48 protein-coding genes, 5 tRNA genes, 6 rRNA genes, 1 other RNA gene, 2 pseudogenes and 1 other annotated feature (1 of these 63 running past the window's edge) are annotated in these 57671 nt (G+C 42.5%); of the genes and pseudogenes, 7 read left to right on the top strand and 55 right to left on the bottom strand.

All coding sequences use genetic code 11. The annotated features are described in order from the left end of the window. The 11 genes from ridA to metG form a co-directional block, all read right to left on the bottom strand. Window positions 1-134, bottom strand: partial view of a 2-iminobutanoate/2-iminopropanoate deaminase gene (ridA, locus tag AC0VYC_RS00310; protein WP_008341860.1) — the start only. It extends 244 nt beyond the left edge of the window; 134 of the gene's 378 nt are visible here — the first part of the coding sequence; it begins with the start codon at window positions 132-134; its stop codon lies beyond the left edge, outside the window. A 38-nt stretch (window positions 135-172) separates the two neighbouring features. Continuing rightward, window positions 173-1006 (bottom strand): pur operon repressor, encoded by an 834-nt coding sequence (purR, locus tag AC0VYC_RS00305; protein WP_007496210.1) that lies wholly within the window; start codon window positions 1004-1006, stop codon window positions 173-175. A 55-nt stretch (window positions 1007-1061) separates the two neighbouring features. Beyond that, window positions 1062-1931 (bottom strand): 4-(cytidine 5'-diphospho)-2-C-methyl-D-erythritol kinase, encoded by an 870-nt coding sequence (gene ispE, locus AC0VYC_RS00300; RefSeq protein WP_017359321.1) that lies wholly within the window; start codon window positions 1929-1931, stop codon window positions 1062-1064. A gap of 147 nt (window positions 1932-2078) precedes the next feature. Next, window positions 2079-2264, bottom strand: coding sequence for a small, acid-soluble spore protein, alpha/beta type (locus AC0VYC_RS00295; protein WP_017366434.1), 186 nt, complete (start codon window positions 2262-2264; stop codon window positions 2079-2081). A gap of 161 nt (window positions 2265-2425) precedes the next feature. Then, window positions 2426-2683, bottom strand: coding sequence for a biofilm formation stimulator Veg (veg, locus tag AC0VYC_RS00290; RefSeq protein ID WP_003217979.1), 258 nt, complete (start codon window positions 2681-2683; stop codon window positions 2426-2428). Window positions 2684-2896: 213 nt separating this feature from the next. Continuing rightward, window positions 2897-3781 (bottom strand): sporulation peptidase YabG, encoded by an 885-nt coding sequence (gene yabG / locus AC0VYC_RS00285; protein ID WP_007496216.1) that lies wholly within the window; start codon window positions 3779-3781, stop codon window positions 2897-2899. Window positions 3782-3915: 134 nt separating this feature from the next. Next, on the bottom strand, window positions 3916-4794 hold the full coding sequence (rsmA, locus tag AC0VYC_RS00280) for a 16S rRNA (adenine(1518)-N(6)/adenine(1519)-N(6))-dimethyltransferase RsmA (RefSeq protein WP_024719357.1): 879 nt from the start codon (window positions 4792-4794) through the stop codon (window positions 3916-3918). After that, a complete protein-coding gene (gene rnmV, locus AC0VYC_RS00275; RefSeq protein ID WP_096882142.1) occupies window positions 4787-5347 on the bottom strand; it encodes a ribonuclease M5 in 561 nt (186 codons plus the stop codon). Before rnmV ends, rsmA begins: the two co-directional genes overlap by 8 nt. Before the next feature lie 160 nt (window positions 5348-5507). Further along, on the bottom strand, window positions 5508-6710 hold the full coding sequence (locus AC0VYC_RS00270; protein WP_251185612.1) for a G5 and 3D domain-containing protein: 1203 nt from the start codon (window positions 6708-6710) through the stop codon (window positions 5508-5510). 244 nt (window positions 6711-6954) lie between these two features. Then, a complete protein-coding gene (locus AC0VYC_RS00265; protein WP_017359325.1) occupies window positions 6955-7722 on the bottom strand; it encodes a TatD family hydrolase in 768 nt (255 codons plus the stop codon). 81 nt (window positions 7723-7803) lie between these two features. Beyond that, the gene (gene metG, locus AC0VYC_RS00260; RefSeq protein ID WP_041506541.1) at window positions 7804-9804 is read right to left on the bottom strand and encodes a methionine--tRNA ligase; all 2001 of its coding nucleotides are present in this window, start codon (window positions 9802-9804) and stop codon (window positions 7804-7806) included. 519 nt (window positions 9805-10323) lie between these two features. Between metG and AC0VYC_RS00255 the strand changes: the two genes are divergently transcribed. Beyond that, window positions 10324-10614 carry an AbrB/MazE/SpoVT family DNA-binding domain-containing protein gene (locus AC0VYC_RS00255; protein ID WP_087975202.1) on the top strand — a complete coding sequence of 97 codons (291 nt, stop codon included), beginning with the start codon at window positions 10324-10326 and terminating at the stop codon, window positions 10612-10614. Between the two features lie 44 nt (window positions 10615-10658). Here the strand turns inward: AC0VYC_RS00255 and rsmI are convergent, their stop codons facing one another. From rsmI to tadA, 25 genes are all read right to left on the bottom strand, one after another. After that, window positions 10659-11540 carry a 16S rRNA (cytidine(1402)-2'-O)-methyltransferase gene (rsmI, locus tag AC0VYC_RS00250; protein ID WP_039170319.1) on the bottom strand — a complete coding sequence of 294 codons (882 nt, stop codon included), beginning with the start codon at window positions 11538-11540 and terminating at the stop codon, window positions 10659-10661. Beyond that, window positions 11515-11814 (bottom strand): GIY-YIG nuclease family protein, encoded by a 300-nt coding sequence (locus tag AC0VYC_RS00245; protein WP_024719353.1) that lies wholly within the window; start codon window positions 11812-11814, stop codon window positions 11515-11517. Before AC0VYC_RS00245 ends, rsmI begins: the two co-directional genes overlap by 26 nt. Beyond that, the gene (locus AC0VYC_RS00240; protein WP_475389135.1) at window positions 11801-12544 is read right to left on the bottom strand and encodes a tRNA1(Val) (adenine(37)-N6)-methyltransferase; all 744 of its coding nucleotides are present in this window, start codon (window positions 12542-12544) and stop codon (window positions 11801-11803) included. Before AC0VYC_RS00240 ends, AC0VYC_RS00245 begins: the two co-directional genes overlap by 14 nt. Window positions 12545-12599: 55 nt before the next feature. After that, complete coding sequence (yabA, locus tag AC0VYC_RS00235; RefSeq protein WP_007496228.1) at window positions 12600-12953, bottom strand: DNA replication initiation control protein YabA; 354 nt, start codon at window positions 12951-12953, stop codon at window positions 12600-12602. Window positions 12954-12967: 14 nt separating this feature from the next. Then, on the bottom strand, window positions 12968-13795 hold the full coding sequence (gene ricT / locus AC0VYC_RS00230) for a competence/sporulation regulator complex protein RicT (RefSeq protein WP_024719352.1): 828 nt from the start codon (window positions 13793-13795) through the stop codon (window positions 12968-12970). A gap of 2 nt (window positions 13796-13797) precedes the next feature. After that, window positions 13798-14787 (bottom strand): DNA polymerase III subunit delta', encoded by a 990-nt coding sequence (gene holB / locus AC0VYC_RS00225; protein ID WP_024719351.1) that lies wholly within the window; start codon window positions 14785-14787, stop codon window positions 13798-13800. Between the two features lie 11 nt (window positions 14788-14798). Continuing rightward, window positions 14799-15239 carry a YaaR family protein gene (locus AC0VYC_RS00220; RefSeq protein ID WP_008341898.1) on the bottom strand — a complete coding sequence of 147 codons (441 nt, stop codon included), beginning with the start codon at window positions 15237-15239 and terminating at the stop codon, window positions 14799-14801. Between the two features lie 12 nt (window positions 15240-15251). Then, on the bottom strand, window positions 15252-15581 hold the full coding sequence (locus AC0VYC_RS00215; protein WP_012008640.1) for a cyclic-di-AMP receptor: 330 nt from the start codon (window positions 15579-15581) through the stop codon (window positions 15252-15254). A 79-nt stretch (window positions 15582-15660) separates the two neighbouring features. Continuing rightward, entirely contained in the window at window positions 15661-16299 is a 639-nt protein-coding gene (tmk, locus tag AC0VYC_RS00210; protein ID WP_475389132.1) for a dTMP kinase, read from the bottom strand. Continuing rightward, window positions 16296-17702: an aminotransferase class I/II-fold pyridoxal phosphate-dependent enzyme gene (locus tag AC0VYC_RS00205; RefSeq protein ID WP_475389130.1), complete on the bottom strand. Its 1407-nt coding sequence runs from the start codon at window positions 17700-17702 to the stop codon at window positions 16296-16298. The genes tmk and AC0VYC_RS00205 overlap by 4 nt, the downstream gene beginning before the upstream one ends. 77 nt (window positions 17703-17779) lie before the next feature. Further along, complete coding sequence (locus AC0VYC_RS00200) at window positions 17780-18841, bottom strand: toxic anion resistance protein (RefSeq protein ID WP_475389128.1); 1062 nt, start codon at window positions 18839-18841, stop codon at window positions 17780-17782. A 21-nt stretch (window positions 18842-18862) separates the two neighbouring features. Continuing rightward, window positions 18863-19477 (bottom strand): 5-bromo-4-chloroindolyl phosphate hydrolysis family protein, encoded by a 615-nt coding sequence (locus AC0VYC_RS00195; protein WP_475389126.1) that lies wholly within the window; start codon window positions 19475-19477, stop codon window positions 18863-18865. A 128-nt stretch (window positions 19478-19605) separates the two neighbouring features. Further along, window positions 19606-19797 (bottom strand): sigma factor G inhibitor Gin, encoded by a 192-nt coding sequence (locus AC0VYC_RS00190; protein ID WP_017359334.1) that lies wholly within the window; start codon window positions 19795-19797, stop codon window positions 19606-19608. A gap of 170 nt (window positions 19798-19967) precedes the next feature. After that, window positions 19968-20083, bottom strand: a 5S ribosomal RNA gene (gene rrf, locus AC0VYC_RS00185). 61 nt (window positions 20084-20144) lie between these two features. After that, a 23S ribosomal RNA gene (locus tag AC0VYC_RS00180) occupies window positions 20145-23075 on the bottom strand. A gap of 98 nt (window positions 23076-23173) precedes the next feature. Continuing rightward, window positions 23174-23249 (bottom strand) — tRNA-Ala (locus AC0VYC_RS00175). A 14-nt stretch (window positions 23250-23263) separates the two neighbouring features. Next, a tRNA-Ile gene (locus AC0VYC_RS00170) sits at window positions 23264-23340 on the bottom strand. A 96-nt stretch (window positions 23341-23436) separates the two neighbouring features. After that, window positions 23437-24985, bottom strand: a 16S ribosomal RNA gene (locus tag AC0VYC_RS00165). Together the 16S, 23S and 5S rRNA genes with 2 tRNA genes alongside form the textbook arrangement of a ribosomal RNA operon. 276 nt (window positions 24986-25261) lie before the next feature. Further along, window positions 25262-25525 (bottom strand): pro-sigmaK processing inhibitor BofA family protein, encoded by a 264-nt coding sequence (locus AC0VYC_RS00160; RefSeq protein WP_012009068.1) that lies wholly within the window; start codon window positions 25523-25525, stop codon window positions 25262-25264. 66 nt (window positions 25526-25591) lie between these two features. Then, a complete protein-coding gene (locus AC0VYC_RS00155; protein WP_008342008.1) occupies window positions 25592-25816 on the bottom strand; it encodes a YaaL family protein in 225 nt (74 codons plus the stop codon). Window positions 25817-25834: 18 nt separating this feature from the next. Then, window positions 25835-26431: a recombination protein RecR gene (gene recR / locus AC0VYC_RS00150; RefSeq protein WP_003218094.1), complete on the bottom strand. Its 597-nt coding sequence runs from the start codon at window positions 26429-26431 to the stop codon at window positions 25835-25837. A gap of 15 nt (window positions 26432-26446) precedes the next feature. Beyond that, window positions 26447-26770, bottom strand: a complete 324-nt coding sequence (locus tag AC0VYC_RS00145; RefSeq protein ID WP_008342011.1) for a YbaB/EbfC family nucleoid-associated protein — start codon at window positions 26768-26770, stop codon at window positions 26447-26449. 25 nt (window positions 26771-26795) lie between these two features. After that, complete coding sequence (gene dnaX / locus AC0VYC_RS00140) at window positions 26796-28508, bottom strand: DNA polymerase III subunit gamma/tau (protein ID WP_008342013.1); 1713 nt, start codon at window positions 28506-28508, stop codon at window positions 26796-26798. Window positions 28509-28838: 330 nt separating this feature from the next. Beyond that, an RNA gene (gene ffs / locus AC0VYC_RS00135) (signal recognition particle sRNA large type) lies at window positions 28839-29103 on the bottom strand. A 76-nt stretch (window positions 29104-29179) separates the two neighbouring features. Further along, entirely contained in the window at window positions 29180-29656 is a 477-nt protein-coding gene (gene tadA / locus AC0VYC_RS00130) for a tRNA adenosine(34) deaminase TadA (RefSeq protein WP_008342015.1), read from the bottom strand. A 79-nt stretch (window positions 29657-29735) separates the two neighbouring features. Between tadA and AC0VYC_RS00125 the strand changes: the two genes are divergently transcribed. The 4 genes from AC0VYC_RS00125 to AC0VYC_RS00110 all read left to right on the top strand — a co-directional run bounded on the left by AC0VYC_RS00125 (window position 29736) and on the right by AC0VYC_RS00110 (window position 32996). Beyond that, window positions 29736-30278, top strand: a complete 543-nt coding sequence (locus tag AC0VYC_RS00125; RefSeq protein ID WP_135009452.1) for a cysteine hydrolase family protein — start codon at window positions 29736-29738, stop codon at window positions 30276-30278. Between the two features lie 111 nt (window positions 30279-30389). Then, window positions 30390-31637 (top strand): glycoside hydrolase family 18 protein, encoded by a 1248-nt coding sequence (locus AC0VYC_RS00120; protein ID WP_151023375.1) that lies wholly within the window; start codon window positions 30390-30392, stop codon window positions 31635-31637. Window positions 31638-31716: 79 nt separating this feature from the next. After that, on the top strand, window positions 31717-32340 hold the full coding sequence (locus AC0VYC_RS00115; protein WP_135227206.1) for a deoxynucleoside kinase: 624 nt from the start codon (window positions 31717-31719) through the stop codon (window positions 32338-32340). Then, entirely contained in the window at window positions 32337-32996 is a 660-nt protein-coding gene (locus AC0VYC_RS00110; protein WP_024719578.1) for a deoxynucleoside kinase, read from the top strand. Before AC0VYC_RS00115 ends, AC0VYC_RS00110 begins: the two co-directional genes overlap by 4 nt. A gap of 84 nt (window positions 32997-33080) precedes the next feature. On the opposite strand, the gene AC0VYC_RS00105 is transcribed toward AC0VYC_RS00110, so the two are convergent. The 5 genes and pseudogenes from AC0VYC_RS00105 to pdxS form a co-directional block, all read right to left on the bottom strand. Next, window positions 33081-33173 (bottom strand) — tRNA-Ser (locus AC0VYC_RS00105). A 132-nt stretch (window positions 33174-33305) separates the two neighbouring features. Further along, window positions 33306-33638 (bottom strand): annotated as a pseudogene (locus tag AC0VYC_RS00100) (methyl-accepting chemotaxis protein); the annotation flags it as partial. A gap of 596 nt (window positions 33639-34234) precedes the next feature. After that, on the bottom strand, window positions 34235-35509 hold the full coding sequence (serS, locus tag AC0VYC_RS00095) for a serine--tRNA ligase (RefSeq protein WP_008342028.1): 1275 nt from the start codon (window positions 35507-35509) through the stop codon (window positions 34235-34237). Between the two features lie 48 nt (window positions 35510-35557). Then, window positions 35558-35773, bottom strand: a binding site (T-box leader). A gap of 53 nt (window positions 35774-35826) precedes the next feature. Continuing rightward, on the bottom strand, window positions 35827-36417 hold the full coding sequence (gene pdxT / locus AC0VYC_RS00090; RefSeq protein WP_135009453.1) for a pyridoxal 5'-phosphate synthase glutaminase subunit PdxT: 591 nt from the start codon (window positions 36415-36417) through the stop codon (window positions 35827-35829). Window positions 36418-36437: 20 nt separating this feature from the next. Next, on the bottom strand, window positions 36438-37322 hold the full coding sequence (gene pdxS / locus AC0VYC_RS00085) for a pyridoxal 5'-phosphate synthase lyase subunit PdxS (protein ID WP_024719576.1): 885 nt from the start codon (window positions 37320-37322) through the stop codon (window positions 36438-36440). A gap of 246 nt (window positions 37323-37568) precedes the next feature. On the opposite strand from pdxS, the gene pdxR reads away from it, so the two are divergent. Further along, the gene (gene pdxR, locus AC0VYC_RS00080) at window positions 37569-39047 is read left to right on the top strand and encodes a MocR-like pyridoxine biosynthesis transcription factor PdxR (RefSeq protein ID WP_144680511.1); all 1479 of its coding nucleotides are present in this window, start codon (window positions 37569-37571) and stop codon (window positions 39045-39047) included. Between the two features lie 42 nt (window positions 39048-39089). Here pdxR and AC0VYC_RS00075 read toward each other — a convergent pair whose 3' ends face one another. Next, window positions 39090-40415 carry a D-alanyl-D-alanine carboxypeptidase family protein gene (locus AC0VYC_RS00075; RefSeq protein ID WP_335350768.1) on the bottom strand — a complete coding sequence of 442 codons (1326 nt, stop codon included), beginning with the start codon at window positions 40413-40415 and terminating at the stop codon, window positions 39090-39092. Between the two features lie 160 nt (window positions 40416-40575). Next, window positions 40576-42042 (bottom strand): IMP dehydrogenase, encoded by a 1467-nt coding sequence (guaB, locus tag AC0VYC_RS00070; RefSeq protein WP_008342039.1) that lies wholly within the window; start codon window positions 42040-42042, stop codon window positions 40576-40578. 121 nt (window positions 42043-42163) lie between these two features. Here guaB and AC0VYC_RS00065 point away from each other — a divergent pair, with 121 nt between their 5' ends. Continuing rightward, entirely contained in the window at window positions 42164-43132 is a 969-nt protein-coding gene (locus AC0VYC_RS00065; RefSeq protein WP_056703786.1) for a YaaC family protein, read from the top strand. Window positions 43133-43143: 11 nt separating this feature from the next. Here AC0VYC_RS00065 and rrf (AC0VYC_RS00060) read toward each other — a convergent pair. From rrf (AC0VYC_RS00060) to dnaA, 12 genes and pseudogenes are all read right to left on the bottom strand, one after another. Then, window positions 43144-43259: ribosomal RNA gene (gene rrf, locus AC0VYC_RS00060) — 5S ribosomal RNA — on the bottom strand. Window positions 43260-43320: 61 nt separating this feature from the next. After that, window positions 43321-46251: ribosomal RNA gene (locus AC0VYC_RS00055) — 23S ribosomal RNA — on the bottom strand. A gap of 98 nt (window positions 46252-46349) precedes the next feature. Next, window positions 46350-46425 (bottom strand) — tRNA-Ala (locus tag AC0VYC_RS00050). A gap of 14 nt (window positions 46426-46439) precedes the next feature. Then, window positions 46440-46516 (bottom strand) — tRNA-Ile (locus tag AC0VYC_RS00045). A gap of 96 nt (window positions 46517-46612) precedes the next feature. Next, a 16S ribosomal RNA gene (locus AC0VYC_RS00040) occupies window positions 46613-48161 on the bottom strand. A 366-nt stretch (window positions 48162-48527) separates the two neighbouring features. Then, window positions 48528-51032 carry a DNA gyrase subunit A gene (gene gyrA / locus AC0VYC_RS00035; RefSeq protein WP_039169042.1) on the bottom strand — a complete coding sequence of 835 codons (2505 nt, stop codon included), beginning with the start codon at window positions 51030-51032 and terminating at the stop codon, window positions 48528-48530. Window positions 51033-51266: 234 nt separating this feature from the next. Beyond that, window positions 51267-53182 (bottom strand): annotated as a pseudogene (gene gyrB, locus AC0VYC_RS00030) (DNA topoisomerase (ATP-hydrolyzing) subunit B). A gap of 57 nt (window positions 53183-53239) precedes the next feature. Then, window positions 53240-53485 (bottom strand): extracellular matrix regulator RemB, encoded by a 246-nt coding sequence (remB, locus tag AC0VYC_RS00025; protein ID WP_008360920.1) that lies wholly within the window; start codon window positions 53483-53485, stop codon window positions 53240-53242. Between the two features lie 17 nt (window positions 53486-53502). Beyond that, window positions 53503-54615: a DNA replication/repair protein RecF gene (gene recF / locus AC0VYC_RS00020; RefSeq protein ID WP_475389118.1), complete on the bottom strand. Its 1113-nt coding sequence runs from the start codon at window positions 54613-54615 to the stop codon at window positions 53503-53505. Window positions 54616-54631: 16 nt separating this feature from the next. Then, entirely contained in the window at window positions 54632-54847 is a 216-nt protein-coding gene (yaaA, locus tag AC0VYC_RS00015; protein WP_008347598.1) for a S4 domain-containing protein YaaA, read from the bottom strand. A 150-nt stretch (window positions 54848-54997) separates the two neighbouring features. Then, entirely contained in the window at window positions 54998-56134 is a 1137-nt protein-coding gene (gene dnaN / locus AC0VYC_RS00010; RefSeq protein WP_008347596.1) for a DNA polymerase III subunit beta, read from the bottom strand. A gap of 196 nt (window positions 56135-56330) precedes the next feature. Next, window positions 56331-57671, bottom strand: coding sequence for a chromosomal replication initiator protein DnaA (dnaA, locus tag AC0VYC_RS00005; RefSeq protein WP_008347594.1), 1341 nt, complete (start codon window positions 57669-57671; stop codon window positions 56331-56333).

The following is a 57671-nucleotide window of genomic DNA, read 5'->3' as shown; positions in this document are numbered from 1 at the left end:
TCTCCATTCACAAAATCTCCAGCTGGCGTTAACGGAATCTGCCCTGAGCTGTAAAACATGTTATTGACGATAATCCCTTGAGAGTAAGGTCCAATGGCTGCTGGCGCGTTTTTGGTTTGAACAACTTTTGTCATATCAATCTCTCCCATTCAAATACATGTTTGATCAAAGCTTAAGCTTTCGAATGAAAAAACTCGTGGAAATTACCTTCATTAATCTCAATGATTTTCTGCTTCATATCAATGGTTGAAAGCTTTAAAAGTGATACATATTCATCGACAAGACGTTCATCTACGCCTTCATCTTCTAATAAAACACCGATCCCTGCAACATTTGCATTAAATTCCTCTAGAAGATTCATCATGCCATTAATGGTTCCGCCTGCTTTCATAAAGTCATCAATAATCAACACATTGGATCCTTTATCTAAGCTCCGCTTTGCAAGTGACATGGTTTGAATTCGGTTAGAAGAACCTGATGCATAATTAATACTCACAGTTGATCCTTCAGTTACCTTATTATCTTTTCTAACGATCACAACAGGCACATTTAAATAACCTGCAACAGAATAGGCAATCGGAATACCTTTCGTCGCAACAGTCATGACAACATCAATCGGTCGATCCGAAAAAATGGTCGCAAAAAGCTTACCGATTTTCGCAAGAATCGATGGATTGCCTAAAACATCAGTTAAATATAAATAACCGCCAGGAAGCACACGTTCAGGAGTTGATAATGCCTCTCCGATATCGTTGACGACTTCGTCTGCTTCTTTTAGATGAATCTTTGGAATATATTTCACTCCGCCAGCAGCGCCAGGTACAGTAAGTAAAGTCCCTATTCCCTGCTGTTCGAAGGTCTGTTTGATAATCGTTAAGTCTTCACTAATAGAGGACTTCGCAGATTGATATCGCTCTGCAAAAAAAGTTAAAGGTACTAGTACGTGCGGGTGGGTTAACAAATAATTTGTTAAGTCCACCAATCTGCCGCTTCGACGAAACTTCATGAACTTACCCCCAGAACCCGAATAATTTATGAATAATATAACTTAATATACGGATTTAATCAAGGGTATTTTGTTCGCCGATCATGCGGACAGCGTAAACCTGATCACAAAATCCTCTCAGTCCGTTATATATTCTTTGTACCTTCGATTCATATTGAATCAAGCCAAATACAGTTGGCCCGCTGCCGCTCATTAATACAGCATCTGCTCCGAAACGCTTCATCTGTCTCTTAATCATATCGACTTCTGGATACATCTTTAATGTCACAGATTCCAACACGTTACCGAGTGAGCCGCACATCTCTTTATAATCTTTCGCTTCAATTGCTTCAATCATACGCTGTACATTTGGGTGTTCTACTTTGCTTGCGTCATATTGTCTGTAGACCTCAGCTGTAGATACCCCAATCACCGGCTTCGCTAAAATCACCCAGCAATGCGGCGGTGTCGCAATATGCTTTAGTTTCTCTCCACGTCCTGTCGCTAGCGCTGTCCCTCCGTGCACACAAAAAGAGACATCTGAGCCGATCTCCGCTCCAAGCTCAGCTAGTTCATCTAACGTGAGATTTAACTTCCACAAACGGTTTAAGCCGCGAAGCGCTGCTGCGGCATCACTGCTACCTCCAGCTAAACCTGCTGCGACGGGAATTGCTTTTGTGATGACAATCGATACGCCTTTTTGAATACCGAATCTTGTTTTTAACAATTTAGCTGCCTGATAAGCCAAATTCCGTTGATCATCTGGCACAAAACGATTATGAGATGATACACGGATTTCGTCTTTGTCCAGCTCCGTCAGCTCTAGTCGATCTGCAAGATCTATTGTTGTCATCACCATCTCCACTTCGTGATATCCATCCGGTCTTTTTCCATGAACATCAAGTGAGAGATTAATTTTTGCCGGTGCTTTTTCTAAAATACGCAAACATTTCACCTACTTCTCCATCTAAACATAAGTATCAATATTGTATCACATTTGATGGATCTGATGAATATTGGCTTTTGCCCCCAGCACACTCACTTTTTCAAGCAAAAAAGACCAGAGACACGCGAGGTATCCCTGATCATTTCTTTATCGTTGATTCTCTTCTTGAGCCATGTGCTGTTGAGCTAATTCAATGGCACGTTTGACCATATTTCCTGCGTCACGCGCACGAATCTCTCCCCAGCCTCCATTTTTGACGGTATCATAAAATCCAAGATCCTTCGCCAGCTCGTATTTGAACTCATCTGACATAATGCCTCGGCGTCTACCCAAACGAAACAGCCCCTTTGGTCGAGAATTCGAATCATCGCCACTCATTTGTGGCTTTCTTATTTTGCATCGATTCCTGCCTTTTACCCCTTTCAAATAATGGACAGCCTCCCATACAGAAAAAAGGCAAAACAAAAAGCAGTAAACAAAAAGTTCACTGCCCATTAATAGGCGACTGAGCTAGCGGTATCATCGAACGTTAATTCGACCGTCTCAGTCAGTATATCTGCATAACTGTAAGAAACTCTTTCAAACGAATTCTCATCTTGATCTAATTGAATCACAAAAACAGAAGGGTACGTTTCAGCTAAAATGCCCGAACGCTCAATTGTTTTTCGGCGGCCTCCGTTAGCCTTTAACGTCAAACGTTTACCTAAGTTACCATCAAGCGATCTTTTGATGTCGGACAAAGTCTTCGCCATTGCATCCACCTCACTGAGATAATTATACAACAACGGCCCATTTTTGTCAAATAAAAATTAAATTATATCAACCAACACGAGCCATTGTCAACAAAATAATTTTGACAAACTTCTACCTTTTCTCCTCCCTATTTTTCTCAAATTCCGGTGAATTATGTATTCATATGAAATTTCTTTTTGAGCATAAAAAAAACCAGACTGAAATCAGTCGGGTTATGTCGATTCATGGTCTCTTTTATATGGCATACCTACCCTTAAAACACCCCTTGTTTCAATCCCTCCGAGACCTTTTTCTCTCGTCAGCGTATTTCGGAGCACATCCCACACGTTGATTCGATCTACAAATGGAGTGAAGCTGATCTTGGCAACAATATAGACGGGGTCAAGTGCATGAATGTTGACACGTGAGGGTGAGCTTGCAAAATTAGCACCTGCTTGAATTAATGATTCAAAATGAGATTGGCAGGCACCTGCAAAGATCACGAGCTGATCTAAATGCGGAACCTTCCTTCTTGCCTTTTGAACCGTTTCAACGAAATGACGAGAATGACGATATGCACCGATATCGTGTACACCGCCCTTTTGTTTAGAATACGCATCATGTCCTGTGATGACCAAAATATCAGGCCGGTATTGATCAATTAATGAATCAATCATGCTTGGCATTTTCTTCTCGTGGCAATGCACACCATACACAGGTACACCGATTCTTTCATATACATCTAAGCATTTCTTTAAGTATGAAGCATCTCCATCTAAATGCAGAACCTTTCCGGGCATATGAAAATACTGCTCCTGATGCTGATATTGTCCAGACGTATAATACTCTTGTTTTTCACGAAGCAGCTGATAATCTTGCCTGAGTAAGTCGAGCGATTCGTTAATTTTCCGTTCATCGTCCTTCTCTCTTGTCAGCTGCTCCTCTTTTTGAATCAAGACCAAATCTGACATCTTCGCATCGGCGATCAGCCTCACTTCATTCCCATGCAAAATGGCGGTGGCTTCGTGCTGGTCTGTCTCATCAATTCGAATGATACGAAACATAATATCCATCTGATAGGATGCCCTCGTCACCATATCTCCTATTTGAAATTGCATGCTTTTCACTCCACAATCAGGCTCTTATCCTGTTGGTATCGTCTTACGCTACACTTGTTCTTCTTTCAGGTGTGTTGTTCTTTCTAGCCTATGCCTGAACAGGTGAAGTGGTGAAAACCAAAAGAAAAAAGCCCTTATGAAAGGGCTTTGTGTAAAACATTGGACAAACGGGCAAATTCATCGATTGACAATGATTCACCGCGGCGTTTCCCATCAACCTCAGCTGTTACAAGGGCTTCTTCAATGATGGCTTTATGTTTCTTACCGTCTGGCAGATTGTTCATCAAGTTATTCATCAATGTCTTCCGGCGCTGGCCAAAACTCGCACGAATCAGTTGAAAGAAAAACGTATCATTGTCTACTGAGACCGCAGGCGTTTCACGAACAGTTAGTTTGATTACCGCTGAATCCACATTTGGTTGTGGGACGAAAACCGTTTTCGGCACAACCATGACCGTCTTCGCTTCTGTATAAAATTGCACTGCAATCGACAAAGAGTTGTATTCTTTTGATGAAGGAGCAGCGGCCATGCGATCTGCTACTTCTTTTTGCAGCATGACAACGATGCCTTTCAATGGAAGGTTTTCTTCAAGCAATTTCATAATAATTGGTGTCGTCACATAATAAGGAAGGTTTGCTACGACCATTACTTCTTTACAGTCAGCAAACTGTTCTTCAATCACCTTTCTTACATCTGCTTTTAATACGTCTTGATGAATAATGGTGACATTATCATATGGAGAAAGCGTATCGTTTAAAATCGGCAATAAGCGCTGGTCGATTTCAAAAGCCGTGACTTTCTTTGCCCGTTTAGCGAGCTGTTCAGTCAACGCACCGATACCAGGGCCAATTTCAATCACACCGGTCTCATCCGTAATCTCTGCATGATCGACAATGCGATCTAAAATATTCGTATCAATTAAAAAGTTTTGCCCTAAGCTCTTTTTAAAAGAGAAACCGTACTTCTTCAGTATTTCCTTCGTTCTGATGGGCGTCGCAATATCTTTATTCATCGGCTTCCTCCTGCATGACGGTCTTTAAGGCCGCAATAAAATCCTCTTTCGTTATTTGGAACATGTGAAGACGCTTTTGCAGCTGCTTCGCATTTGTATATCCTATATTTAAAAGCACACCTAATCGTTCGCGGCGGCGTTTTGATGCTTCGCCTCCGATAAGGCCTGCGTCAAATAAATCGTCTAACGTAATCTCGCTTTCTGATTCTTCCATTTCCTCATGGACATGTGCAAGGCATTCTCGAATACTATCCAAGGAAGCATGCTCGACACCAATTCCTTTGTCCCGCTTCGCTTTCGCAAGGTGTTTTGGTATAAAGGCGTGCTTACAGCCAGGGACAGCCTCTGCGATGGTTTTACGGATCTTTTCCCCAGGGAAATCAGGATCAGTTAAAATGATAACCCCCCTCGTCTCCTGAGCAAGACGCACTTGTTGAATGACTGTATCGCCAATGGCAGATCCATTCGTTTCAATCGTATCTGCATCAACTGCCATCTTTACTCTAGCAGTGTCGTCACGACCCTCCACCACAATGATTTCTTTGATTTTCATGTATTCCTCCGCTTGCAAAAACAATCTACATTTTTTTGTCAAAAAATGAAACCTTCCTTGCTGTTTTTGCGTCTAATTAATTAGAAAACAGTGCTTCTATTATAACCAAAAAAACAGAGGGTGCGCAAAGCCCTCTGTTCATATAAATGATTTGATGTGTTTATTTGAGCACTCTAATTTTCACTCGTTTATTTCCCCATTGATAAGCTGCCGACTTACTTGGGACGAACACATCAATTTTATTCCCTTTTATAGCAGATCCAGTGTCTGATGCAACGGCATACCCATAGCCTTCCACATACACTTTAGAGCCCAGCGGAATGACACTCGGATCAACTGCTATGACCTTTGCACCAGGATTTGCTTTTAAATTAAATCCTGTAGACGTTCTGCCCGTACATCCAGCACAGCCCGCTGTATAGGCTGTGGACGCCACATAGAACTCTTTTCCTGACGATTCATTACTTCTTGAAACCGCAGGGGACGCTTTAGGTTCTTTCTTGGACACTTGTGTACCAACGGCCACTAAACGATCCTTACTGTCTTTTGCAGTAACCTCTTTAATTAATTCTTTAGACACCACTTTGCCGTTTTCTTTCACAATGGCATAGTGCTTCTTCAATTTACCTTCTTCACCTTTTTCAAGCACCTTCTCTTTTCCTTTTTCAAGAGATCGATCCTTTTTATGTTTGGTATCAAAAGCAATTTTCTCTTCCACTACATCGGTGACTTTTTCCACCCGAGTGATCTTCACATCTGCGCTTTTTTTAGAAAGGTGACTATGTAACGCAGGTTTGATCTTATCGTGCTTCTTGAGCTTCAGCTCTTGTTGCTTTAAAAAGTCAGCGACCGTAGTCGAAGTGGTCCACACTTTCTTATCCTTTCCTCCATCGTTTAAGCTGACCTGGAAGGCCTGCTGAACCACAAGATCCATATTCTTTTTAATCTTGTCATTCTTTCCTGGAGTTACTTGATCGTGCTTCCCAATATCTATCTTCTCATTCTTCAATAATGCTCCAACCGTCTGATCTGTTGTCCATATCGTTTTCTCTTTCCCATCTAGGGTGAGATGAACCGGTATAGCCGCATCATACACAATGTTCATGTTGTCTTGAATCTTTGTATTTAGACTTGGAGAGATATGATCCTCCGCCCTGGTCCTTATTCCAAGGTCTGAAAGCAGCTGTGCTACTGTCTCTTCATGTGTACGAATTGTCTTCTCTTTGCCATTGATTGAAATGGTAATAGACTGCTTAGTGAGCTCATGCGCACCGTAAGCCGTCCCAGTTCCAGCTAAAAGCAAGCAAGCGACTAGAAATAAAACCTTGCCTTTTCCTAGCTTGACAGAAAACAGATTTTTCATTTTTTGTACGATGAAAAACGCCTCCTTCTCCTCGGAGAGATTATATAGAGTATCTCAAAACCTGTCAACCCTTCCACCCACTGTACAAAAATGCTCGATTGTAAACCTATTATGGGAGATTTTTGGAAGGAAGGGAAGAAAGACTTATCGACAACTTATCCTATGAGGAGGCGCAAACGTGTAGAACTTTTTCGTTATGTTTCACAATTGGACAAGCTTAAACAAGGATTGACATCATATACTGTCAGTTTATACGGAAAACTTTTTTCGCGTTTTCTGTTGTCAATGCAGCAAGCTCTTCAAAGCTTATTTCTCGCAATTCAGCAATTTGTTCTGCGATATATTTCACATAGCTCGGCTCATTTCGTTTCCCTCTAAATGGCGCTGGAGTTAAATACGGGCAGTCTGTCTCAATCAGAAGACGATCACTTGGAATATCCTTTACAACTTCTTTCGGTTTTTTCGCATTTTTAAATGTCACAGGTCCACCGAATGAGATATAAAAGTTCATTTCCATACACGCTTTTGCAATTTCGAGGCTGCCAGTAAAGCAGTGCATAATTCCTCCGACTTCTGCCGCTCCTTCTTCTTTTAAGATCGTCACTACATCTTCCGTAGCGTCACGGTTATGAATGATAATTGGCAGATTCACTTCTTTTGCAAGAGCAATTTGACGTCTAAAGACTTCTTTTTGCACATCTTTAGGCGACTTGTCCCAATAGTAATCTAGACCCATTTCTCCAATGGCAACAACCTTTTCATGCTGAGATAATTCTTTGATCCAAGCCAAATCTTCATCTGTCATATCAATGGCATCAACGGGATGCCAGCCGATGGCTGCATACATAAAATCATATGCTTCAATTAGCTCCATCGCTCTCGTAATGGTTGGACGATCAAACCCGACCACCACAATCTTCTCTACCTTTTCACTTTTGGCTCTTTCAATCACCTGCTCTAAGTCTTCATTATATTGTTCAGCATTTAAGTGGGCATGTGTGTCAAATAACATGGTTGATTTCTCCTTTCGACAATTCTTCTGAAAAACAAAAGGTGTTCGACGAAATGTTACACGTGGAACACCTTTGTTAAATTATAAAATTTTCGTTCCATTTGCTAAAGATTGATCTACTTCAAGAACCTGCAATTTACCACCAGTTTCTCCAGTTAAAATCATTCCCTGGGAAATTTCCCCTCTTAGTTTAACTGGTGTGAGATTCGCTACGCAGACGAGCTTCTTCCCTACCAATTCTTCTGGTTGATAATGCTTGGCAATCCCTGAGACAATTTGTCTCTTTTCAAATCCAAAATCAAGCTGAAGCTTTAAGAGACGGTCAGCTTTTTTCACTGGTGCTGCTTCCAATACTTGTGCTACACGAAGGTCAACTTTCGAAAAATCATCGAAGGCAATTTCGGCACCCAGTTCAGGTAATTCAGTTTCTTCTATTTCAACTGACTCTTCTTCTACCTTAGGCGCACTTCCTTGCATCTTCTCTTTAATGTATGCCACTTCTTCTTCAACCTCTAAACGAGGGAACAACGGCTCACCTTTTTGTACCGTCGCTTTTTGAATCGCACCGAAAGAAAGAATGCTTTCCCAGCTTTTGAGTTTCTCTTCTTCAATTCCAAGCTGGAAGAAGATTTTCTCAGGTGTTTTTGTTAAGAATGGTGTTAACAATACAGCTGTGATTCGGAGTGATTCTGCTAAATGGTACATTACAGAATGCAGTTCTTTTCGTTTTGTTTCATCCTTCGCTAATACCCAAGGAGCTGTTTGATCAATATATTTATTTGTTCTGCTGATTAATGTCCAAACATTTGAAAGAGCCACCGAGAATTCGAGGTTCTCCATCGCTTCTTCATAAGCTTTCACCGTTTGTTCAGCTACAGCTTTTAGTTCCTCATCAAACTCATTGACTGGACCCTTATAGCTGCTTAATGTACCGTCGAAGTATTTTTGCACCATCGCCACTGTACGGTTAAGTAAGTTCCCTAAATCATTGGCAAGGTCATAGTTTACACGTTCCACGAATCCTTCTGGTGTAAACACACCGTCTGCACCAAATGGTACTTCGCGTAGCAGGTAATAACGAAGAGCATCAAGACCATAGCGATCAATTAACGTAACAGGATCTACTACGTTCCCTTTTGATTTAGACATTTTGCCATCTTTCATGAGCAGCCAGCCATGTGCAAAAATTTGTTTTGGCAGCGGCAGATCAAGTGCCATCAGCATAATTGGCCAGTAAATTGTATGGAATCGTACAATTTCTTTCCCGACTAGGTGTACGTTGGCAGGCCAATATTTTTTATATTTTTCATCTTGATCGGTTCCGTAGCCAATCGCTGTTAAGTAGTTGAATAACGCATCAATCCATACATAGATGACGTGCTTCGGATTATTAGGTACTTTAATGCCCCAATCAAAGGTTGTTCTTGATACAGCTAAATCCTCTAACCCCGGTTTAATGAAGTTATTAATCATTTCATTCTTTCTTGATTCAGGCTGAATGAACGACGGGTTCTTTTCGTAATAGTCTAGTAAGCGATCTGCATACTTACTCATACGGAAGAAATATGATTCCTCTTTAATCAATTCAACAGGGTGTCCACTGTCTGGGCTTTTCCCTCCAATGACTTCCCCTTTCTCATTTCGCTCAACATCAACAAGCTGTGTTTCCGTATAGAATGTTTCATCAGGAATACTGTACCAGCCCTCATATTGATCTAAATAAATATCTCCTTGATCAAGCAACTTTTGGAAGACTTGCTCAATGATTTTCGTATGTCTTTTTTCCGTTGTACGAATGAAATCATCGTTTGAAATGTCGAGTTTCTTCCATAATGATTTAATGTCAGCAACGACCGGATCTAAATACTCAATCGGTGTAATATTTTGTTCTTCAGCTTTTTGCTGAATTTTTTGTCCGTGCTCATCTGTACCCGTTAAATACATCACATCATAGCCTTGCAGACGTTTATATCGAGCCATGGCATCCCCTGCCACTGTCGTATAAGCATGTCCAATATGTAATTTTCCGCTCGGATAGTAAATTGGTGTAGTCAGATAAAACGTTTTTTTCTTTTCCGGCATGTCGGAACCTCCTGCTTGTGTGTAAATGTCAAAAACTCCCGCCCAATGGACGAGAGCGGTCATCATACTTCATTAAAATGTGTCAGATCATTTCATTATGTTTTGCACTTGTGCTTTCTCTATGATACCATCTTAGCCTTTAAGATCAAGCATATATACATAGAACAGATTGAAATGAACGAAAAAGATGAGTTTTTCGAAAAAAACGACAAACCGCTCGACATTTTGTCGAATATTGTCGTATGAAATCTATTTTCAGATTTACAATTGGCTAAATTAGGGCAAAAGTCTTGTTAATCTGTTATCGTCATTTTTCATATTTTTATAGATAAATTCTGAAAAATCCTTATAAACCGGTAGTTTCAAGGTCCTTTGACTTTAAGAGTCATATTTTACAAACAATAGTAAACAAAATGATTGACGATTTATGGAAACCTTGTTATGCTAGGAATGTAAGGAATTTGTCGAATAATGACGAAGATAATATTATATTAAGAATAAGAACTTTTTGGGAGGAGAATGAAGATGAAATCTACAGGTATTGTACGTAAAGTTGACGAATTAGGACGCGTGGTGATTCCAATCGAGCTTCGCCGTACGTTAGGAATCGCAGAAAAAGACGCTTTGGAAATTTATGTTGATGATGAAAAAATTATCCTAAAAAAATATAAACCAAACATGACTTGCCAAGTAACAGGTGAAGTATCAGACGATAACCTTAAACTTGCTAATGGTAAATTAGTTCTTAGCCGTGAAGGTGCAGAGCAAATCATTAACGAAATCCAAAACCAACTTCAATCACAAAAATAAGTTTTATATAAAAAGGTTCTTGCACCGTTTGCAAGAACCTTTCTTTATTGTTCAATATGATACGCATCATAGATCGTCCGCTTTGGCACACCACGTTCAACCGCTGTACGTTTAATAGCCTCTTTTGACGTTAACCCTTCCTCTATGTAATGGATCACGTGCTCTTTTTCAGATAAAGAATTCCACCAAGCTTCTTCATTCAGTTCTTCTTCATCCTGATCATTTCCTTGTACAACGAGACAGAACTCACCACGGATTTGTTGTTCTGTCACCCAGGTCAGCGCGTATTCTAAATCTCCACGAATAAACTCTTCAAATTTCTTTGTCAGTTCTCTCGTAATGGCAATATTCCGGTTCCCCCACACTTCTTTCATCACAGTCAGCGTTTCTTTTAACCGATGGGGCGCTTCATAGAAAACAATTGTTTCTTGGCGTTTCTTCAATGCTTCCAGCTGTTTTTTCTTTTCCTTTTTTTGACGATCAAGAAAACCGTAAAAGAAAAATGGCTGAGGTGCGATTCCTGACGCAATGAGCGCCGTAAGTGCTGCATTTGCACCAGGTAACGGAATGACATAGCCTCCGATGTTCGTAAAGTCGCGAACCACTTCGGCTCCTGGATCAGAGATCGTCGGTAAACCGGCATCGCTCACGAGTGCAATGTTCTTTCCTTCTTTTAACCATTCGATTAACTTATGACCACTGCTATCTTTGTTATGTTCATGATAACTCGTTAATGGGGTATCAATTTCATAGACATGACAAAGCTTTTTCGTTTGTCTCGTATCTTCTGCGGCAATATAGTCTACATCTTTTAACGTTTGTATCGCTCGAAACGTCATATCTTCTAAGTTTCCAATCGGGGTTGGTACGAGATAAAGAATACCCATTTCTGATTGACCATCAAAGCTTTTCTGTGTCTTTTTCATGTGCCGCCTCCTTTTTGATTCGCTTTTCTTCTATATACATGTCCTTTTTTCGACGTGTCCACGTTTTGAAACGATATTCCTGTTGCATGGCTTCTCTTTTGGTTAAAAAGCATTCGTGGTAATAGAGTTCCACCGGCCGTCTAGCTCTCGTATACTTTGCACCCTTCCCACTATTATGGGCAGTCAGCCTTTTTTGTAAGTTATTTGTATACCCAGCGTACAAACTGCCATCTGCACATTTCAATACATAGAAATAATGACTATGCTTCTCCATACAGTATCGTCCTGATTTCTTTTGTATACTCTTGGTCTTCTCCATAAACAAAAAGCGGCGGGAGGATTTTCAAATCCGGTTTTCCATCTTTCATCCCTTCCACTAAAATGGTATTCGCTTCTTTTCCCTGTTTCGGATATACAAATTGAATTCGTTTTGGCTCAATTCGATATTTCTTCATCATTTCAACAATCTCAAGCAGCCGTCCAGGGCGATGAACCATTGCCAGTTTGCCTCCTTGCTTTAGCAAAGTGGAAGAAACACGAATGACATCTTCTAATGTACAATGAATCTCATGACGTGCAATCGCCAAATACTCATTTTCATTGATTTCATCCTTAGAAGGAGTCTTAAAATATGGCGGATTACAAGTAATCACGTCTACTTTGTGGTTTCCGTACCGTTTAGGCATATCATTTAAATCACCATGGATCAACTCAATCTGCTGCTCCAGTTGATTATGCGCCACACTTCTCTTTGCCATATCAAACAGACGTTCTTGAATTTCAACCCCTATAATAGAGGCTTTAGATCTCGTCGAAAGCAGCAATGGAACGATGCCATTTCCCGTACAAAGATCAATAATCTCCCCTTTTTGAATCGGCACATACGCAAATTTTGCTAATAACACTGCATCCAATGAAAAGGCGAACACCGTTTTACTTTGAATAATTTTCATATCTTCTGCAAGCAAGTAGTCTAAACGTTCATCTTCTCTTAACGAAACCATGATATATCCTTTCTTTTCCTGTGAAAAAGGCTCCCGATTCAGCGGAAGCCTTTTCTCATTTTTTATTTAAAAATGACAGACAGAACAAACAGTCTCCCTCTTTCCGAATGCTCCCATAATGTACATTACAAATATGGAAGCCCTCCTGATATAAACGAGCTAGGTTATCATGACCTTCTCCTATATCAGAATGACTTGGCTTCTGGGCAGAATCATGCTCTGCCTCAGACGATTTATCTCGATCGGATTGATCCAGACGTTCACGCAAGTGCTGATTCTCCATCTGCAGCTGGTGATTTTCTTCAATCACTTCACCAATATGATTTTTCAAATCACCTAGCTGGCGATAAAGAGAACCGATTTGTTCTTCTAAATTAATCACCGTATCAAATAGTTCCTTTTTATCCAAGGTGGCACACCTCGTTACTCAGTTGTTTGTGCAGATACAACGCCTTCTTGTATTAATTCTTCCCAAGTATATTCTATCACTTTTTCTTGCCCGGTTAATTCAACTTGCAAAATTCGTTCTAAAATATTAAGCCCTACTACCTTTGCAGAGCCATTAGACGTCTGAATCGTTTCACCGATGTCCGGTAATTGTTCTTTTGCTGTTTCGTACTCATCATTCTCATATTTCAAGCAGCACATCAAACGACCGCAAAGCCCTGAAATTTTGGTAGGGTTTAACGAGAGGTTTTGATCTTTTGCCATTTTAATGGACACAGGTTCAAAATCTCCTAAGAAAGTTGAACAGCAAAGCATACGTCCACACGGACCAATGCCGCCTAGCATTTTCGCCTCGTCTCTTACACCGATTTGACGAAGTTCAATTCTCGTCTTGAAGATAGATGCAAGATCCTTGACCAGCTCACGGAAATCTACTCTGCCATCCGCTGTAAAATAGAAGATGACCTTGTTGCGGTCGAATGTAAATTCGACATCGACCAGTTTCATTTCCAGGCCGTGTTCACTTACTTTCTGAAGACATGTGTCAAAGGCTGCCATCGCTGCTTCTTTGTTCTCCTCAACGATGAGCCGGTCTCGTTCGTCTGCGACGCGAATCACCTTACGCAAAGGGAGAACCACATCGTGTTCATCTACTTTTTTATTGGCGATGACCACTTGCCCGTACTCAACACCTCTAACCGTTTCTACAATGACACAACTATCATTTTCTATATGAAATCCATTAGGATCGAAATAATAGATTTTGCCCGCTTTTTTAAAGCGAACACCAATTACGTTGTACAAGCTTATCCCTCCTGCAACATCAACACCAATTGCTCCATTAGCCCTTGGGCATTCACGTTGGATTGAAGTCTCTTTTTCGCTTCTAATACAGCAAGGATCTGATTCGTCACCATTTGCTGTGTGGAATGCAGCGCGTGCTGCTTCATTGTCTGGAATAAGTCTTGATAAATGACTTTATCTTCATTTCCTATTTGAATCGACAATACATCACGATATATAAATAAAAGCATATCAAGACCAGTTTCTTGAAGGTCTTTCTCTTTGAAAAAAGGCATCCATTGATCTTGTATATAAAAAAATGCATGTTCTTTTCGCTGGTGTAAGACTTCATACAATTTTATCACTTTCGCTCTAGACTCTGCAAACTGATCATTTCGACTTAATTCGAGTGCTTCTGCTAAATTATTGGTTAAATTCGACAAAAGCCTTGCGAGATCCTGAGACACGCCTTCTTGTAAAAGCTGCTGCTCCAAAGATTGCGGCTGCAGCGGCTGAAAGCTAAGCATCTGACATCTTGAAATAATCGTATCCAGCATTTTATGCGATTGTTCAGTGATTAAAACTGCCATCGTTTCCCGGTTGGGCTCCTCTAGGAACTTTAATAAACTGTTCGCAGCATTGACCGTCATTTTGTCCGCATGGAGAATGATATACATTTTCCGATGCGATTCTACGCCTGCTTTTGTAAATTCCTCCTGCAAAGCCTGCACTTGCGCCTTCTTAATTGATTGACCGTCAGGCTGCACTAGATGTAAATCTGGATGGTTGCCAGACTGAATTCTTTTGCAGTTTTGACAGGACTCGCATGGTTTCACTCCTGCTTCCAAACAAAAAAAGCTCTTCGCTAAAAGCATCGCAGCATCTAGCTTTCCTGTCCCTTTTTTTCCTTCAAATAAGTAAGCATGAGCCAGTCGGTCTTTATCAATACTATTAAAAATCAGCCGCATGACGCGCGGCTGTAGATCATTCATGTCATCCCAGCTAATTGCCATGTTATCACTCTCTATGTGTAAAGGTTAATCAATAAACCTTTTATTTCTCCAATACGTTCAAGCAAATCAATCGAGGGTTTCTCTTGATTCATCATATCCTCTGTTAACTCAATCAGCTTTTCATCTAATGCTTTGACTAAAGCGAGTGTTCGTGTGTTGCCATAAATGTCAAAGCTCCTTGATGTCTCTATATTTAATCCATTATCGACTGTTTCTTTTACAAAGCGTTTCACAAGTCCTTTAAACCTAGCCAAATCTTTAAGGTTTCGTGACTTTGTCAGTTTTTTGCCGAAGACTTCGATATCGCTCAGCATGACTGTCAGCTGCTCTAAACGCATTTTTCCACTTTGTGTCTCCATCGATGATTTAAACGATGCTGAAGTTTGGCTTCCTTTCATCGCTTGAAGTTCACGCTTTTCTAAAAGCAGCCGCATATCTTGATTAATTTTCACAGCAACCCATCCTTAAAATTGATGAAATTGTTCAACTGGCAGAATAAAGACGGTAGCTCCACCAACTTCAACCTCAACAGGGTATGGTACATATGAATCTGCATTTCCACCCATTGGTGATACAGGCGCGATCATTTGATCACGTTTACGGCAATTTTCCTTGATTAGCTGTAACGCTTTATCCACTCGGACATCATCGCAACCAATGATAAAAGTCGTATTCCCAGACTTTAGAAATCCACCAGTCGAAGCTAATTTTGTCACGCCGAATTGATGTTCGGTCAATATTTTCAATAACTTGCTGCTATCTTGATCCTGTACAACGGCAACAATTAATTTCATTTGATTGGCCTCCTTCATTTTAGGCACAGGTGACATGCCGATGTCTTCCTCTATATTATAACAACGATTGGGAATGAGGTCATATTTGATTTTTCTTTAATGTGTCCTGAATCAGCTGAAACACTTCATTAAAGACATCCTGAACAGGCTGAGACGCATCTACTACACGGAATCGCTCTGGTGATTGCGCAATCAGCAGCTCATATCCTTCTCTGACCATTTTATGAAAATTCAGTGTTTCCATGTCTAATCGATTTTTTTCTCTTCCTTGATTGGCATCAATTCGCTTTAGACCTTCCTCTGGTGTAATGGAAAAGTAAATGGTCATTTGCGGCATCGTGCCATCAATGGCAAAATCATTAATGGATTTGACTTCTTCAATCCCAAGTCCTCTCGCATAGCCCTGATAAGCAAGGGAGCTGTCGACAAAACGATCACATAAAACAGTTTCCCCCCGCTTCAATGCCGGTTCTACTTTTTCAGCCAAATGCTGCCTTCTAGCTGCTGCATAAAGCAATGCCTCTGTTTTTGCGTCCATTTTTGTATTTTTTTCATTTAAAATGACTTCACGAATTTGCTCTGCAATGTCGATGCCTCCAGGCTCACGTGTCGCCATCACTGCATATCCTTGACGTTCCATTTCTTCGTACACTTTTCGAATCACTGTCGTTTTTCCAGCACCCTCCGGTCCTTCAAACGTAATAAACATACCGCTCATAGTGTCTCCTCTTCTATATAAACATATAATTTTCTCTGGTGAATTACCTGACTTGCTTGCACATGAACTTGATGCCCAAGCAAACGGCTTAACGTCGCAATTTGATCTGATTCAATCGGTTCTCCTTTAATCATCAAAGGAATGCCCGGCGGATAGGGAATGACCGATTCTGCACTAATCCGGCCAGCTGCTTTTTCGAATGGAACAGCTTCTACATCTCGCTTTTGCTGATCGTCCTCTAAGAAGAGCGATCCCGTTTGAGGCTCTTTTTTTACAAGCAATGAATCACTTTGCTGAAGAGCCTGCTCTATAGCTGTAAAAGGAATGTCCTTTGTCTGCCTTAGACCAAAAACGAGTAAGACTTGATGTTCATCCGCAAGTTCTGGGTGAACCTCCACCGACTCAAGCACCTTTTTGAGTTCATAGCCTGTCAGCCCTTTTGTTGAACGAATGACACATTTTAATGGATCCATAGGTAAAGAGTCAGACTCAACCACTTCGAGATTGGAGATCATATTGAACTGTGCTTTCAGCTTTGCCAAGTCTCTCATGATTTCGTCCATTAACCCTTTTCCCTTCAACTCCTCCACATAAGCTCTCGCCACATCTAACGAAGCCATAATTGGATAGGAAGGTGAACTGCTTTGAAGCATCGTTAATAACGTCTTTATCCGCTTCACATTAATTCGGTCTCCTTGAAGATGGAGATAAGACCCCATTGTCATTGCCGGAAGGGTTTTATGTGCTGATTGTACCACCACGTCTGCTCCATAGGAAAGGGCAGATGGAGGAAAGGCACCGCCTAATACAAAATGAGCACCATGTGCCTCATCAACTAATACAATGATGCCAGCTTCATGACACATTTGAATGAGTCCTGATAAATCAGCTGCATGTCCGTAGTAGTTCGGATATGTCAAAACGATTGCCCGGCAGTTAGGATGTGTCGCCATAGCTTGTTTGACTGTTTCCTCCGTCACATGAGTTGGGACGTGCAAGTGCGGATCACTCTCAGTTTCTAACATAATAGGCGTCGCTCCCGCAAGCTCAATCGCATGGAACACAGACTTATGACAATTTCGCTGAACGAAAATGCCCTCCCCAGCCTGACACGCAGACATCACCATCGCCAAATTACCAACGGTTGTGCCATTCACAAGGAAAAAACTTTGTTTAGCTCCATATAGCTTTGCCAATAAATCCTCTGCCTCTTGAATCACCCCAGTCGGATGGTGAAGATCATCTAGACCTTCAAGTTCTGTCACATCCAGCTGAAGAATGGATGCATAATAGGACCGTGCCTCATCAAAAAAGACATCTCCATTGTGATGTCCCGGAACGTGAAAAGAATAGGGCTTCTTTTCCGCATGTTGTGATAATGCTGTATATAAAGGTGTTTTCAAACAAATCGACCCTTTTCACTTAAACGATATCTTATATCTATTATAACGTTCAAACAAGTGAACTGAAAGATGGATTCTCATTCCTTTATTGGTTTATGATTCACCAGCTTCTGCTCTGCCTCATGCATGCTACTTTTTAATTGAGCTCGTTCTTGGCTCCCATGTTCTTTTACCTGCAACGTTTCCTGCAATGTTTCGGCCAATTGGTGCTGAACCTTTTTCAACGTATCTATAGGCGTTAAGGATGCATCTTCAAGCAGCTGTCCTTGCTGCTTCGATACCTGTTCATATGTTTGCTGGATACGCTGCTCAAGCGCTGAATTGGCTCGCTGCTGAATATGATTGAACGCAATCGACATTTGGTTGATCCATAAAGGAATTGATGCGGAAACAGTTGATTGAATATGATTGGCTAATGTATGGTTTGTATGCTGAATCATTCGAATTTGGGCATTACATTGCAGTGCGATTTGACGGCTCAACAGCAAATCATACTTCCGTTCTTTTAATCTCTCCATATATTCTTCTTCATCGACTTCCCGACTCATCAATTGTTCCTCTAATGTCCGATCATGTGACTGTGATTCTGTTAGGGCATGTTGCTCTAACAGCGTCAACTTTGCTTCAACTGCTGCAACCTGCAATGTCATCTCTTGAAAGTATGATTGATTTTCCTCAAATAAACGCTCCAATAACTTATGATCCGAAATTAACACACCTCTGGCGTAACGAAGCCTTGCTGACAATCTCTCTATCTGTGCTTCTGCTTGTTTAAAACGAGATATGATCTCCTGAGTAGAACGCTTTTCTCGCTGAAATAACCTTAAAAAAAAGCCTCGCTTCTTTGGCAATAAATCCTCTGGCTCCACTAAATGCAGTTGCTGTAAAAAAGCTTCTAGAACGTCTCCGATTTGGTCAATATCTTTTTTCTCCACATATTGCATCATTTGTTTTGATTGTTCTAACAATCGTTCCTGCACACGTGTGCCATAGAAAAGCAGTTTTTGTGGATGGTCAGGGATCTTCTCAGCTCGTTGTAGCGCCTCCTGCTTTTCCTCATCAGATAAGGTATCAAACACCCGAAACGGAAGATCTGTAGTAGATGGGGCTGGTGGTATGACTGGATCTTCTGGTTTCATCGAGTTTGACTCCTTTCATGTCTATTTTTTAATCATTTTATCGGCCACTTCAAGTTCAATATGAAGTGCTTCTATATCTCTTCCTAAAACTTGCTGTAAATCATTCGTTAATTGCTTTTGCAGTTCAGTCAGCGTGACTCGAGTTTGGCTTAATGTCATTTCAAGCTCATGGCTACGATTCGGCTGATTATACAGCAGTGCATATTTCTCAGTTAATTCAACAACAGAATCCAAACTCTCAAAATAAAACCGCTGTGCATCATAAAACCGGTTCGGTTCCTTTTTTGTTATCGTATAGATGCGTCGTGCAAGCCGAAGAATTTCATAATTATGCTTGATCGTCTGTACGTTCTTCACACCAAATAAAGCTTTCTTCAAACGAACCAGCTTTTGCCCAGCTTCTTTTAAGTGCTGTTTAATATATACATAATCACTGCGAGACAGTCCATGTTTCTTCAAAAACAACTGGAAGGCAGCCCATCGGCTTCCTGCAAACATCACACCCCACCCAATCATCGCATACAGTATCGACAATCCAATATGATGATGGAAAACACCAATACTGACAGTTAAAATCACCAGCGAAAAAAGAGTAGAGAGAACGGCCCATACAAATGTGTAAAAAATTGATTTCATGTTCATCGACTCCTATGAATAATCAGGCTCTCTGTTTATCTTATTATTTATTACGGTTGATGTCCAAACTAAGTTCCAAAAAACAGGCCCAATCCCCGATTGCCCATAAAAAAAGACCATCTAATGGTCTATGAATACAAAGGCGGCGTATGAAGATTTTTAAGCTTTCTTACATAATCAGCATAACTAGGATCCGAGGTTGATGTAGAAATTAACTTCCGTTCACAATCTCGGCATAAAAACTGATGATATAAATAAATTCCCTTTGTTTTTTTCTCTTCACAAATCAAACAAATTGCTTCTCGCTCTTTTTTGCTCATTGTGACACCTCCACTTATAGCTTCAGTATGCCCTAGCGCTTTCAATTGTATACAAAATTAAGAATGTTTTAGATGATAGTTTAGTATATGTATCCATGCCAGATCGAGTGTTTGTTCCTTTTTTAAAATACAAAAAAGACCAGTTCCGATTGGAACTGATCCTTTGAAAAGCTTGGCGGCGTCCTACTCTCACAGGGGGAAACCCCCAACTACCATCGGCGCTGAAGAGCTTAACTTCCGTGTTCGGTATGGGAACGGGTGTGACCTCTTCGCTATCGCCACCAAACCTGATGGAGAGAATGTTCTCTCAAAACTAGATAACAATGTTCATTTTTCACATTAGAATATAGGTTAAGTCCTCGATCTATTAGTATCTGTCAGCTCCACGTGTCACCACGCTTCCACCTCAGACCTATCAACCTGATCATCTTTCAGGGATCTTACTTCCTTGCGGAATGGGAAATCTCATCTTGAGGGGGGCTTCATGCTTAGATGCTTTCAGCACTTATCCCGTCCGCACATAGCTACCCAGCGATGCCCTTGGCAGAACAACTGGTACACCAGCGGTGCGTCCATCCCGGTCCTCTCGTACTAAGGACAGCTCCTCTCAAATTTCCTGCGCCCGCGACGGATAGGGACCGAACTGTCTCACGACGTTCTGAACCCAGCTCGCGTACCGCTTTAATGGGCGAACAGCCCAACCCTTGGGACCGACTACAGCCCCAGGATGCGATGAGCCGACATCGAGGTGCCAAACCTCCCCGTCGATGTGGACTCTTGGGGGAGATAAGCCTGTTATCCCCGGGGTAGCTTTTATCCGTTGAGCGATGGCCCTTCCATGCGGAACCACCGGATCACTAAGCCCGACTTTCGTCCCTGCTCGACTTGTAGGTCTCGCAGTCAAGCTCCCTTGTGCCTTTACACTCTGCGAATGATTTCCAACCATTCTGAGGGAACCTTTGGGCGCCTCCGTTACATTTTAGGAGGCGACCGCCCCAGTCAAACTGCCCACCTGACACTGTCTCCCTGCCCGATAAGGGCAGCGGGTTAGAAGGTCAATACAGCCAGGGTAGTATCCCACCGATGCCTCCACCGAAGCTAGCGCTCCGGTTTCCAAGGCTCCTACCTATCCTGTACAAGCTGTACCAACATTCAATATCAGGCTGCAGTAAAGCTCCACGGGGTCTTTCCGTCCTGTCGCGGGTAACCTGCATCTTCACAGGTACTATAATTTCACCGAGTCTCTCGTTGAGACAGTGCCCAGATCGTTGCGCCTTTCGTGCGGGTCGGAACTTACCCGACAAGGAATTTCGCTACCTTAGGACCGTTATAGTTACGGCCGCCGTTTACTGGGGCTTCAATTCGCACCTTCGCTTACGCTAAGCGCTCCTCTTAACCTTCCAGCACCGGGCAGGCGTCAGCCCCTATACTTCGCCTTACGGCTTCGCAGAGACCTGTGTTTTTGCTAAACAGTCGCCTGGGCCTATTCACTGCGGCTTCTCGGGGCTTTAACACCCTAAGAAGCACCCCTTCTCCCGAAGTTACGGGGTCATTTTGCCGAGTTCCTTAACGAGAGTTCTCTCGATCACCTTAGGATTCTCTCCTCGCCTACCTGTGTCGGTTTGCGGTACGGGCACCTCTCACCTCGCTAGAGGCTTTTCTTGGCAGTGTGGAATCAGGAACTTCGCTACTAAATTTCGCTCGCCATCACAGCTCAGCCTTCACGGGAAACGGATTTGCCTATTTCCCAGCCTAACTGCTTGGACGCGGATATCCAATACCGCGCTTACCCTATCCTCCTGCGTCCCCCCATTGCTCAAATGGTGAGGAGGTGGTACAGGAATATCAACCTGTTGTCCATCGCCTACGCCTTTCGGCCTCGGCTTAGGTCCCGACTAACCCTGAGCGGACGAGCCTTCCTCAGGAAACCTTAGGCATTCGGTGGACGGGATTCTCACCCGTCTTTCGCTACTCATACCGGCATTCTCACTTCTAAGCGCTCCACCAGTCCTTCCGGTCTGACTTCACTGCACTTAGAACGCTCTCCTACCACTGTTCGTAAGAACAGTCCGCAGCTTCGGTGATACGTTTAGCCCCGGTACATTTTCGGCGCAGAGTCACTCGACCAGTGAGCTATTACGCACTCTTTAAATGGTGGCTGCTTCTAAGCCAACATCCTGGTTGTCTAAGCAACTCCACATCCTTTTCCACTTAACGTATACTTTGGGACCTTAGCTGGCGGTCTGGGCTGTTTCCCTTTCGACTACGGATCTTATCACTCGCAGTCTGACTCCCAAGGATAAGTCATCGGCATTCGGAGTTTGACTGAATTCGGTAACCCGGTAGGGGCCCCTAGTCCAATCAGTGCTCTACCTCCGAGACTCTTACCTTGAGGCTAGCCCTAAAGCTATTTCGGAGAGAACCAGCTATCTCCAGGTTCGATTGGCATTTCACCCCTACCCACACCTCATCCCCGCACTTTTCAACGTGCGTGGGTTCGGGCCTCCATTCAGTGTTACCTGAACTTCACCCTGGACATGGGTAGATCACCTGGTTTCGGGTCTACGACCACGTACTCATGCGCCCTATTCAGACTCGCTTTCGCTGCGGCTCCGCATCTTCTGCTTAACCTTGCACGGGATCGTAACTCGCCGGTTCATTCTACAAAAGGCACGCCATCACCCGTTAACGGGCTCTGACTACTTGTAGGCACACGGTTTCAGGATCTATTTCACTCCCCTTCCGGGGTGCTTTTCACCTTTCCCTCACGGTACTGGTTCACTATCGGTCACTAGGGAGTATTTAGCCTTGGGAGATGGTCCTCCCGGATTCCGACGGAATTTCACGTGTTCCGCCGTACTCAGGATCCACTCTGGAGAGAACAACATTTCAGTTACAGGGCTGTTACCTTCTTTGGCGGGCCTTTCCAGACCTCTTCGCTTATATCGTTCCTTTGTAACTCCGTATAGAGTGTCCTACAACCCCAAGAGGCAAGCCTCTTGGTTTGGGCTGTTCCCGTTTCGCTCGCCGCTACTCAGGGAATCGCATTTGCTTTCTCTTCCTCCGGGTACTTAGATGTTTCAGTTCCCCGGGTATGCCTTCTCATACTCTATGTATTCAAGTATGGATACTACTCCATTACGAGCAGTGGGTTTCCCCATTCGGAAATCTCCGGATCAAAGCTTGCTTACAGCTCCCCGAAGCATATCGGTGTTCGTCCCGTCCTTCATCGGCTCCTAGTGCCAAGGCATCCACCGTGCGCCCTTTCTAACTTAACCATTTCTTACTTTAGAAAGAATCACTATGTGTGATGAACTTTGCATTGCATTCAATGTGAATGTATTACTTATTGTTATCTAGTTTTCAAAGAACACGTTGGTGGAGCCTAGCGGGATCGAACCGCTGACCTCCTGCGTGCAAGGCAGGCGCTCTCCCAGCTGAGCTAAGGCCCCGATTTAATAGAAGATGGTGGGCCTGAGTGGACTCGAACCACCGACCTCACGCTTATCAGGCGTGCGCTCTAACCAGCTGAGCTACAGGCCCATCTTTCATATCGAAGATATGATGTTGTAGGATCTTTTGCAAGTTCCTTCAAAACTAAACAAGACGAAAAACGTACGCTGCTCCATATATCCTTAGAAAGGAGGTGATCCAGCCGCACCTTCCGATACGGCTACCTTGTTACGACTTCACCCCAATCATCTGCCCCACCTTCGGCGGCTGGCTCCATAAAGGTTACCTCACCGACTTCGGGTGTTGCAAACTCTCGTGGTGTGACGGGCGGTGTGTACAAGGCCCGGGAACGTATTCACCGCGGCATGCTGATCCGCGATTACTAGCGATTCCAGCTTCACGCAGTCGAGTTGCAGACTGCGATCCGAACTGAGAACAGATTTGTGGGATTGGCTAAACCTTGCGGTCTCGCAGCCCTTTGTTCTGTCCATTGTAGCACGTGTGTAGCCCAGGTCATAAGGGGCATGATGATTTGACGTCATCCCCACCTTCCTCCGGTTTGTCACCGGCAGTCACCTTAGAGTGCCCAACTGAATGCTGGCAACTAAGATCAAGGGTTGCGCTCGTTGCGGGACTTAACCCAACATCTCACGACACGAGCTGACGACAACCATGCACCACCTGTCACTCTGTCCCCGAAGGGAAAGCCCTATCTCTAGGGTTGTCAGAGGATGTCAAGACCTGGTAAGGTTCTTCGCGTTGCTTCGAATTAAACCACATGCTCCACCGCTTGTGCGGGCCCCCGTCAATTCCTTTGAGTTTCAGTCTTGCGACCGTACTCCCCAGGCGGAGTGCTTAATGCGTTAGCTGCAGCACTAAGGGGCGGAAACCCCCTAACACTTAGCACTCATCGTTTACGGCGTGGACTACCAGGGTATCTAATCCTGTTCGCTCCCCACGCTTTCGCTCCTCAGCGTCAGTTACAGACCAGAGAGTCGCCTTCGCCACTGGTGTTCCTCCACATCTCTACGCATTTCACCGCTACACGTGGAATTCCACTCTCCTCTTCTGCACTCAAGTTTCCCAGTTTCCAATGACCCTCCCCGGTTGAGCCGGGGGCTTTCACATCAGACTTAAGAAACCGCCTGCGAGCCCTTTACGCCCAATAATTCCGGACAACGCTTGCCACCTACGTATTACCGCGGCTGCTGGCACGTAGTTAGCCGTGGCTTTCTGGTTAGGTACCGTCAAGGTGCAAGCAGTTACTCTTGCACTTGTTCTTCCCTAACAACAGAGCTTTACGATCCGAAAACCTTCATCACTCACGCGGCGTTGCTCCGTCAGACTTTCGTCCATTGCGGAAGATTCCCTACTGCTGCCTCCCGTAGGAGTCTGGGCCGTGTCTCAGTCCCAGTGTGGCCGATCACCCTCTCAGGTCGGCTACGCATCGTCGCCTTGGTGAGCCGTTACCTCACCAACTAGCTAATGCGCCGCGGGTCCATCTGTAAGTGACAGCCGAAACCGTCTTTCATCCTTGAACCATGCGGTTCAAGGAACTATCCGGTATTAGCTCCGGTTTCCCGGAGTTATCCCAGTCTTACAGGCAGGTTACCCACGTGTTACTCACCCGTCCGCCGCTAACATCCGGGAGCAAGCTCCCTTCTGTCCGCTCGACTTGCATGTATTAGGCACGCCGCCAGCGTTCGTCCTGAGCCAGGATCAAACTCTCCGAAAAAGTACAAAACCGAAGTTTTGTTTTTCGTCAGCGTTTGACTGACTACCTATGATGTATCATAGGATTTTTTTATAAAAACTCGAATTAACAGGTACGTTTTGTCTTGTTTAGTTTTCAAAGAACTTGTTTACCGCTTCAGAAGCGACTAGAACATCTTATCACATCCAAGTTGTTAGTGTCAACAATTTTTTTGCTATTATGTTTTTTCGTTTCTTCGTCATCAGCGACGTATATTAATTTACCACCATATATAATCAAAGTCAACAATATTTTGCATTAAATAATAAACTTTTCAATTACGACTAAAGCTGCTACACCTGGAATGCCCAACAAACCACTAATTCCGCTCGTTACAGGGTTAATGGAAACATGAAGCCCTAAACTCTCGCCGAATAAATTGAGACAAAATAAAAAAAGAGCGCCTGCGACAAATTTTATTCCGATAAGCCCTAACCATTTGAATGGATTTGCTTGAACACCCGACATAAACAACAATAAAACAGCTAACAAAATTGAACCAATCACAATAACAGGTTCCATAATCCTCTCATCTCCTCTTCATATGAATAGTACAAGCATATGAGAGGATTATGGAAAATAGACCTGCTATCTCCAGTTGTTTAAACGTAAATTTCTCTTTTTCGCTTCTCTCAGATAGAAAAAGTACTTCGCTTGAGCAAGCTTTAATTCGAATAGAATGTCCGGTGAAGGCTCAACGCTATTTGCGACAAGCTTTTTTTGTCTGTTCCATTCTTCCTTTTGCTTAAAAAGCTGTTGAATTAATATCTCATCGAATTCTTTTCGAATTGATTTTCTGCGAAGAAAACCCATGTACCGTACTTCTCCTTCCTACATCTCACGTCTGCCTTCTAGAGCCTTAGAAAGTGTGACTTCATCCGCATACTCTAAATCTCCACCTACTGGGAGTCCGTGAGCAATGCGAGAGAGTTTAATTCCTGATGGTTTCAACAATCTAGAGATATACATGGCTGTCGCTTCTCCCTCAATGTTTGGGTTGGTTGCAAGAATGACCTCTGTGACTTGATCGTCTTGCAATCTTTTTAATAGGTCAGGAATTTTAATATCCTCTGGTCCAATTCCGTCCATTGGTGAAATAGCACCATGAAGCACATGATATAAGCCGTTGTATTCTTTCATTTTTTCCATTGCGATCACATCTTTTGGATCCTGCACGACACAGATCACAGATTGATCTCTTCTTGTATCTTCACAAATATAGCAAGGATCCTGGTCGGTGATATGTCCACAAACAGAACAATAAGTTAAATTACGCTTTGCATTAACAAGTGCCTTCGCAAAATCCAGCACGACATCTTCTTGCATACTAAGAACAAAAAAAGCCAGACGGACCGCAGTTTTAGGTCCGATTCCTGGCAATTTCATAAAGCTATCAATCAGCTTTGATATTGGTTCAGGATATTGCATCTTCAGTTATTCCTCCTAGAATAAACCTGGCATGTTCATTCCTTTTGTGAATTGACCCATTGTTTCATTCGTTAGTTCATCAACTTTTTTCAATGCATCATTTGTTGCTGCAAGTACAAGGTCTTGAAGCATATCGATGTCTTCAGGATCAACAACTTCTTCATTAATCGCCACATCAACGACTTCTTTTTGTCCATTTACTTTTACAGTGACCATGCCGCCACCTGCCGTACCTTCAAGGACTTTTTCTGCAAGCTCTTCTTGAGCCTTAGCCATATCCTTCTGCATTTTTTGCATTTGTTTCATCATTTTTTGCATATTTCCCATTCCACCGCGCATATGAACACCACTCTCTTTCAAATTGTTAATCTTTAATTTCAATTAAATCGGTTCCTACTAACTTCTTTGCTTCTGCAATTAATGGATCTTCTTCAGCAGAAGCTGCCTGACCATCTGCTTGTTCTTCAGGCTGATGATCTCTTAAAAATTCTTCTCTTATTTTACCCCATTGAGCGTCAGGAACGCCAACTAATTCCACTCTTTTTCCTAGCATAGATTCTAGCAGTTGCTCAAGATTGGTTCGAACACCACTTTTATCTTCGGCCACCATCTTACAATGTATTTCAAATTTGAATTTTAAAACAAAGGCATGAGTTGCCGCCGCAACTGGTTCACTATCTGTTAATAGCGCAGCGTGAGATACCTTATTTTGCTGTTTTAATTGGGCAAGAAGCTCTCCCCATTTGCCTTTTATTTTTTCTAGCTCCGGTCGCTTCGCTTCTTTTAAAATCTCATGAATTCGACCGACAGGTGCACGATAACCATTTTTATTACTCGTTTGAGGTCGAGGTGCTTCCGTTTTTGCTTGAGGACTCTGAGACTGAGTCATTGGAACACCCTCAGCTTTTAGCCTAGATAGCTCCTGTTCCAGCCTGTCTATTTTATTCGTTAACGCTGTTAGGTCGGAATCAGCCGGAGATGATACAGCACCAGCCGTTGACTGACAGAGCTTAACCACAGCTACTTCAAAGAAAATTCTAGGATGGTTTGTCCATTTCATTTCCTGATGGCTTTTATTCAGCACTTCAATCGTTTCATAAAGAAACTGAGGTGCCACACGTTCAGAAAGAGCCACAAACTTATCGTCGACTTTGACTTTTTCAAGGACACCTTCAAGATCCGGTGCTGTTTTGTAAAGAAGCATATCTCTAAAGTAGAAGATCATATCCTCTATTAATTTCGCGGCATCTTTCCCCTGTTGAAGCAATTCATTTAACGTATCCAGCGCTATCGCAATATTTTGCTCAAAAATGGCTTCAGCAAGCTGACTAATGAAATGCTGAGATACAGCACCTGTAATGAGCAGTGCATCATCGATTGTGAGCTGTTCACCACTGAATGAGATCGCTTGGTCAAGAAGACTGAGTGCGTCACGCATGCCTCCATCTGCCGCACTAGCAATAATCTCGAGTGAACCCTCTTGTATATTTAGGCTTTCTGCATCTACAATTTTCTCCATTCGTCCAACAATATCTTTTGTCGTGATCCGTTTAAAATCAAATCTCTGACATCTTGATATGATGGTAAGAGGAATCTTATGAGGCTCTGTGGTAGCCAAAATAAAGATACAATGAGCAGGTGGTTCCTCTAGCGTTTTAAGAAGTGCATTAAATGCCCCGATAGAGAGCATATGTACCTCATCTATAATATAAACCTTATATGTAACCGCTGAAGGAGCAAATTTCACTTTATCACGTATATCCCGAATTTCATCTACCCCGTTATTTGAGGCAGCATCTATTTCAATCACGTCTGAAATCGAACCGGTCGTAATCCCTCTACAGGCATCACACTCATTACACGGCTCACTAACAGGTGACTTTTCACAGTTCACTGCTTTCGCAAAAATCTTGGCAGCACTTGTTTTACCTGTTCCTCTAGGACCTGAAAATAAGTAAGCATGAGAAAACTTTTTCTGCAAAAGGGCATTTTGCAACGTTTTTGTGATGTGTTCTTGTCCAACAACATCCTCAAAAACTTGAGGTCTGAACACTCGGTATAAAGCTTGATAACTCACAAATACGCCCTCCTCCATTTATCATCATGTTCATTATACATGATGCAACGACCAATTCAAAAGTACACCTTTATTTTCTAATAAACGAAAAAGAGCATTTCCTTTAAAGACTTTTTACTTTTCTTGAATAAAAAACGTGTTTTCTTGCTTTCTGAAAATGTCTGTCAGATCAACAAGAACTTTCGTTCCCTTTATGAATTGCTTCAAAAATACCTCACCCGAAAATGGCTTTTTTACTATTTGTATAAACAAAACAACTGATATATTCTTTCAATAGCAACAAAAAACTCACCTAGATAAACTAGATGAGTTACATTTAATATTGATTTACCGTGCACCTTCTGTCGATTCGCTACCCCAAGCGTTACTTAAACAGTTAGCTCGGCCCAGGCAACCCTGCGGCACATGAGAGGTTTCACTTAATGCTGCTTCCTTCCGGACCTGACATAGTTCATGAATTCCCATTGCGCAGGACCCAGACGTCAACACCACTTATTTAAGGCAGACCTTGAAGTAAACGAACCTTGAGAAGGGATTCGGCCTCGCTAGAGCGGATTGCGAGTACAGGGCACCGCTACCTCCCCGCTTAGCACGGCAAAATGAATATTAAATTGTTGGTGACGCAGACATAAGTATACCTTCTAAGTGATAAAATTGCAAACGACATCCATTCATTTACTTTTCGCTTGCTTCTTCCGCTGACGGAGGTCTCGAAAGAATTGACTTAACAGCTCACCACACTCATTTTCAAGCACACCGCCAATGACTTCAGACTGATGATTGAACCGCTCATCGTCCAATAAATTCATTAAAGTACCAGCACATCCACCTTTAGGATCATAGGCACCAAAAACGACCTTTTTCACTCTTGAAAGTACAATAGCGCCTGCACACATTGGGCACGGTTCGAGTGTAACATAAAGTACAGCATCTTCTAAACGCCAGCTACCAGTCATTTTACACGCTTCATCAATAGCAAGTAATTCCGCATGAGCAATTGATCGCTGTTCACTTTCCCTTAAATTGTGAGCACGGCTTACAATTTGATCATCAACAACGATGACGGCACCGATTGGAACTTCTCCTATTTGTTTTGCTTTCAAAGCTTCAGAAATAGCTTCTTGCATAAACTGTTCATCTTTCGTCATAGCACGGCTCTCTTTTCATGTTTTTTTAAAGGATATTGAGGTTAACATATTATCACAATCTTTTAAAGGGGGTCTTGATTTGCCAAAACAACAAAAGGCACTGCTTATTATTGACATGATCAATAATTTTGATTTTGAAATGGGACATGTGCTCGCTGAAAAAACAGAGCAAATGACCAATAAAATTTTAGCCCTTAAACAACACGCTTTCAAGAAAAATTGGCCAATTATCTATATCAACGACCACTATGGACTCTGGAAGGCAGATATCAAAGCTGTTATGGAAACATGTAAAAACGAAAGAAGTGCCCCTATTTTAGAGCAAATGGCACCATCTAAAGATGATTACTTCTTAATTAAACCTAAGCACTCTGCTTTTTACGGAACAGCACTAGAGACACTCCTAAATGAATTAGGTGTGCAAGAACTTATTTTAACTGGAATTGCCGGAAACATCTGTGTCCTGTTCACTGCAAATGACGCTTACATGCGAGAGTACAACCTCACTGTACCTAAAGATTGTATTGCTTCAAATGATGATAGGGACAACGAGTACGCTTTAACGATGATGGAGAACGTTCTTCTCGCCAAAATCACAACCACTAAAGAGATCACGGATTAAAATCAAACATGATTTATCCATCACCCTCATAAATTGTTAGCAATAACAAAGGGGGCGTTGACCATTCAAATTTATGTTGTCAAAAGAGGAGATACGTTAAATGAGATTGCCATGCGTTTTAAAACAACGGTAAATGAAATCATTCGGACCAACGACATCGAAACACCAAATCAACTAGTCGTTGGACAAACAATTGTCATCCCTATTAGAGGTCAATTTTATGAGGTCAAACAAAATGATACACTTTATCAAATTGGAAGAAGATTTCAAATTTCGGTAGAAGAATTGGCACGTGTGAATCGGATTCGTCCTGAAGCTATATTGCCTATTCGCTTCTTACTTTATATTCCACAAAGACCGAAAAGAAATATTAATTCTAATGCTTATATAGAACCACGCGGAAACCAAGTCAGCGAAAATTTAAAGCAAGCAGCCAGAGAGGCATCTCCATACTTAACACATCTCGGCGCTTTTAGTTTTCAAGCGCAAAGAGACGGCACACTTCGCGAGCCACCATTAGATCAATTGCCTCAGATTGCCGCTCAAAGCAGAACGGTTTTATCCATGGTAGTCACAAATCTAGAGAATGATAAATTTAGTGATGAACTCGGGCGAATCCTTTTAACAAATCAATCTGTCAAAACGACATTATTAAATGAAATCGTCCGCGTTGCTCAAAAGTATCAATTAAAAGAAATCCATTTTGACTTTGAATATTTACGCCCTGTTGATAAAGAAGCCTACCTTCAATTTTTAAGAGAAGCAACAACTCGTTTTCATCAACAGGGTTGGACTATTTCTGTGGCACTCGCTCCTAAAACAAGCAGTGAACAGAAAGGAAAATGGTATGAGGCGCATGACTATGAAGCAATTGGAAAGATTGTTGATCATGTTGTGCTAATGACTTATGAGTGGGGCTACAGCGGCGGGCCTGCACAAGCCGTCTCTCCGATCGGCCCTGTCCGCCAAGTCATTGAATATGCACTGACTGTCATACCTGCCAATAAAATTGTGATGGGGCAGAATTTATATGGATATGATTGGACACTCCCTTATGTTCAAGGAGGCCCTATCGCCAAAGCCGTCAGCCCTCAACAAGCGATCGCCATTGCTAGAGAGAATAATGTATCCATTTTATATGACGAAACAGCACAAGCACCTTATTTCCGTTATACAGATGCTAACAACAAAGAACACGAGGTTTGGTTTGAAGATGCAAGATCCATTCAAGCCAAATTTAATCTCATTAAAGAGTTAAACCTAAATGGAATTGCTTACTGGAAATTAGGTCTATCCTTCCCACAAAACTGGTTGTTGTTATCAGATCAATTTAATATTGAAAAAAGAACGACATCGTAATTCATACGCTCTATCTCTCAGAAGGGGTATGGTACAATATACATTGGTTTGACAACTTTATAGATAGAGGAGAACGCCTATGTATCCTGCCCCTTTTATTGCAGTGGAAGGCCCAATTGGAGCCGGAAAAACAACCTTAGCTACAATGCTTTCAAAGGAATTTCAATTTCCTTTAGTAAAAGAAATTGTAGAAGAAAATCCATTCTTAGATAAATTTTATGAAGATATGGAACAATGGAGCTTTCAGCTTGAGATGTTCTTTCTATGCAATCGGTTTAAACAGTTAGAATCTATTGAAGAGAACTATGTCAAAAAACAGCAGCCGATTGTCACTGATTATCATGTCTTTAAAAATATGATCTTTGCAGAAAGAACCTTATCTAAAAAGCACATGGATAAATACAGAAAGATCTATCACTTGCTGACAGATGATCTTCCTAAACCAAATGCCATGATCTATATAAAAGCCAGCCTTCCCACCTTACTTGATAGAATAAAGATGAGAGGCCGATCTTTTGAAGAAGACATTGATCCAGCTTATTTAAAAACCCTGATTGAAGATTATGAGTTGGCCATCGAGCATTTAAAACAAACTGACCCAGGTCTTCCTATCATTACAATTGAAGGCGATCATACAGACTTCGTTTCCTCACAGCAAGATTACCAGCAAATTGTACAGAACATAAAGGAGCAAGTACTATGAAAAATATTGAAATACCAAAGGATGCTGTCATTACAATTGCAGGGACAGTTGGTGTCGGAAAATCGACCATGACGAAAACAATAGCGGACAAGCTAGGGTTTCAAACTTCTCTCGAAAAAGTAGATGATAATCCATACTTAGAGCCTTTTTATTCAGATTTCCAAAGATGGAGCTTTCATTTACAGGTCTATTTTCTAGCTGAACGTTTTAAGGAGCAGAAACGAATCTTCGAGTCTGGTGGAGGTTATGTACAAGATCGGTCCATTTATGAGGACACTGGTATTTTTGCTAAAATGCACGCAGACAAAGGTACCATGTCAGAGGTAGACTATGAAACGTATACGAGTCTATTTGAGGCGATGGTGATGACACCTTACTTCCCACACCCAGATGTCCTTATTTACTTACATGGGGATTTAGATCATATATTACATCGTATTGAAGAGCGCGGGAGAGAGATGGAAACTCAAACCGATAGAGCATATTGGGAAGAAATGTACACTCGATATACAGAATGGATCGAACAATTTGATCTGTGCCCTGTGATTAAAATTAATATTGAAGATTATGACTTACTTCATGATGAAAGCTCACTTGATCCAATTCTTCATGAAATTGCTTCTGTTATTCAAAAAAATCGCTCTAACACAAAATAAAAAAAACCGCTGCATTTCTCGAATGCAGCGGTTTGACAATTTCCAATTCTTATGCGTTTCAATTCAACTAAGGTAAAATCAATATGGCGGAGGAAGAGGGATTCGAACCCCCGCGGGCTTTGACACCCCTGTCGGTTTTCAAGACCGATCCCTTCAGCCGGACTTGGGTATTCCTCCGTATCGACAATAATTAATATATCATATCATCTTATTATAAGTCAACATCTTTTCGAAAAAAATTTCAACATTTGATTTTGATATGATGTTTAGCCTATAAAAAGCAGCCGATTATCGGCTGCTCTTCAACTATTACGTATCCTGTCTAATTTCTTCTATAAAAAGATTCATCTCTTCTTTAAAATCATTTAATGACTCAATAATCTTTGTAAAGTCTGTCACTTGTTTAGCTTGTTCGTTTGTTGAACTGCTGATTTGTGAGATATTTTCAGATAAAGTGCCAATGCTGTCTTGGATTTCTTTTAAAAATGCATTAATGGTTTCAGCTGCTTCCTTTGATCCATCTGATAACTTACGTACCTCGTCTGCAACAACAGCAAAGCCTTTTCCATTTTCACCTGCTCTTGCCGCTTCAATTGCAGCATTGAGTCCTAACAGGTTTGTTTGTCTCGCAATACCGCCAATGGTTTTGACGACTTCTTCAATGTTTGCCGATTTCTCTTCTGCTCTTCCGGCCTGCTCACTAATTTCTAAGCTTGTCGCAGCCAGTTCTTGAGAATGAGCAGCAATTTGCTCGATTCCACCTTGTAATTCTTTCGCTACTTTATTGATATGTTCCATATAGCCGCTTAATTTCTTCTCACGATGATGTGAAAAAGCCACTAAAAAAGAGCCAATCACTTTTCTATCTTCATCAAAAATCGGATAACCTTTTACAGCAATTTCATAACCATATAAAGACTCTGGCAAATGCCCATCATATTCTTGTCCTCTTAATGTCGTCGCCACGTTTTGGTCCTCTGGGTTTAAAGCGTCCCCTACTTTAATGCCAAAATCTACTGTGGTCGATGGATAATAGCAAAGTACCTTTTCTGTATCAGTGATGCCGAAAAGGACACTTTCATCTAGAACTTTTCTGAGTAATTGAGCCATTTCAACATAATAGTCAAGCCTATTCAAGGTTATTCCTTCTTTCCTAGATGCTTTTAGTTCTTTTATCGGCTTATTTTAGAAAAGCTGTAGAAGTTTAGGTAAAAAGAATAAGATGCCATGACGGCATCTTATTTTATCACTTCTTTATTTCCCATATAAGGACGTAACACCTCAGGGATGATCACTGTTCCATCCTCTTGTTGATAGTTTTCTAAAATGGCTGCAACAGTTCTTCCTACTGCTAAACCAGATCCATTTAATGTGTGCACATGTTCTGGCTTGGCTTTAGGCTCAGGGCGGAAACGAATGTTTGCTCGTCTCGCTTGGAACGCTTCAAAGTTACTGCAAGAAGAAATTTCACGATACGTATTTTGGCTTGGAATCCATACTTCGATATCGTATTTCTTCGCAGCCGTAAAGCCTAAATCTCCTGTACACATGCTCATGACACGGTATGGCAGGTTCAATAATTGAAGAACTTTTTCTGCTTGGTTTGTTAGTTTTTCTAATTCTTCATAAGAATCTTCTGGTCTGACAAATTTCACAAGCTCTACTTTGTTAAATTGGTGCTGACGGATGAGTCCGCGCGTATCTCTGCCAGCAGAACCAGCTTCTGATCTAAAGCAAGCACTAAATGCTGCATAATTGATTGGCAGCTGCTCTCCTTCAAGAATTTCATCACGGTGCATGTTCGTAATTGGCACTTCAGCCGTTGGAATGAGGAAATAATCTTCTTCTCGAATTTTAAAAGCATCCTCTTCAAACTTTGGAAGCTGTCCAGTTCCTGTCATGCTTGCTCTGTTGACCATATAAGGTGGTAGTACTTCAGTAAAACCAAATTCATCTACGTGTAAATCCAGCATAAAGTTATAAAGTGCACGCTCTAACCGTGCGCCTAGCCCTTTATAAAAAACGAAACGGCTTCCTGTCACTTTTCCTGCACGTTCAAAATCCAAAATTTTCAGCTCATCGGCTACATCCCAATGCGGCTTTGGTTCAAATGAGAAGGCTGGCTGTTCGCCCCATTTTCTCACTTCAATGTTGTCATCTTCTGTTTCACCGACTGGTACAGAGTCATGAGGGATGTTTGGAATTGAGAATAGGATGGTTTGCAGGCTTTCCTCTACTGTTCTTAATTCATCATCTAACTTCTTAATCTCATCGCCTACCTCACGCATTTCTTGAATAATGTGATCGGCGTCTTTCTTTTCTCTTTTTAGAACAGCCACTTGCTGTGATACTTCATTTCTTCGGCTCTTTAATACTTCTGTTTTGCCGATTAATTCTCTTCTTTTTTGATCCAGTTCACCAAACTTATCAAAATCCGCTAAATCTTCGCCTCGATGGGCTAATTTTTCTTTGATTTGATCAAAATCCGTGCGCAGTTGTTTAATATCCAGCATGTGTAACACTCCTTTTTTATCGAAAAATAAAAAGAGCCCTCATCCCATGAAAGGGACGAGAGCTCTCGCGTTGCCACCCTGATTGAAAACACGCCAAAAGCATGCTTTCCTCTTTCCTCTGTAACGGCATCACCGTAAATGCTTACTTCGTGTTTCAGCATTTCGCTCAAGGATGGATTCAGAATGCATCTTTCACCGATTCTCACCAACCATCGGCTCTCTGAGAAAGAGGGGCTTCTTACTATTTCCCGTCAACGCTTTTTCGATCTTTGATTGTGATTTTAATGTACTATAAGTTTTATCTCTTTTCAACCGTTTTATACAGCAAGCTTCGTTTTATAGGACTCCACCATCTCAACAAACAGCTGTGTTAACCGATGGTCGTCTGTCAGCTCTGGATGAAAAGAACAACCTAAGATATTGTTTTCTTTCGCCATCACAATCCTGCCGTCATACTCAGCCATGACCTCTACGCTCTCATCTGCGCTGATGATATGAGGCGCACGGATGAACACTCCTGTAAACGGCGCATCCAGTCCTTTCACTTCTACATCTGCTTCAAAGCTGTCTACCTGTCTGCCAAACGAATTACGTGCAACAGATACATTTAACAGTCCAAGATGAGCATCTTCTCGATCTTCTATATGCTTTGCCAGCATAATCAAACCGGCACAAGTCCCAAATATCGGTTTACCTTGAGCAGCGAACGCTTTAATCGGTTCAATGAATTGGTACGTATCCATGAGTCTTCTCATCGTCGTACTTTCACCACCAGGGATAATGAGACCGTCAACAATTTCTAACTCATCTACCCGCTTGATGATCTTTCCCTCTGCGCCACAAGCTTCAATCGATTGAATATGCTCTCTCACCGCTCCTTGAAGCCCTAGTACACCAATTGTTAGCATGTTCGTTTGCGCTCCCTTAATTACCAGCCACGCTCTTGCATACGCTCTTCTGGCAATAGATTTGAAATTTCAATTCCTTTCATCGCTGTTCCAAGCTCTTTAGAAAGCTCTGCAATTAGACGGTAATCTGTGAAATGAGTCGTTGCTTCTACAATTGCTTTTGCAAACTTAGCTGGATTGTCTGATTTGAAGATACCAGAGCCGACAAATACACCATCTGCTCCAAGCTGCATCATTAGTGCTGCATCTGCTGGTGTTGCAACACCTCCAGCAGCAAAGTTTACAACCGGTAATTTGCCTTCTTTTTTAATTTGAAGCAATAATTCATAAGGTGCGCCTAGATTCTTGGCTTCTGTCATCAATTCATCTTCACTCATTGCGACAACTTTACGAATTTGAGCATTGACCTTTCTCATATGACGAACAGCTTCTACAATATTTCCTGTACCAGGCTCACCTTTTGTACGCAACATAGATGCACCTTCTGCAATACGACGAGTCGCCTCACCTAAATCACGGCAGCCACATACGAAAGGAACCGTGTATTCATTTTTATTTAAATGGAATTCCTCATCTGCGGGCGTCAGCACTTCACTCTCATCAATATAATCAACACCAAGTGCTTCAAGAACACGAGCTTCCACGATGTGGCCGATACGTGCTTTTGCCATGACTGGAATCGTTACTGCATTTTGTACTTCTTCCACGATTCTTGGGTCTGCCATACGGGCAACACCGCCTGCTGCACGGATATCAGCTGGTACCCGTTCTAGTGCCATCACTGCCACTGCGCCTGCTTCTTCTGCGATTTTTGCCTGCTCAGCATTGACGACATCCATAATGACGCCACCTTTTTGCATTTCTGCCATTCCACGTTTTACTCGTTCAGTTCCCTTATTGCTCACAATTGTTTCCTCCCATTTGTCTATTCGATTGATTCAACACCTTTATCATACAAGCGATAGAGTATAACAATAAAGAGAATAGTATAACAATTCAATTAGCTCATAAAAAAGAAGAAACCCTTATATATCAAGGTTTCATAGTTAAAAAGGCATCATTCCCTCTTTTAAGTGTTATTAACATGTTATAATGCATCTATAACAATTCGAAACCATCTATAACAATTCCACACCCATTGGAGGATTTTCATGCATATTGATATCCATCGACATTCAGATACATCTCTTTCGAATCAGATTTACTTTTCCATCGTTGATCACATTCAATCAGGTCTGCTTCAGCAAGGCGATAAGCTGCCGACTGTACGTGATCTAGCGAAACAGCTAAATGTAAGTCTTGTCACAGCGGCAAAAGCATATACACGGCTTAAGGACGACGGATTTTTAACGACTGTACAAGGGAAAGGTACGTTTGTGAATGAGCAGCATGAGCAAACTGACATCCCGGTTCAATCATCTACTTCTTTCGATTGGCAGTTATCGATCCCTGATTATTTACCAAGGTCTCAATTCGCTCAGTATCACTATGTCGAAGAAGCCATTAATCTTTCTTCCTCTATGATTGATCCTGGTCTTTTACCTAACCGGTATTTAGAAAAAGAAATGCAGCATGTCCTAGCCCGGCATCCTCAAATCATGTCAAAATACGGAGAAATACAAGGTGACCTTCAGCTTCGTCAGGTCATTCAATCATTTCTAGAAAAATTAGATGTCCCTTCTACTCCTGAAAATATCCTTGTCACTAGCGGTTCTCAGCAAGGGCTTGATTTAGTGGCACGTACATTTATCGGGCCGGATGATGTAGTTGTCATGGAGGCGCCCACCTATCCAGGCGCAATTGATGTCTTTATGGGGAGAGGGGCACGAATTATTACGGTTCCTGTCGATCATGAAGGAATGAACATGAAACAGCTTCAAAGCATTTGTGATAAATATAAACCAAAGCTAATCTATACCATTCCTACTTTTCACAGTCCTACAGGTGCTAGTATGTCGATGAAACGAAGAAAACAGCTGCTTTTACTGGCACTAAGCATTGATTGTCTCATTGTAGAAGATGATCCTTATCGTGAGCTTTATTTTGAAAAGAAACCGCCGGCACCCATTAAAAGCCTAGATCACGATGGACACGTCATTTATTTACGAGGATTAAGCAAGACACTGGCTCCAGGATGCAGAATTGGAATTATTACAGCGTCAGGCTCTATATTTAACCGTTTATTAGCTGCAAAAGCCAATAATGATTTAGGGAGTCCGCTTCTCACCCAAAAGGCGATCTTACCGTTTCTCACTTCCAAGAAAATGATCGATCATACGAAAAAATTAAGAACTGCCTTGAAGGTGAGACGCGATTTGATGATGGATGTGTTGACAAAGCATGCGCCAAAGGACGTCACGTGGCAAATCCCACAGGGCGGGCTCAATTTGTGGCTTAGCTTTCCTTCCTGGGTCGATACACGTGCCCTATTACATGAGGCACGGAAGCAGCAAATCACCTTCCTGCCTGGCTCTGTCTGCTATCCTGGGGAGCCGAAGCAGAATTATATACGCCTTAGCTTTTCTTATGTGAATGAAAAGGCACTGACGGAAGGTATGGAAAAGTTATGTGGTATTTTTCAGCAGGCCTTGTCTACACCTCAAAACCACAAACAATCTCTTTTCTTTTAACGATAAAAAAACTGCTCTCACATATAGAGAGCAGTTTTTTTATTAGAACCAACCTTTTACTGTGTCGACGATTCCTCCCCAAATGCCAGCGAAGAATCCACCTACACCACGCATTGCAAGGATGAACCAGTTTGCTTTTTCATCACCTGTTTTCGTCACAAGCTCAACACCTGATTGGTCTTTACTCAAATAGCCGTAGTCCTTCTCATCACCAGAATAAGAAGTCGTCAGCATGCCAACCTTCGTTCCTTTTTTAATAGGAGCTTCTAGGTTCTTTTTATCAATATTTACTTTCGCTTTATAGCTCTTCTCGTCACCATTTTTAACCGGTACAGAGAAAGCTTCTTTCGTCACGACGGGTACTTCTTTATCTTTCCCTTGATCGACTTCGATGTTTTCATGTCCCTTGATTTGTTGGCCTTTTTTGTACATTTCTTTCATCGTGAAGTTTTTAAAGGCATAATCGAACAATTTTTTCGCCACATCAAAACGAGCTGTATGAAGATTTCCTTTAGCATTAAGGACAACTGCGATCACACGCATGTCACCACGTTTTGCTGTACCTGTGAAGCTAGAACCAGCTGAATCAGTAGATCCCGTTTTCAGACCGTCTACGCCTTCATATTCTTTCACAAGCCCTTTAAGCATAAAGTTCCAGTTTGGCATGTCCATTTCGTCATCTGTGCCTTCTCTGAACTTTGTTTTCGCGATGCTTGCTGTTTCAAGAATTTCTGGATGATCTTTGATGAGATGCTGTGCAAGCAAAGCCATATCCTTTGCGGAAACTTCGCTTTCTTCATCAGGTCCCGTACCTTTAGGCTGTTTGCCATGTAAGTCTTTATTTTCTAATCCAGTTGCATTCACGAATTTGTAATTGGTTAAGCCAAGTTCTTTTGCTTTTGCATTCATTTTTTCAACAAACTTTGATTCTGATCCAGCGATTACCTCTGCTAGACCAATTGCTGCTGCATTTGCTGAATAAATAGCCGTTGCTTGATAAAGTTCTTTGACAGTATACGAACCATCTTTTCTCAATGGAACATTGGATAAACTGCGGTCCTGAGAAATTTCGTACACGTAATCATCTGGCGTATATGTTTGATCCCATTTCACTTTGCCTTCAGCAATCGCCTCTAGTAATAGATACTCTGTCATCATCTTTGCCATACTTGCAATAGGCAGTCTTTGTTCTGCGTTTTTACTATAAAGAATTTTACCTGTAGAAGCTTCAATAAGGATGGCTGCTTTCGCATTCACATTGAATGGATCTTCAGCCGCTTTTGCTTTGGACATTGGGGTAAATGCAGTAACAATCAATGCCAATGCAAGGATAGAGACCATAAGCTGTTTCAACATCTTGCTGTTCAATCGTCATACCTCCGTATTCATCTTTTTTCGACGTTTTTCATATATATTTAATCCACAAGGGCTTATTTCGACACAACAGTATAAATTTTATCACAATAAAGACAAAAAAAATAGACAGAGTCATAGACCCTGTCAAATGTAATTTGATTGTCACAATTTATCAAGAAATTGTGTAGTTTGGTGATTCTTTTGTAATTTGTACATCATGTGGATGGCTCTCACGAAGACCTGCACCTGTCATGCGAATGAATTGTGCTTCTTCTCTAAGAGTACGTAAGTCCTGTGTTCCACAGTAGCCCATACCAGAGCGAATACCGCCAACAAGTTGATAAACAGTGTCAACAACTGGTCCTTTATACGGTGTACGTCCTTCGATACCTTCTGGAACGAATTTTTTATTATCTTCTTGGAAGTAACGATCTTTACTTCCTTTTTCCATTGCAGCAACAGAACCCATACCACGATATACTTTGAAACGTCTACCTTGGAAAATTTCTGTTTCTCCTGGGCTTTCAGATGTACCAGCAAGAAGGCTTCCCAGCATAACAGCATGTCCACCAGAAGCTAATGCTTTCACGATATCACCTGAATATTTAATTCCACCATCTGCAATAATAGATTTACCATGCTTTCTTGCTTCTGTTGCACAGTCATAAATCGCTGTGATTTGTGGTACACCGACCCCTGCAACAACACGTGTTGTACAAATCGATCCTGGTCCAATACCCACTTTTACAATATCTGCTCCAGCTTCAAACAATGCTTTTGTTGCTTCAGCTGTTGCAACGTTACCAGCAATGATGTTAAGAGAAGGATACGTTTCACGGATTTTCGATACAGTGTCTAGAACACCTTGAGAATGACCGTGTGCTGTATCAATGACGATCACATCAACATTGGCTTCTACTAATTTTTTCACACGAGTCATTGTATCGCCAGTGACACCTACAGCGGCACCAACAATTAAACGGCCATGTGCATCTTTAGAGGAGTTAGGGAATTCAATCACTTTTTCAATATCTTTGATGGTGATGAGACCTTTTAATGTTCCTTCGTCATCTAAAAGAGGTAATTTTTCAATTTTATATTGCTGAAGGATTTTTTCAGCTTCTTCTAATGTTGTTCCAACAGAAGCTGTCACAAGTTCCTCTTTTGTCATCACGTCGCTAATCTTCATTGAATAATCCGAAATAAAACGAAGGTCACGGTTCGTAATAATCCCAACAAGCTTTTGATCTTGTTCGTTATTAACAATCGGTACACCAGAAATACGATATTTACCCATTAAATGTTCTGCATCGAATACTTGATGATCTGGTGTTAAGAAAAATGGATTTGTAATAACGCCACGCTCTGAACGTTTTACCTTGTCCACTTGTTCAGCTTGCTGCTCAATAGACATGTTCTTATGGATGATTCCAAGACCACCTTGACGTGCCATTGCAATCGCCATTTGCGATTCCGTCACAGTATCCATTCCTGCACTAATAATTGGAATGTTCAGCTTTAAAGTGCTTGTTAACTCAACTGATAAATTGACATCACGCGGAAGCACCTCAGACTTTGCTGGAACAAGCAACACATCGTCAAACGTCAAACCTTCTTTTGAAAATTTACTTTCCCACATTAGTAAATCCCCCTCTTTTCGGCAAAATATTATATGTAGATTATCAACTAGGAAACAGCATGTCAAGGAAGCAACAAACAGTTGCAATTTTTAGAAAATATAAAGAGAGTTGAGGAAGAAGATGAAAAGTTCAGGATGGAAGGATTTAAAACGTTTTTATTCACTTGAAACTTCCCAAAAGTTTCTATTTCAACAGTACGAGAAACGGAACATTCAGGAGGCAAACCAGCAAGCCTATAAAAACTGTGAACGATTTATTTACTTTTTAAAGCACGGTCATACATTTTATGACCAAGCCGCATCAGCTCCGCTTGAACTAAAACCGATTTTATTGTTTTATGGAATGGCACAGCTGTTAAAGGCATGTTTGCTGACAGTGGATCCCGACTATCCTTCTCAAACCTCTGTCTTAGCTCATGGCGTCACCTCAAGAAAAAGAAAGAAGCAACATTATCGTTTTAGTGAGGATGAAGTCAAGATTCAGCGAAACGGATTATGTATGCATGTATTAAAGCACTTATTTCATTTAAATGGTCTTGAAGATGAACGATTTACGATGATCAATCTCCTTTCAAAAATACCTGAAATGGGTCATATTCTGGAGTTTCAAAAACAGCCCGCGACTTTAGTGAAAGTAGAACAAGCAAATGGCATGTTGATTCAAGATCATATTCCCTTGCTCTATAACATGTCTGCCGAACGTTTTATTGAATATTTTGAGTTCCATACAACTTGGAAACTTAAGCAACGAGAAGCTAAAAAACTAACATTTGATGTATTTTCAGAAGAAAACCCTGCTCTTGCTACTCATCTTCATTATGATTTAGAAATGAATCAATGGTTCATTCCATCAACGCGAGATGCCTTTTTAGGGATTCCTGAGATCATCAGCCATTACTTGTTAATGTATAATCTCAGTATGATTGCCCGCTACGAAACAGAATGGTGGTACGAGCTTTTATCTCAATACATTAGTGATGATTATGTCATGATTGAACGTTATATGGAGATTGCCGAGGACAAGTTTCCGGCTTATATCATGATGCTGCTAGAAGAAAACACAAAAAAGACCAGTTCCGATTGGAACTGATCCTTTGAAAAGCTTGGCGGCGTCCTACTCTCACAGGGGGAAACCCCCAACTACCATCGGCGCTGAAGAGCTTAACTTCCGTGTTCGGTATGGGAACGGGTGTGACCTCTTCGCTATCGCCACCAAACCTGATGGAGAGAATGTTCTCTCAAAACTAGATAACAATGTTCATTTTTCACATTAGAATATAGGTTAAGTCCTCGATCTATTAGTATCTGTCAGCTCCACGTGTCACCACGCTTCCACCTCAGACCTATCAACCTGATCATCTTTCAGGGATCTTACTTCCTTGCGGAATGGGAAATCTCATCTTGAGGGGGGCTTCATGCTTAGATGCTTTCAGCACTTATCCCGTCCGCACATAGCTACCCAGCGATGCCCTTGGCAGAACAACTGGTACACCAGCGGTGCGTCCATCCCGGTCCTCTCGTACTAAGGACAGCTCCTCTCAAATTTCCTGCGCCCGCGACGGATAGGGACCGAACTGTCTCACGACGTTCTGAACCCAGCTCGCGTACCGCTTTAATGGGCGAACAGCCCAACCCTTGGGACCGACTACAGCCCCAGGATGCGATGAGCCGACATCGAGGTGCCAAACCTCCCCGTCGATGTGGACTCTTGGGGGAGATAAGCCTGTTATCCCCGGGGTAGCTTTTATCCGTTGAGCGATGGCCCTTCCATGCGGAACCACCGGATCACTAAGCCCGACTTTCGTCCCTGCTCGACTTGTAGGTCTCGCAGTCAAGCTCCCTTGTGCCTTTACACTCTGCGAATGATTTCCAACCATTCTGAGGGAACCTTTGGGCGCCTCCGTTACATTTTAGGAGGCGACCGCCCCAGTCAAACTGCCCACCTGACACTGTCTCCCTGCCCGATAAGGGCAGCGGGTTAGAAGGTCAATACAGCCAGGGTAGTATCCCACCGATGCCTCCACCGAAGCTAGCGCTCCGGTTTCCAAGGCTCCTACCTATCCTGTACAAGCTGTACCAACATTCAATATCAGGCTGCAGTAAAGCTCCACGGGGTCTTTCCGTCCTGTCGCGGGTAACCTGCATCTTCACAGGTACTATAATTTCACCGAGTCTCTCGTTGAGACAGTGCCCAGATCGTTGCGCCTTTCGTGCGGGTCGGAACTTACCCGACAAGGAATTTCGCTACCTTAGGACCGTTATAGTTACGGCCGCCGTTTACTGGGGCTTCAATTCGCACCTTCGCTTACGCTAAGCGCTCCTCTTAACCTTCCAGCACCGGGCAGGCGTCAGCCCCTATACTTCGCCTTACGGCTTCGCAGAGACCTGTGTTTTTGCTAAACAGTCGCCTGGGCCTATTCACTGCGGCTTCTCGGGGCTTTAACACCCTAAGAAGCACCCCTTCTCCCGAAGTTACGGGGTCATTTTGCCGAGTTCCTTAACGAGAGTTCTCTCGATCACCTTAGGATTCTCTCCTCGCCTACCTGTGTCGGTTTGCGGTACGGGCACCTCTCACCTCGCTAGAGGCTTTTCTTGGCAGTGTGGAATCAGGAACTTCGCTACTAAATTTCGCTCGCCATCACAGCTCAGCCTTCACGGGAAACGGATTTGCCTATTTCCCAGCCTAACTGCTTGGACGCGGATATCCAATACCGCGCTTACCCTATCCTCCTGCGTCCCCCCATTGCTCAAATGGTGAGGAGGTGGTACAGGAATATCAACCTGTTGTCCATCGCCTACGCCTTTCGGCCTCGGCTTAGGTCCCGACTAACCCTGAGCGGACGAGCCTTCCTCAGGAAACCTTAGGCATTCGGTGGACGGGATTCTCACCCGTCTTTCGCTACTCATACCGGCATTCTCACTTCTAAGCGCTCCACCAGTCCTTCCGGTCTGACTTCACTGCACTTAGAACGCTCTCCTACCACTGTTCGTAAGAACAGTCCGCAGCTTCGGTGATACGTTTAGCCCCGGTACATTTTCGGCGCAGAGTCACTCGACCAGTGAGCTATTACGCACTCTTTAAATGGTGGCTGCTTCTAAGCCAACATCCTGGTTGTCTAAGCAACTCCACATCCTTTTCCACTTAACGTATACTTTGGGACCTTAGCTGGCGGTCTGGGCTGTTTCCCTTTCGACTACGGATCTTATCACTCGCAGTCTGACTCCCAAGGATAAGTCATCGGCATTCGGAGTTTGACTGAATTCGGTAACCCGGTAGGGGCCCCTAGTCCAATCAGTGCTCTACCTCCGAGACTCTTACCTTGAGGCTAGCCCTAAAGCTATTTCGGAGAGAACCAGCTATCTCCAGGTTCGATTGGCATTTCACCCCTACCCACACCTCATCCCCGCACTTTTCAACGTGCGTGGGTTCGGGCCTCCATTCAGTGTTACCTGAACTTCACCCTGGACATGGGTAGATCACCTGGTTTCGGGTCTACGACCACGTACTCATGCGCCCTATTCAGACTCGCTTTCGCTGCGGCTCCGCATCTTCTGCTTAACCTTGCACGGGATCGTAACTCGCCGGTTCATTCTACAAAAGGCACGCCATCACCCGTTAACGGGCTCTGACTACTTGTAGGCACACGGTTTCAGGATCTATTTCACTCCCCTTCCGGGGTGCTTTTCACCTTTCCCTCACGGTACTGGTTCACTATCGGTCACTAGGGAGTATTTAGCCTTGGGAGATGGTCCTCCCGGATTCCGACGGAATTTCACGTGTTCCGCCGTACTCAGGATCCACTCTGGAGAGAACAACATTTCAGTTACAGGGCTGTTACCTTCTTTGGCGGGCCTTTCCAGACCTCTTCGCTTATATCGTTCCTTTGTAACTCCGTATAGAGTGTCCTACAACCCCAAGAGGCAAGCCTCTTGGTTTGGGCTGTTCCCGTTTCGCTCGCCGCTACTCAGGGAATCGCATTTGCTTTCTCTTCCTCCGGGTACTTAGATGTTTCAGTTCCCCGGGTATGCCTTCTCATACTCTATGTATTCAAGTATGGATACTACTCCATTACGAGCAGTGGGTTTCCCCATTCGGAAATCTCCGGATCAAAGCTTGCTTACAGCTCCCCGAAGCATATCGGTGTTCGTCCCGTCCTTCATCGGCTCCTAGTGCCAAGGCATCCACCGTGCGCCCTTTCTAACTTAACCATTTCTTACTTTAGAAAGAATCACTATGTGTGATGAACTTTGCATTGCATTCAATGTGAATGTATTACTTATTGTTATCTAGTTTTCAAAGAACACGTTGGTGGAGCCTAGCGGGATCGAACCGCTGACCTCCTGCGTGCAAGGCAGGCGCTCTCCCAGCTGAGCTAAGGCCCCGATTTAATAGAAGATGGTGGGCCTGAGTGGACTCGAACCACCGACCTCACGCTTATCAGGCGTGCGCTCTAACCAGCTGAGCTACAGGCCCATCTTTCATATCGAAGATATGATGTTGTAGGATCTTTTGCAAGTTCCTTCAAAACTAAACAAGACGAAAAACGTACGCTGCTCCATATATCCTTAGAAAGGAGGTGATCCAGCCGCACCTTCCGATACGGCTACCTTGTTACGACTTCACCCCAATCATCTGCCCCACCTTCGGCGGCTGGCTCCATAAAGGTTACCTCACCGACTTCGGGTGTTGCAAACTCTCGTGGTGTGACGGGCGGTGTGTACAAGGCCCGGGAACGTATTCACCGCGGCATGCTGATCCGCGATTACTAGCGATTCCAGCTTCACGCAGTCGAGTTGCAGACTGCGATCCGAACTGAGAACAGATTTGTGGGATTGGCTAAACCTTGCGGTCTCGCAACCCTTTGTTCTGTCCATTGTAGCACGTGTGTAGCCCAGGTCATAAGGGGCATGATGATTTGACGTCATCCCCACCTTCCTCCGGTTTGTCACCGGCAGTCACCTTAGAGTGCCCAACTAAATGCTGGCAACTAAGATCAAGGGTTGCGCTCGTTGCGGGACTTAACCCAACATCTCACGACACGAGCTGACGACAACCATGCACCACCTGTCACTCTGTCCCCGAAAGGAAAGCCCTATCTCTAGGGTTGTCAGAGGATGTCAAGACCTGGTAAGGTTCTTCGCGTTGCTTCGAATTAAACCACATGCTCCACCGCTTGTGCGGGCCCCCGTCAATTCCTTTGAGTTTCAGTCTTGCGACCGTACTCCCCAGGCGGAGTGCTTAATGCGTTAGCTGCAGCACTAAGGGGCGGAAACCCCCTAACACTTAGCACTCATCGTTTACGGCGTGGACTACCAGGGTATCTAATCCTGTTCGCTCCCCACGCTTTCGCTCCTCAGCGTCAGTTACAGACCAGAGAGTCGCCTTCGCCACTGGTGTTCCTCCACATCTCTACGCATTTCACCGCTACACGTGGAATTCCACTCTCCTCTTCTGCACTCAAGTTTCCCAGTTTCCAATGACCCTCCCCGGTTGAGCCGGGGGCTTTCACATCAGACTTAAGAAACCGCCTGCGAGCCCTTTACGCCCAATAATTCCGGACAACGCTTGCCACCTACGTATTACCGCGGCTGCTGGCACGTAGTTAGCCGTGGCTTTCTGGTTAGGTACCGTCAAGGTGCAAGCAGTTACTCTTGCACTTGTTCTTCCCTAACAACAGAGCTTTACGATCCGAAAACCTTCATCACTCACGCGGCGTTGCTCCGTCAGACTTTCGTCCATTGCGGAAGATTCCCTACTGCTGCCTCCCGTAGGAGTCTGGGCCGTGTCTCAGTCCCAGTGTGGCCGATCACCCTCTCAGGTCGGCTACGCATCGTCGCCTTGGTGAGCCGTTACCTCACCAACTAGCTAATGCGCCGCGGGTCCATCTGTAAGTGACAGCCGAAACCGTCTTTCATCCTTGAACCATGCGGTTCAAGGAACTATCCGGTATTAGCTCCGGTTTCCCGGAGTTATCCCAGTCTTACAGGCAGGTTACCCACGTGTTACTCACCCGTCCGCCGCTAACATCCGGGAGCAAGCTCCCTTCTGTCCGCTCGACTTGCATGTATTAGGCACGCCGCCAGCGTTCGTCCTGAGCCAGGATCAAACTCTCCGAAAAAGTACAAAACCGAAGTTTTGTTTTTCGTCAGCGTTTGACTGACTACCTATGATGTATCATAGGATTTTTTTATAAAAACTCGAATTAACAGGTACGTTTTGTCTTGTTTAGTTTTCAAAGAACTTGTTTGTCACTCTCTCAAAGCGACCACTTAAATATATCATATATCTCTATCAATAGTCAACATTTTTCTTGAAAAACATTTTATTTTTTTAAGAAGTTTTTGTTATGAAAGAGATAAAAAATAGAGCCTCTTTTTGCTCCTTTGAAAGATTAACACATATCTATGAAAAAAGCATTATAAACTTCAAAAAAAATCATGTTTTTTCAAAAAAAAATAAAGCCGGTGAAAAACCGGCTTTATTTTTACTCAGATTGCTCTTGATCTGACTCTACATTTTCTACGTTTTCTTCACTATTCTCTTCATCGTCTTCTGGTGATTGTTCTACTAATGCCACTGTAGCGACATGTTCATCATCACCTAGACGGATCAGACGGACACCTTGAGTGACTCGGCCTGTTGTGGAGATATCTGAAACGGCCATACGAATGATGACACCACTGCCTGTGATAATCATCAAGTCTTCTTCAGCTTCAGCGTTAGTCGCCTTCACTGCAACAAGCGGACCGTTGTTGTCAGTGATCTTGCACGTTTTCAGACCTTTACCACCACGGCTTTGGACACGATATTCTTTTTCAGGCGTTAATTTACCATAACCTTTTTCAGTTACGATCAATACGTTTGCATCTGGCTCAAGGATTTCCATTCCAACGACGATGTCATCCTCAGAAAGTGTGATCCCTTTAACTCCAGCTGCTGTACGTCCCATTTCACGAACATCTGTCTCGTCGAAACGAATGAGCATTCCTTTTTTCGTTCCGATGATGATTTGTTTTTCACCATTGGTTAAACGAACAGCCATCAATTCATCTTCATCACGCAGGCTGAGTGCAATCAAACCGTTGTTACGGATGTTTGCAAATTGAGACAATGACGTTCGTTTCGATACACCGTGTCTTGTTGTAAAGAAGAGATACGAATCTTCATCAAATTCGCTGACTGGAATAATGGCGTTTATCCACTCTCCCTTTTCTACTTCAAGAAGGTTAATAATCGGAATCCCTTTCGCTGTTCGTCCAAATTCAGGGATCTCATAGCCCTTCGCTCGATAGACCTTCCCTTTATTAGAGAAGAAGAGAATCGTATCGTGCGTAGATGTTGAGATCAGCTGTTCAACGAAATCATCTTCGTTGGTTCCCATTCCTTGTACACCTTTACCGCCTCTTTTTTGACTGCGGTATGTTGATGCAGGCAGGCGCTTAATATAACCATTATGAGTCAGTGTGATCACTATATTTTCAACAGGAATCAAATCTTCGTCTTCGATTGTTTCTATACCCGCTGTCACAATTTCTGTGCGGCGCGTATCATTGAAGCGTTCTTTGATTTCTGTTAATTCTTCTCTAATGATTTCTAGAACTTTCTCATTGTCTGCTAGAATGGCTTTCAATTCAGCAATCAATTCAACAAGCCCTTTGTATTCATCTTCTATTTTCTCTCTTTCTAAACCAGTCAAACGCTGGAGTCGCATATCGAGAATGGCCTGTGCTTGTTTTTCAGACAAGCTATAGTTTTCCATCAAACCATTTCTTGCAATTTCAGCAGTTTGAGAGCCTCTAATTAAGGCAATGACCTCATCTAAGTGATCAAGCGCAATTCTTAAGCCTTCTAAAATATGAGCTCTTGCTTCCGCTTTACGCAATTCATACGCCGTTCTTCGACGAATGATCACTTTCTGATGCTCAAGGTAATATTCAAGACATTGTTTGAGAGACAACACTTTCGGCTGTCCATCAACAAGTGCAAGCAAGTTAATACCGAAGGACGTTTGAAGTGTCGTTTGTTTATAAAGATTGTTTAATAGAACATGGACGTTTGCGTCTCTTCGTAGTTCAATGACAATTCTCATTCCATTACGGTCAGATTCATCACGAAGATCTGTAATGCCATCAATCTTTTTATCACGGACAAGATCAGCGATTTTTTCGATCAAACGAGCTTTATTAACCTGGTAAGGAATCTCGTTGATGATAATGCGCTGCTTACCACTAGATGTTTCTTCGATATTTGACTTTGCACGTAATGTAATAGAGCCGCGTCCTGTTTCATACGCTTTACGAATACCGCTTCGGCCAATGATTTGTCCCGCAGTTGGGAAGTCTGGACCTGGAATGATGTCCATTAGTTCCTGTGTCGTCATATCAGGATTTTGACTAATTGCCAATACCCCATCAATCACTTCACCTAGTTGGTGAGGCGGGATATTCGTTGCCATCCCTACAGCGATTCCAGTTGCCCCGTTCACTAATAAGTTCGGGAACCTAGCAGGCATAACGACTGGCTCTCTTTCACTGCCATCGTAGTTATCTTGATAATCAATGGTGTCCTTTGTGATATCACGCAGGATCTCCATCGAAATTTTAGAAAGACGTGCCTCGGTATAACGCATGGCTGCTGCACCGTCTCCATCGACAGAACCAAAGTTCCCGTGCCCTTCAACCAGCATATTACGATAGTTGAAATCTTGCGCCATCCGAACCATCGCTTCATATACAGCGCTATCACCGTGAGGGTGGTACTTACCGATAACTTCCCCAACGATACGTGCAGATTTCTTAAATGGTTTATCACTTGTCATACCTAGGTCATTCATCGCATACAAAATTCTTCGATGCACGGGCTTCAATCCGTCTCGCACATCTGGTAATGCACGCGAAACAATAACACTCATTGCATAATCTAAAAAGGACGTACGCATTTCATGGCTAATATTCACTTCGCGTACATTTGGTGTATGTTGTTCACTCACTATAAGAACCTCCCTTTACGTATCACATGAAATAAATTATGTGGGAGTAAAATATGTATTTATCTTCACAAGACTATTCTCCATTATATCAATAATCTTGCCTTTATACACATTTATTTACTAGAAAATCAACGAAACGCAGAAAACCAGGACATTCGTTTCACGCCCCTGTTTCTTGAAAAACAACCTTATTCCAAACAAGAAATAAGGTTGCTCTCAAGGGGGAATACCTATCTAAATATCAAGATTTTTTACGTATTGTGCATTTTCTTCGATAAAGTTACGTCTCGGCTCTACTTTATCTCCCATTAGCATTTCAAAAGTCTCATCAGCATCGATTGCATCCTCAAGTGTCACTTGAAGAAGTGTTCTCGCATCAGGATCCATTGTTGTTTCCCAAAGCTGAGTAGCATTCATCTCTCCAAGACCTTTATAACGCTGAAGTCCAGGTTTCGGTGTTTGAGGCAGTGTTTTTAACAGTTCATCAAGCTGTTTATCGTTATACACGTATTCAACACGCTTTCCTTGTTGCACTTTATATAAAGGCGGCTGTGCAATATACACATAACCGTTTTCAATGATTTCACGCATGTAGCGATAGAAGAATGTTAGGAGTAGCGTCCGAATATGCGCTCCATCAACATCAGCATCAGTCATGATCACAATTTTGTGATAACGTGCTTTCTCTAAAGTGAAGTCTTCTCCGATTCCAGTCCCTAGCGCTGTAATCATTGAACGAACCTCGTTGTTGGATAAAATTTTATCTAGTCGGGCTTTTTCAACGTTTAGGATCTTCCCTCTTAACGGTAAGATCGCTTGGAAATGTCGATCACGACCTTGCTTAGCAGATCCGCCCGCAGAATCTCCCTCTACGATATAAAGCTCAGAGATGGAAGGATCTTAGAAGAACAGTCTGCCAGTTTCCCAGGCAAGCTAGAGACTTCCAGTGCACTTTTACGTCTTGTCAGCTCACGTGCCTTTTTGGCAGCCATTCTTGCACGAGCTGCCATCACACCTTTCTCCACAATTTTCTTTGCAGCATCAGGGTTCTCTAGGAGGAATTTCTCAAGTGCTTCGGAGAAGAGGGAGTCGGTAATGGTTCTTGCTTCTGAGTTACCGAGCTTTGTCTTCGTTTGTCCTTCGAATTGAGGGTCTGGATGTTTGATAGAGATAATGGCTGTTAAGCCTTCTCGTACATCTTCACCGCTCAAATTCGAGTCACCATCTTTGAATACGCCATTTTTACGAGCATAATCATTGATCACACGCGTCAGACCTGTTTTAAAGCCTGCTTCATGTGTTCCGCCTTCATACGTGTTGATATTGTTAGCGAAGGAATAGATGTTGCTTGTATAGGAATCGTTATATTGTAATGCCACTTCAACCGTGATTCCGTCTTTTTCGCCTTCGATGTAAACAGGTTCTTCATGAACGACTTCCTTCGAGCGATTCAAATGTTCTACATAGCTCTTAATACCGCCTTCATAGCAGTATTCGTTTCTTCGCTCTTTACCTTCGCGTAAGTCTTCAATGATGATGTTGACGCCTTTTGTTAAGAAAGCTAACTCACGTACACGGTTAGCAAGTGTGTCGTAATCAAATTCAATGGTTTCAGTGAAAATTTCTGGATCTGGCACAAAATGAGTGGTTGTCCCTGTTACATCTGTTTCACCAATGATCTCTAAATCTCCAACTGGAACACCGCGTTTGAATTGTTGATAATGAATTTTCCCATCACGGTATACGGTCACGTCTAAGGTCGTAGATAACGCATTAACAACAGATGCCCCTACACCATGCAAACCGCCAGATACTTTATAACCGCTGCCGTCAAATTTACCACCAGCGTGAAGAACCGTCATAATCACTTCTACAGCAGGACGTCCCATTTTTTCGTGAATCCCAACAGGAATTCCGCGGCCGTTATCTTTCACTGTGATGCTATTATCTTTTTCAATTTGCACTGTAATGTCTGTACAATAACCAGCTAAAGCCTCATCAATACTGTTGTCGACAATTTCCCATACAAGATGGTGAAGTCCTTTTGCACTGGTTGACCCAATGTACATTCCTGGACGTTTTCTAACCGCTTCTAGTCCTTCGAGCACCTGTATCTGATTTTCATCATAACTATTATGTTGCTGTTCCATTGCCACGTACATTCACCTACACTTTTCTTAAACGATATATTTATATGAATTGAGCTTTTAGACTTCAATTTCAATCACAAATGAAGCACGTTTTTTGAGCGTGCTTGAGGAAAGAGGAGAGTAATACACGGATTCAGTTGTGACGACGATGGATTTGGGTGTCCCCTGTGACAACGAAATGATTTGTTCTTCTTGTTTTTGAAGAAATTCCTCTACAACAGAAGATGACCTCATTTTGTAATCAACAATTGCGACAATCTCTCGTGTAGAAACAACACAATCATCACCTAAATGAATATACAAGACCCACACCTCATTTATCAGTCAATTACTTTTCCACTGGCTACTCTGAAAATTTCCGCTTCTTTCAAGGTGGCGTGATCGATGCCTTCAACACTTGTTGTGGTGACGAAGGTCTGTACACGTCCCTGAATGGTATGGAGCAAATGAGACTGTCTGTAATCATCAAGTTCAGATAAAACATCATCGAGCAGAAGAATTGGGTATTCACCGATTTCTTCATGAATCAGATCGATTTCTGCCAGCTTTAGTGAAAGAGCTGTTGTTCTTTGCTGCCCTTGAGAGCCATATGTCTGAACATCCCGACCATTCACAAAGAAAAGAAGATCATCTCTGTGAGGCCCCCATAGCGTCACCCCTCGGTCTATTTCTCTGTCTCTTAGTTTCTGAAACGATTCTTCATAGCTATTTTTTATTTTCGACAAGTCTGACGCTTCTGATACCTCTATGGCCGTCTGGTATTGGAGCGTGAGCGTTTCCAGCTCTCTTGAAATCCCAAAATGCAGCGGCTGCGCCCATTTTTCGAGCTGTTTCGTAAAAGTCAGTCGTCTTTTGACAACCTTCGCTGCCGCATCAATCAACTGCTCTGTTAAAATCTCCAGCATCGCTTGATCCGTTTGCTTTCTTGTTTGCAATTGTTTCAAGTAATGATTTCGCTGAGTGAGGATTTTTTGATAGAGCGATAAATCATGCAAGTAGACAGCAGACACTTGTCCAATCTCCATGTCGAGGAATCTTCTGCGGATTTGCGGGCTACCTTTCACAAGGCTGAGATCCTCTGGTGCAAACATGATGGTGTTCAAGGCACCAACATAATGACTGAGTTTCTGTTGTTCAATGTGATTGACCTTGCCCTTTTTTCCTTTTTTTGAGATCACGAGCTGCATGGGGATTGGACCATTTTTTTTGATGACTCTACCTTCTATTTTAGCATAGTCTTCGTCCCATCGGATAAGTTCTTTATCATTTGACGTACGATGAGACTTTGCCATCGACAATACATAGATCGCTTCCATCAGGTTCGTTTTACCTTGGGCGTTCTCACCAATCATCACATTCACCTTATTGTCGAATTGAAGCTCGGTGTGTTCATAGTTTCGGTACGAAGTTAACGCCAGACTTTGAATGTACATGTATTGTCACCCGTTTCTAATTCACAACTTGAAATGTGCCGTGACCTTCTATCTCGACAACATCACCTGGGTATAATTTGCGTCCCCGTCTATTATCTGGCTCTTGATTGATGAACACCTCATGTTCACTTAAAAACCACTTCGCCATTCCACCAGATTGAATGACTTCCGCTAATTTCAAAAACTGCCCTAATGTAATCATTTCTGTTTCAATCGTTATCAGATTAGGCATTGTATCGACCTCTTTCAATATCACTAATATCTAATTGTACTAAAAAACAAGACAAGAAGGAAAGGGGGAAAGCGAACTGGGATGAAAGAAAGCTGAGAAAACGAGGAAAAAAGCTGCTGTGCGCTCACACAGCAGCCATTTTAGACCAAATTAATACGTTCTAACTGGAAGAATCAATTGCAAAATGGAATCATCATTTGGCGTGCGTAATAGGAATGGTCTCATTGCGCCAGTGAAACTGACATGAATCTCTGTTCCCTCTAATACTTTTAAAGCATCAAGCATATATTTCGGACTGAAAGAGATTTTGAGATCCTCCCCTTTAATGTCATCTGCTTGCACCGTTTCAACTACTTTACCGATTTCAGGCGAGTTAGAAGAGATTTCAAGGCTTTGCGCAGGATCAGCAGAAAGCTTCACAACGTTGTTACGCCCTTCTCTTGCTAAAAGTGACGCGCGATCAATCGCTTGAAGGAATTCTTTCGTATTCACCACTACATCCGTTTTACTTTCTTGCGGAATGAGGCGAGCTGTATCTGGGTAATTACCATCCAGCAATCTTGAGAAGAATAGCACGTTCTGTGCTTTAAAGAGAACCTGTGTCTCCGTAATGACGATGCTCACAAGATCTTGTCCATCATCAAGAATTTTACTTAGCTCTGTTAAACTCTTTCCTGGAATGACCACATTGTATGAGCTTTCCTCGTTAATATCCAACTTCGCTTTTCTTAAAGCAAGACGATGGCTATCCGTTGCTGTGCATATTAATTCACCTTTTTCAACCTTCCAGTTTACACCTGTCAAGATAGGTCGTGTTTCTGAGGTGGACACTGCGAAAACCGTTTGACGGATAAGGTTTTTAAGCAAATCTGTTGGAATTTGAAAAGCATGATGCTCTTCAATTTGTGGCAGATGCGGATATTCTTCAGCATCTAAACCGTTTAAATTAAATTCTGCTGAACCAGAGCGGATGATGGTCAGATGATTTTGTTCTACCTCAATTTCGACTGTAGACATAGGCAGTTTCTTAACGATTTCGCTAAAGAAGCGGGCTTGCAGCACAATACTTCCTGGTCGATCAATTGTAATGACTTCTAAATCTCCATCTCTTTGAGGAATAAAAGATTCGATTGAGATATCAGAATCGCTCCCTGTGAGAGAAACCCCTTCATCAGATGCAACAATTTTAATCCCTGTCAAAATAGGAATCGTTGTTCTAGAGGATACGGCCTTTAATACATCTTGGACACTTTCAACAAGACGATCTTTTTGAATCGTGAATTTCATAGTGGTCCTCCTAATTTTTCTTAATGACATGTATATATATTTATTTAATAAAAATCGTAGAAGTACTAGTAGGGCTTGTGAATATGTGGATAAGTCAGTAGAAAGAAAGGAAAGACAGCCTATCCACATGTGGACAGACTGTGTATGACTATGCTCTAGTTATTCACATTTTCCCGTACTTATCTTATCAGCTTGATTATTTTAGTTGTTCTTTGATCTCTTTGACATGCTGCTGAAGCTGTTCATCTTCAACGATTAATTTTGAAATTTTCTCATGAGCATGAATGACGGTCGTATGATCTCGTCCACCAAATTCTTCTCCGATTTTAGGTAGAGAGGAATCGGTCATTTCTCTAGAGAGATACATCGCAATTTGTCTTGGATAAGCAACTGATTTCGTACGTTTCTTCGCTTTGAAATCTTCTAATCGAATATTAAATTGCTGCCCTACAATTCTTTGAATATCTTTAATTGTAATCACCTTAGGTTTTGATGAAGGAATGATGTCCTTTAGGGCTTCAGCTGCTAGATCAGCATTGATGTCTTTATTGATTAAAGAAGAGTAAGCAACAACACGAATCAAAGCACCTTCCAGTTCCCGAATGTTGCTGTCAATTTGATTGGCAATATAAAGCATGACTTCATTCGGAATGTCTAAACCTTCTGCTTTTGCTTTTTTACGTAAGATCGCAATACGCGTTTCTAGATCTGGTGGGGTAATGTCTGTAATTAAGCCCCATTCGAATCGAGAGCGTAATCTGTCTTCAAGTGTCGGAATTTCCTTTGGCGGCCGGTCACTAGAAATGACGATTTGCTTACTTTCTTCGTGAAGTGTGTTGAATGTATGGAAAAACTCTTCTTGTGTTTGTTCTTTGCCTGCTAAAAATTGAATATCATCTATCAAAAGCACATCTACATTCCGATAGCGATTACGGAAATCGACTGCTTTGTTGTCCCGGATTGAGTTGATAAATTCATTTGTAAATTTTTCAGATGATAGATAGACCACTTTGGCTGATGGATTATGGTCGATGACGTAATGACCGATCGCATGCATTAAGTGAGTCTTTCCTAAACCAACGCCCCCATAAATAAAAAGCGGGTTATATGCTTTTGCTGGTGCTTCTGCGACTGCAAGTGAAGCTGCATGAGCAAAACGGTTGCCTGAACCAATAACAAAAGTATCAAATGTATATTTTGGATTCAGCATATTTTGTGGAATTTCAACGGGTTCTTCTTTCGACATTTTTTTGATTGGAGATTTTGGCATGGCTTCCTCTTCGTCCTGATTTTGAGGAATGATAAATTTGATGCTGAGCTCTTCGCCTGTCAGTTCATAGATGGTATCTGCAATTAAGTGAAGGTATCTTGACTCGAGCCAGTCTCTTGCAAATTCATTAGGTGCAGTAATAGTCAGCGTATCTCCTTGAAGAGAATGGGCTTTAGTGGACTTCATCCATGTTTCAAAACTAGGTTTGCTCAATTTTGTCTCTATTTTTTGAAGTGCTTTATTCCACAGATCCAAAATATTTTCCAT

It is taken from the genome of Bacillus sp. iso_77 (assembly GCF_056173625.1).
The sequence above is the reverse complement of the archived record's forward strand: the minus strand, read 5'-3'. Positions and strand labels throughout refer to the sequence as shown.

What these genes read in the sequence shown, in the direction of transcription:
- AC0VYC_RS00120 (WP_151023375.1), top strand. Translation starts at nt 30,390, where the DNA reads ATGCGTTTTAAAACAACGGTAAATGAAATCATTCGGACCAACGACATC.
- AC0VYC_RS00155 (WP_008342008.1), bottom strand. Translation starts at nt 25,816, where the DNA reads ATGGGTTTTCTTCGCAGAAAATCAATTCGAAAAGAATTCGATGAGATA.
- recR (WP_003218094.1), bottom strand. Translation starts at nt 26,431, where the DNA reads ATGCAATATCCTGAACCAATATCAAAGCTGATTGATAGCTTTATGAAA.
- AC0VYC_RS00065 (WP_056703786.1), top strand. Translation starts at nt 42,164, where the DNA reads ATGAAAAGTTCAGGATGGAAGGATTTAAAACGTTTTTATTCACTTGAA.
- yabG (WP_007496216.1), bottom strand. Translation starts at nt 3,781, where the DNA reads ATGCAATTTCAAATAGGAGATATGGTGACGAGGGCATCCTATCAGATG.
- dnaN (WP_008347596.1), bottom strand. Translation starts at nt 56,134, where the DNA reads ATGAAATTCACGATTCAAAAAGATCGTCTTGTTGAAAGTGTCCAAGAT.
- veg (WP_003217979.1), bottom strand. Translation starts at nt 2,683, where the DNA reads ATGGCGAAGACTTTGTCCGACATCAAAAGATCGCTTGATGGTAACTTA.
- pdxR (WP_144680511.1), top strand. Translation starts at nt 37,569, where the DNA reads ATGCATATTGATATCCATCGACATTCAGATACATCTCTTTCGAATCAG.
- AC0VYC_RS00195 (WP_475389126.1), bottom strand. Translation starts at nt 19,477, where the DNA reads ATGAAATCAATTTTTTACACATTTGTATGGGCCGTTCTCTCTACTCTT.
- purR (WP_007496210.1), bottom strand. Translation starts at nt 1,006, where the DNA reads ATGAAGTTTCGTCGAAGCGGCAGATTGGTGGACTTAACAAATTATTTG.
- guaB (WP_008342039.1), bottom strand. Translation starts at nt 42,042, where the DNA reads ATGTGGGAAAGTAAATTTTCAAAAGAAGGTTTGACGTTTGACGATGTG.
- AC0VYC_RS00160 (WP_012009068.1), bottom strand. Translation starts at nt 25,525, where the DNA reads ATGGAACCTGTTATTGTGATTGGTTCAATTTTGTTAGCTGTTTTATTG.
- tadA (WP_008342015.1), bottom strand. Translation starts at nt 29,656, where the DNA reads ATGACGAAAGATGAACAGTTTATGCAAGAAGCTATTTCTGAAGCTTTG.
- rsmA (WP_024719357.1), bottom strand. Translation starts at nt 4,794, where the DNA reads ATGAATAAAGATATTGCGACGCCCATCAGAACGAAGGAAATACTGAAG.
- yaaA (WP_008347598.1), bottom strand. Translation starts at nt 54,847, where the DNA reads ATGCCTAATCTGATAACGATTGAAACAGAAATGATTACATTAGGGCAG.
- AC0VYC_RS00265 (WP_017359325.1), bottom strand. Translation starts at nt 7,722, where the DNA reads ATGTTATTTGACACACATGCCCACTTAAATGCTGAACAATATAATGAA.
- serS (WP_008342028.1), bottom strand. Translation starts at nt 35,509, where the DNA reads ATGCTGGATATTAAACAACTGCGCACGGATTTTGATCAAATCAAAGAA.
- rnmV (WP_096882142.1), bottom strand. Translation starts at nt 5,347, where the DNA reads ATGAAAATCAAAGAAATCATTGTGGTGGAGGGTCGTGACGACACTGCT.
- AC0VYC_RS00255 (WP_087975202.1), top strand. Translation starts at nt 10,324, where the DNA reads ATGAAGATGAAATCTACAGGTATTGTACGTAAAGTTGACGAATTAGGA.
- AC0VYC_RS00200 (WP_475389128.1), bottom strand. Translation starts at nt 18,841, where the DNA reads ATGAAACCAGAAGATCCAGTCATACCACCAGCCCCATCTACTACAGAT.
- AC0VYC_RS00145 (WP_008342011.1), bottom strand. Translation starts at nt 26,770, where the DNA reads ATGCGCGGTGGAATGGGAAATATGCAAAAAATGATGAAACAAATGCAA.
- AC0VYC_RS00240 (WP_475389135.1), bottom strand. Translation starts at nt 12,544, where the DNA reads ATGGTTTCGTTAAGAGAAGATGAACGTTTAGACTACTTGCTTGCAGAA.
- recF (WP_475389118.1), bottom strand. Translation starts at nt 54,615, where the DNA reads ATGTACATTCAAAGTCTGGCGTTAACTTCGTACCGAAACTATGAACAC.
- AC0VYC_RS00270 (WP_251185612.1), bottom strand. Translation starts at nt 6,710, where the DNA reads ATGAAAAATCTGTTTTCTGTCAAGCTAGGAAAAGGCAAGGTTTTATTT.
- AC0VYC_RS00115 (WP_135227206.1), top strand. Translation starts at nt 31,717, where the DNA reads ATGTATCCTGCCCCTTTTATTGCAGTGGAAGGCCCAATTGGAGCCGGA.
- metG (WP_041506541.1), bottom strand. Translation starts at nt 9,804, where the DNA reads ATGCCGGAAAAGAAAAAAACGTTTTATCTGACTACACCAATTTACTAT.
- rsmI (WP_039170319.1), bottom strand. Translation starts at nt 11,540, where the DNA reads ATGAAAAAGACACAGAAAAGCTTTGATGGTCAATCAGAAATGGGTATT.
- dnaA (WP_008347594.1), bottom strand. Translation starts at nt 57,671, where the DNA reads ATGGAAAATATTTTGGATCTGTGGAATAAAGCACTTCAAAAAATAGAG.
- AC0VYC_RS00215 (WP_012008640.1), bottom strand. Translation starts at nt 15,581, where the DNA reads ATGAAATTAATTGTTGCCGTTGTACAGGATCAAGATAGCAGCAAGTTA.
- AC0VYC_RS00190 (WP_017359334.1), bottom strand. Translation starts at nt 19,797, where the DNA reads ATGAGCAAAAAAGAGCGAGAAGCAATTTGTTTGATTTGTGAAGAGAAA.
- pdxT (WP_135009453.1), bottom strand. Translation starts at nt 36,417, where the DNA reads ATGCTAACAATTGGTGTACTAGGGCTTCAAGGAGCGGTGAGAGAGCAT.
- AC0VYC_RS00245 (WP_024719353.1), bottom strand. Translation starts at nt 11,814, where the DNA reads ATGGAGAAGCATAGTCATTATTTCTATGTATTGAAATGTGCAGATGGC.
- tmk (WP_475389132.1), bottom strand. Translation starts at nt 16,299, where the DNA reads ATGAGCGGTATGTTTATTACGTTTGAAGGACCGGAGGGTGCTGGAAAA.
- AC0VYC_RS00110 (WP_024719578.1), top strand. Translation starts at nt 32,337, where the DNA reads ATGAAAAATATTGAAATACCAAAGGATGCTGTCATTACAATTGCAGGG.
- holB (WP_024719351.1), bottom strand. Translation starts at nt 14,787, where the DNA reads ATGGCAATTAGCTGGGATGACATGAATGATCTACAGCCGCGCGTCATG.